The sequence below is a fragment of the Chitinophaga sp. YR573 genome (genome assembly GCF_900110995.1).
In the GTDB taxonomy this organism is placed as follows: domain Bacteria; phylum Bacteroidota; class Bacteroidia; order Chitinophagales; family Chitinophagaceae; genus Chitinophaga.
In genome coordinates this window covers 1,063,943-1,121,613 of sequence record NZ_FOJF01000001.1, presented here as the reverse complement: position 1 = coordinate 1,121,613, position 57,671 = coordinate 1,063,943, and the positions used below count along the sequence as shown (strand labels likewise).

Annotated in this window: 45 protein-coding genes (2 of these 45 running past the window's edge); 24 read left to right on the top strand and 21 right to left on the bottom strand. The window is 42.8% G+C overall.

Annotated features, from left to right (window positions below; all coding sequences use genetic code 11):
• The 5 genes from BMW86_RS04700 to BMW86_RS04680 all read right to left on the bottom strand — a co-directional run.
• Positions 1-336 carry the 5' portion of a redoxin domain-containing protein gene (locus tag BMW86_RS04700; protein WP_089779442.1) on the bottom strand. 132 nt of this gene lie to the left of the window's left edge, so only the first 336 of its 468 coding nucleotides appear in the window; the start codon lies at positions 334-336; the stop codon falls past the left edge of the window.
• A 35-nt stretch (positions 337-371) separates the two neighbouring features.
• Positions 372-1,403, bottom strand: coding sequence for a PorP/SprF family type IX secretion system membrane protein (locus BMW86_RS04695; RefSeq protein WP_089779440.1), 1,032 nt, complete (start codon positions 1,401-1,403; stop codon positions 372-374).
• 24 nt (positions 1,404-1,427) lie between these two features.
• Positions 1,428-6,254, bottom strand: coding sequence for a PKD domain-containing protein (locus BMW86_RS04690; protein WP_177189153.1), 4,827 nt, complete (start codon positions 6,252-6,254; stop codon positions 1,428-1,430).
• A gap of 279 nt (positions 6,255-6,533) precedes the next feature.
• Positions 6,534-8,045, bottom strand: a complete 1,512-nt coding sequence (locus BMW86_RS04685; protein WP_089779436.1) for a carboxypeptidase M32 — start codon at positions 8,043-8,045, stop codon at positions 6,534-6,536.
• Positions 8,046-8,071: 26 nt separating this feature from the next.
• Positions 8,072-8,611: an ORF6N domain-containing protein gene (locus tag BMW86_RS04680; RefSeq protein WP_089779434.1), complete on the bottom strand. Its 540-nt coding sequence runs from the start codon at positions 8,609-8,611 to the stop codon at positions 8,072-8,074.
• A gap of 69 nt (positions 8,612-8,680) precedes the next feature.
• On the opposite strand from BMW86_RS04680, the gene BMW86_RS04675 reads away from it, so the two are divergent.
• The 5 genes from BMW86_RS04675 to BMW86_RS04655 all read left to right on the top strand — a co-directional run bounded on the left by BMW86_RS04675 (position 8,681) and on the right by BMW86_RS04655 (position 14,771).
• Positions 8,681-9,775 (top strand): Nif3-like dinuclear metal center hexameric protein, encoded by a 1,095-nt coding sequence (locus tag BMW86_RS04675; RefSeq protein WP_089779432.1) that lies wholly within the window; start codon positions 8,681-8,683, stop codon positions 9,773-9,775.
• Positions 9,776-9,779: 4 nt separating this feature from the next.
• A complete protein-coding gene (locus BMW86_RS04670) occupies positions 9,780-10,532 on the top strand; it encodes a zinc ribbon domain-containing protein (protein ID WP_089779430.1) in 753 nt (250 codons plus the stop codon).
• Positions 10,533-10,664: 132 nt separating this feature from the next.
• Positions 10,665-12,152, top strand: coding sequence for a tetratricopeptide repeat protein (locus BMW86_RS04665; protein WP_177189152.1), 1,488 nt, complete (start codon positions 10,665-10,667; stop codon positions 12,150-12,152).
• Positions 12,153-12,239: 87 nt separating this feature from the next.
• Complete coding sequence (gene recN, locus BMW86_RS04660) at positions 12,240-13,889, top strand: DNA repair protein RecN (RefSeq protein ID WP_089779425.1); 1,650 nt, start codon at positions 12,240-12,242, stop codon at positions 13,887-13,889.
• 69 nt (positions 13,890-13,958) lie between these two features.
• Positions 13,959-14,771 carry an enoyl-ACP reductase FabI gene (locus BMW86_RS04655; RefSeq protein WP_089779423.1) on the top strand — a complete coding sequence of 271 codons (813 nt, stop codon included), beginning with the start codon at positions 13,959-13,961 and terminating at the stop codon, positions 14,769-14,771.
• A gap of 187 nt (positions 14,772-14,958) precedes the next feature.
• On the opposite strand, the gene BMW86_RS04650 is transcribed toward BMW86_RS04655, so the two are convergent.
• Positions 14,959-15,180: a DUF2795 domain-containing protein gene (locus tag BMW86_RS04650; protein WP_012794455.1), complete on the bottom strand. Its 222-nt coding sequence runs from the start codon at positions 15,178-15,180 to the stop codon at positions 14,959-14,961.
• Positions 15,181-15,280: 100 nt separating this feature from the next.
• Between BMW86_RS04650 and BMW86_RS04645 the strand changes: the two genes are divergently transcribed.
• Positions 15,281-15,961 (top strand): ABC transporter ATP-binding protein, encoded by a 681-nt coding sequence (locus tag BMW86_RS04645; RefSeq protein ID WP_089779421.1) that lies wholly within the window; start codon positions 15,281-15,283, stop codon positions 15,959-15,961.
• On the opposite strand, the gene BMW86_RS04640 is transcribed toward BMW86_RS04645, so the two are convergent.
• Genes BMW86_RS04640 through gatC form a run of 3 tightly spaced genes read right to left on the bottom strand, consistent with a single transcriptional unit; the run spans position 15,958 to position 17,551 of the window.
• Positions 15,958-16,518 (bottom strand): cob(I)yrinic acid a,c-diamide adenosyltransferase, encoded by a 561-nt coding sequence (locus tag BMW86_RS04640; protein ID WP_089779419.1) that lies wholly within the window; start codon positions 16,516-16,518, stop codon positions 15,958-15,960. The genes BMW86_RS04645 and BMW86_RS04640 overlap by 4 nt on opposite strands.
• Positions 16,519-16,530: 12 nt before the next feature.
• On the bottom strand, positions 16,531-17,241 hold the full coding sequence (locus tag BMW86_RS04635; protein ID WP_089779417.1) for an ABC transporter ATP-binding protein: 711 nt from the start codon (positions 17,239-17,241) through the stop codon (positions 16,531-16,533).
• A gap of 19 nt (positions 17,242-17,260) precedes the next feature.
• Positions 17,261-17,551, bottom strand: coding sequence for an Asp-tRNA(Asn)/Glu-tRNA(Gln) amidotransferase subunit GatC (gene gatC / locus BMW86_RS04630; RefSeq protein WP_089779415.1), 291 nt, complete (start codon positions 17,549-17,551; stop codon positions 17,261-17,263).
• Positions 17,552-17,689: 138 nt separating this feature from the next.
• On the opposite strand from gatC, the gene trpS reads away from it, so the two are divergent.
• The 11 genes from trpS to BMW86_RS04575 all read left to right on the top strand — a co-directional run bounded on the left by trpS (position 17,690) and on the right by BMW86_RS04575 (position 35,203).
• Entirely contained in the window at positions 17,690-18,694 is a 1,005-nt protein-coding gene (gene trpS, locus BMW86_RS04625) for a tryptophan--tRNA ligase (RefSeq protein ID WP_089783559.1), read from the top strand.
• A gap of 137 nt (positions 18,695-18,831) precedes the next feature.
• Positions 18,832-19,467 carry a deoxynucleoside kinase gene (locus BMW86_RS04620; RefSeq protein ID WP_089779413.1) on the top strand — a complete coding sequence of 212 codons (636 nt, stop codon included), beginning with the start codon at positions 18,832-18,834 and terminating at the stop codon, positions 19,465-19,467.
• Between the two features lie 83 nt (positions 19,468-19,550).
• Positions 19,551-20,345, top strand: a complete 795-nt coding sequence (locus BMW86_RS04615) for a hypothetical protein (RefSeq protein WP_143056484.1) — start codon at positions 19,551-19,553, stop codon at positions 20,343-20,345.
• Positions 20,324-22,243 carry a ComEA family DNA-binding protein gene (locus BMW86_RS04610; protein ID WP_089779409.1) on the top strand — a complete coding sequence of 640 codons (1,920 nt, stop codon included), beginning with the start codon at positions 20,324-20,326 and terminating at the stop codon, positions 22,241-22,243. The genes BMW86_RS04615 and BMW86_RS04610 overlap by 22 nt, the downstream gene beginning before the upstream one ends.
• A gap of 476 nt (positions 22,244-22,719) precedes the next feature.
• Positions 22,720-25,962 carry a SusC/RagA family TonB-linked outer membrane protein gene (locus BMW86_RS04605; protein WP_089779407.1) on the top strand — a complete coding sequence of 1,081 codons (3,243 nt, stop codon included), beginning with the start codon at positions 22,720-22,722 and terminating at the stop codon, positions 25,960-25,962.
• Between the two features lie 24 nt (positions 25,963-25,986).
• Positions 25,987-27,426 (top strand): SusD/RagB family nutrient-binding outer membrane lipoprotein, encoded by a 1,440-nt coding sequence (locus tag BMW86_RS04600; protein ID WP_089779405.1) that lies wholly within the window; start codon positions 25,987-25,989, stop codon positions 27,424-27,426.
• Positions 27,427-27,728: 302 nt separating this feature from the next.
• Positions 27,729-30,965 carry a SusC/RagA family TonB-linked outer membrane protein gene (locus BMW86_RS04595; protein WP_089779403.1) on the top strand — a complete coding sequence of 1,079 codons (3,237 nt, stop codon included), beginning with the start codon at positions 27,729-27,731 and terminating at the stop codon, positions 30,963-30,965.
• Between the two features lie 18 nt (positions 30,966-30,983).
• Positions 30,984-32,324 (top strand): SusD/RagB family nutrient-binding outer membrane lipoprotein, encoded by a 1,341-nt coding sequence (locus BMW86_RS04590; RefSeq protein ID WP_089779402.1) that lies wholly within the window; start codon positions 30,984-30,986, stop codon positions 32,322-32,324.
• Between the two features lie 89 nt (positions 32,325-32,413).
• Positions 32,414-32,728, top strand: coding sequence for a DUF3467 domain-containing protein (locus BMW86_RS04585; RefSeq protein ID WP_089779400.1), 315 nt, complete (start codon positions 32,414-32,416; stop codon positions 32,726-32,728).
• 15 nt (positions 32,729-32,743) lie between these two features.
• Positions 32,744-33,817 (top strand): Ldh family oxidoreductase, encoded by a 1,074-nt coding sequence (locus tag BMW86_RS04580; protein ID WP_089779398.1) that lies wholly within the window; start codon positions 32,744-32,746, stop codon positions 33,815-33,817.
• Positions 33,818-33,880: 63 nt separating this feature from the next.
• Positions 33,881-35,203 (top strand): aspartate kinase, encoded by a 1,323-nt coding sequence (locus BMW86_RS04575; protein WP_089779395.1) that lies wholly within the window; start codon positions 33,881-33,883, stop codon positions 35,201-35,203.
• A gap of 36 nt (positions 35,204-35,239) precedes the next feature.
• Here BMW86_RS04575 and BMW86_RS04570 read toward each other — a convergent pair whose 3' ends face one another.
• Together BMW86_RS04570 and dinB are read right to left on the bottom strand one after the other, a co-directional pair.
• On the bottom strand, positions 35,240-38,179 hold the full coding sequence (locus BMW86_RS04570; RefSeq protein ID WP_089779393.1) for a DNA polymerase III subunit alpha: 2,940 nt from the start codon (positions 38,177-38,179) through the stop codon (positions 35,240-35,242).
• 2 nt (positions 38,180-38,181) lie between these two features.
• On the bottom strand, positions 38,182-39,399 hold the full coding sequence (gene dinB / locus BMW86_RS04565) for a DNA polymerase IV (protein WP_089779391.1): 1,218 nt from the start codon (positions 39,397-39,399) through the stop codon (positions 38,182-38,184).
• 227 nt (positions 39,400-39,626) lie between these two features.
• Between dinB and BMW86_RS04560 the strand changes: the two genes are divergently transcribed.
• A complete protein-coding gene (locus tag BMW86_RS04560; RefSeq protein ID WP_089779389.1) occupies positions 39,627-40,301 on the top strand; it encodes an SdpI family protein in 675 nt (224 codons plus the stop codon).
• 47 nt (positions 40,302-40,348) lie between these two features.
• Here BMW86_RS04560 and BMW86_RS04555 read toward each other — a convergent pair whose 3' ends face one another.
• Positions 40,349-40,810 (bottom strand): hypothetical protein, encoded by a 462-nt coding sequence (locus tag BMW86_RS04555; protein WP_089779387.1) that lies wholly within the window; start codon positions 40,808-40,810, stop codon positions 40,349-40,351.
• 112 nt (positions 40,811-40,922) lie between these two features.
• On the opposite strand from BMW86_RS04555, the gene BMW86_RS04550 reads away from it, so the two are divergent.
• The 4 genes from BMW86_RS04550 to BMW86_RS04535 all read left to right on the top strand — a co-directional run bounded on the left by BMW86_RS04550 (position 40,923) and on the right by BMW86_RS04535 (position 46,338).
• The gene (locus BMW86_RS04550) at positions 40,923-41,675 is read left to right on the top strand and encodes an XRE family transcriptional regulator (RefSeq protein ID WP_089779385.1); all 753 of its coding nucleotides are present in this window, start codon (positions 40,923-40,925) and stop codon (positions 41,673-41,675) included.
• 616 nt (positions 41,676-42,291) lie between these two features.
• Complete coding sequence (locus tag BMW86_RS04545; protein WP_255372845.1) at positions 42,292-44,079, top strand: glycoside hydrolase family 2 protein; 1,788 nt, start codon at positions 42,292-42,294, stop codon at positions 44,077-44,079.
• Between the two features lie 324 nt (positions 44,080-44,403).
• On the top strand, positions 44,404-45,342 hold the full coding sequence (locus BMW86_RS04540; protein WP_089779381.1) for a methylenetetrahydrofolate reductase: 939 nt from the start codon (positions 44,404-44,406) through the stop codon (positions 45,340-45,342).
• A 153-nt stretch (positions 45,343-45,495) separates the two neighbouring features.
• Positions 45,496-46,338: a VanW family protein gene (locus BMW86_RS04535; RefSeq protein ID WP_177189151.1), complete on the top strand. Its 843-nt coding sequence runs from the start codon at positions 45,496-45,498 to the stop codon at positions 46,336-46,338.
• Positions 46,339-46,496: 158 nt separating this feature from the next.
• Here BMW86_RS04535 and BMW86_RS04530 read toward each other — a convergent pair whose 3' ends face one another.
• Entirely contained in the window at positions 46,497-47,021 is a 525-nt protein-coding gene (locus BMW86_RS04530) for a hypothetical protein (RefSeq protein WP_143056483.1), read from the bottom strand.
• 260 nt (positions 47,022-47,281) lie between these two features.
• Between BMW86_RS04530 and BMW86_RS04525 the strand changes: the two genes are divergently transcribed.
• Both BMW86_RS04525 and BMW86_RS04520 read left to right on the top strand, forming a co-directional pair.
• Positions 47,282-48,316, top strand: a complete 1,035-nt coding sequence (locus tag BMW86_RS04525) for a sterol desaturase family protein (RefSeq protein ID WP_089779377.1) — start codon at positions 47,282-47,284, stop codon at positions 48,314-48,316.
• The gene (locus BMW86_RS04520; RefSeq protein ID WP_089779376.1) at positions 48,300-49,364 is read left to right on the top strand and encodes an NHL repeat-containing protein; all 1,065 of its coding nucleotides are present in this window, start codon (positions 48,300-48,302) and stop codon (positions 49,362-49,364) included. Before BMW86_RS04525 ends, BMW86_RS04520 begins: the two co-directional genes overlap by 17 nt.
• 8 nt (positions 49,365-49,372) lie before the next feature.
• Here the strand turns inward: BMW86_RS04520 and BMW86_RS04515 are convergent, their stop codons facing one another.
• From BMW86_RS04515 to BMW86_RS04480, 8 genes are all read right to left on the bottom strand, one after another.
• Entirely contained in the window at positions 49,373-50,080 is a 708-nt protein-coding gene (locus BMW86_RS04515; RefSeq protein ID WP_089779374.1) for a tail fiber protein, read from the bottom strand.
• A gap of 80 nt (positions 50,081-50,160) precedes the next feature.
• Entirely contained in the window at positions 50,161-51,057 is an 897-nt protein-coding gene (locus BMW86_RS04510) for a histone deacetylase family protein (protein ID WP_089779371.1), read from the bottom strand.
• A 4-nt stretch (positions 51,058-51,061) separates the two neighbouring features.
• A complete protein-coding gene (pdeM, locus tag BMW86_RS04505) occupies positions 51,062-51,703 on the bottom strand; it encodes a ligase-associated DNA damage response endonuclease PdeM (protein ID WP_089779369.1) in 642 nt (213 codons plus the stop codon).
• Between the two features lie 3 nt (positions 51,704-51,706).
• Positions 51,707-54,163 (bottom strand): ligase-associated DNA damage response DEXH box helicase, encoded by a 2,457-nt coding sequence (locus tag BMW86_RS04500; RefSeq protein WP_089779367.1) that lies wholly within the window; start codon positions 54,161-54,163, stop codon positions 51,707-51,709.
• Between the two features lie 42 nt (positions 54,164-54,205).
• A complete protein-coding gene (locus BMW86_RS04495) occupies positions 54,206-54,871 on the bottom strand; it encodes a hypothetical protein (RefSeq protein ID WP_089779365.1) in 666 nt (221 codons plus the stop codon).
• Between the two features lie 48 nt (positions 54,872-54,919).
• Positions 54,920-55,960, bottom strand: a complete 1,041-nt coding sequence (locus BMW86_RS04490; RefSeq protein ID WP_089779362.1) for a S66 peptidase family protein — start codon at positions 55,958-55,960, stop codon at positions 54,920-54,922.
• Between the two features lie 9 nt (positions 55,961-55,969).
• A complete protein-coding gene (locus tag BMW86_RS04485; RefSeq protein ID WP_089779360.1) occupies positions 55,970-56,470 on the bottom strand; it encodes an Lrp/AsnC family transcriptional regulator in 501 nt (166 codons plus the stop codon).
• Positions 56,471-56,621: 151 nt separating this feature from the next.
• Positions 56,622-57,671, bottom strand: the 3' portion of a protein-coding gene (locus BMW86_RS04480; RefSeq protein ID WP_177189150.1) for an ABC transporter substrate-binding protein. Its footprint extends 273 nt past the window's final position; only the last 1,050 of its 1,323 coding nucleotides appear in the window; its start codon lies off the right edge, out of view; it ends in the stop codon at positions 56,622-56,624.

The window sequence follows — 57,671 nt, the reverse complement described above, 5'->3', positions numbered from 1 at the left end:
GTCTAAAACAAAATTTTCATAAAAAGCACCATAAGCCTGGGACGCTTCCTTGTTAAAATCAGACAATAAAGGGAAATTCAGCTTCTGATCTTCCTTAAACTTACCCAGGGTAAATGGAGAATCTACTGAAATACCAACTACTGCCGTATTTAAACCATTATACGTTGAAATGTTATCCCGTACGCTGCAAAGTTCTGCGGTGCAGACACTTGTAAATGCCATCGGGAAAAACAGGATCACCAGGTTCTGTCCCTTAAAATCTTCCAGAGAAACTTTCTGTTTTTCTGTATTTACCAGCGAAAATGCCGGTGCCTTACTGCCAATTGTTACGCTCATATCTGTTTTTTTAGATGGTTAATTATGTAAAAGGTTTAAAATCGCGGACAATGTACGCTTTCTAATGTACTGTTCCGGCTGTTCAGGAAACCTTTGAATACCAGTGATAACTCAAATCCGCCAAAAGTCTGACTCGCCGTCTTGAGTTTGGAGATATTGGCATCATAACTCAACCCTAATTCATAAGTATCCATATCTATGCGAAAAGAAGGTATGATCGCGTCATTCCAGCGCATAAATACTCCTCCATATATAGCATGAGTACTTTCCAGCCCCTGGTTCAGCAGGCTGTAACCCACCAGCGCACCGCCAATGTACTCAGAATAACTGCCCATATGCAACTCGTTATACTGCCCGATGACCTTTACCCTTTCATCTACCGGGATCGTAATCCCCGCATTAAAAGTGATCTTCCGGTCCATTGTAATACTGTTATCCTTGAAAAAAGATACTTTAGGTCTGTTAAAATGATAAAGAGCTGCTCCTATGAAATAGTTAACATCTTCTCCAATCGTACTGTTAAAACTCATACCTACGCCTGCATCCAGGTAAGTATACCCACGTAATGCCAGGCGGCCTTCCTCTCCGGTTGCCAGTGTGCCATCATAACGCCCGTTCATGTACTGGTTGTTGAACGTTAACTTGGTAGCATCAAACTGACGCTGCACAACACCCCCGGTAAAACCCAGGGAAAGGAACATGTTCCTGTTCTGACTAAGAGATTTATGATAGTTAATAGCCGGTAATACCTGCACCGATTGCAGTTTGGCAGTACCTGCCCTGTCGTATGTAAACTGGATACCTGTGGTCACAAAATCTTCACTCTTTCCCACCGGGAATTTCAGTTCCGCACTCAATGCTCCCGTCTGATACGGGATCGTCACACTGTTCCACTGATTCCGGTAAACGGCCTGTACGCGATAGTCACCGTTAAAAATACCTATCAGTGCCGGGTTGCGCAAAATAGGCGTCGCATCAAACTGCGACAGGTGAATATCCTGTGCTGCTAATTGCTCTACGCTGCAGATGCTAAGTGCCAATAACAGTTTTCTACAAATCATTCTCATGGCGGCAATGTTTAAATGATAATGCTATCTCAACAGCATTACGTTTCCTTTGAGTGTGAATGGCTCATTGGTATCACAAACCAATTCTGCCACATAAATAAATACATCAGGATTTACCAGTACCCCTTTGGCTTTTCCGTCCCATCCGAAAGCCGGATCTTCTATATTGAAATTGGATCTTTCAAATATCAGCTGCCCCCAGCGGTTATAAATTCTGAAAGACTTCACCGTATTAATACCCTTACCCCTGATATAAAAAATGTCGTTTTGTCCATCTCCGTTAGGTGTGAATGTATTCGGCAGGAATACTACACCAGATTCGCACACCATCTTAATATTGATCTCATCCGAAGCAATACAGCCATACTGGTTAGTAGCTGTTAAACGGTAAGTAGTGGTTTGTTTTGGAGTCGCAGTTGGTGTAAGGCAGTCAATGCAACTCAGCCAGCTTGGTGGGAACCATTCGTATTTGGTTACATCAGCACTAGCCGTTGCTGCTATCTGTATAGAAGATCCTACCGGCAGTTCCACATCTTCTCCTGCATTAACAACCGGTGACGTACGCACCGTTACCACTACATCCTTTGTATCTGTAAAACAATTATCGTTGCCGGTACCTGTTACCTGGTAAGTAGTAGTAACTGTAGGATTAGCAATCGGGTTGGATGCTGTGGCATCATTCAGTCCCGTTACCGGAGACCAGCTGTAATGGGCAGCTCCCGATGCCTGTAACTGTGCTGATTTTCCTTCACAAATCTCCACATCACTTACTGTTAATGTGAATGGCTGTGAAACTTTAATTGTTACATCTGCATTACTTGTACAACCAGTAGCATTTACCGCTGTAACATGATAAATAGTATCTGTTTCAGGAGTCACCGTCGGACTTGCACTATGTATATCTGAGATCTTATAGTCTGTCCAGGTGATGGTGGCATCAGCATCTGAATTAGCCAGCAATTGCACCCCGGTTCCTAAACAGATATTGGCAGTAGCAGGTGTGGGCTTCAGCGCCGGGAATGCTGATACGTCTACCGTTTTGTTATCTGTACTGCTACATACTCCGCTGGCGCTTGTAATCACCAGTTGTACCGGTTGACTACCCGCATTATTAAAGACAATAGGAGGAGGAGTTGTTACATTATAATCTTTACCTGCAACCGTCCATACCCATTTGGTACCAGGCAGGTTCTTGTTATCACGTCCCTGGAGTTGTACCGTTGTTCCTGTACAAATAGGATCAACAGCTATTATCTCCGCCGCTGGTTTAGGCTCTATCACAATATCCATAGTGGTATCGTCCACACAACCATACACGCTGGTGCTGGTAAGTTTTACAGTATAAGTGCCTGGTGTTGGATAATCGAAAGTGGGAGTAGGGCCGGTACCCAGATTATCCGGACGGGAGGGGATGCCAAAATCCCATGCAAAAGAAGGAGATGATCCCATATCCACAGATACACCAGTGGTTTTGTCTGTGAATAAAACAATACCGCCATCACATGCCTGGCTCACATCTGTACTGAAGTCTGCCTGAATCTTATCGGCTACTATTTTAGGATTACCTACCGCTGCTACTTTACATCCCCTGTTATCTTCCAGTAATACTACCGGGAAGTAAATACCTTCCTGAGGATATGTATAAGCAGGAGAAGTAGGAGTAGTGGTTGTAACGGAATATCCATCTCCAAAATCCCAGATATATGTCTGTGTATTCGGAGATACAGCTGTCATGGTAGTCGTCAGTGGCCAGCAACCTGTTTCTGGTGTAACGCTGAATGTACCATCAGGACCCGCAATCGTTATATTTTTCGGACCGGCAGGATCACTTGCGCAATCACCGGCAGAATAAACAGTTAAGCTAACCGGGAAAGTACCGGGTCTTATATAGTTATGCAACGGATCATCTTCTGTAGATGTACTACCATCTCCGAATGTCCATACAGAACGTACATAATCAGTAGAGTTGTTGGTCAGCTGGATTTTTACCGGCGGACAAACATCTGCTGCTACAGCAGGAACTGAGAAGTCAGCTATCGGGTTAGGTACACGCAGGAAATCCTTGATCTCTGCATGAGAAGTACAACCGGTGCTGCCCACAATATCCAGTGTAATGCTGTATACTCCAGGTGTATTATAAGTATGTAAAGGTTCTTTGTCAGTGCTTGTTCCGCCATCGCCAAATGTCCATGCGTAAGTCAGCGGATCTGTTGTAGAAGAATTCGTAAACTGGAATGGCGCTTTCAGACAAGCGATAGAATCGTTGGCGCCAAAGGCGGCTACGATGTTGGCAATATGAACAACATCAGTATAAGTATCAGTACATCCTGTGTTATCAGTTACCGTCAGTTTTACAGGATAATCATTGATAACACTATAAGTATGCGTAACGTTCACAGGTGTGGTAGTCATGGTAACCGGCGCACTGCCATCTCCGAAATCCCATACCCATGAAACGATCGTATTACCGGCGCGGGTAGTAGAAATATCTGTAAAGGAGATCGGCTCATCTTTACACTGTCTTGGATTGATTGTGTAACCCGCAACAGAACCATTCACAGTAATAGTAGCATTATCTGAAACATGCAGACAATTATAAATATCTGTGAGCGTCAGGTTTACTGTATAAACACCCGGTACAGTATAAATATTTGTTGTTTTTGAATTACCTGCTACAGGTGTACTACTGCCATCTCCCCAGCTCCATACAAAACTTTTAAAGTTGTTAGTCTGTACCGGGTCCATGGCAAAGCTAATAGTATCACCACGGCAGATCACCGTTTTGCTGGGATAGATCACCGGTTTATCTGTAATAATATTTACTGTCGTAGAGAATTTGGATTGACAGCTTCCGTTATCAGCGGTTAATACTACTGTGTACACGCCACCTGCTGCGTAAGTATGAGAAGGAGATTGCAAAGTAGAAGTAGTGCCATCCCCAAAATCCCATAACCATTTTTTAGTGGTGCTGCTGCCGAAATCAGATTGATCTACGAAAACACGTTGTAAGATGTTCGCACAATCCGGCGCCATTACAATAAAATTAGCTGCCGGCGGGAAGATTTCAATGTAGTCTGTTTTTGTGAGTTGCTGTGTACACCCATTATTGGTAACAATCAGTGTTACATCATGTTTACCGGTAGTAGCAAATACATACGGTGGATTCTCCAGTGCAGAGCCACCCACAGCGCCGTTGTTCTCTTCAAACAGCCAGGTCCATTCGTCTCCGGCAGGTACTGATTTATTGGTAAAGTTGAAGACAGTAGGCTGACATCCACTGGTTTTATCAACGGTAAAATCCACAATTACAGGCACACCTACTCTCACAGCCAGGGTAGCAGTTTGTGTACATCCTCCCAGCGTGGTGATAGTCAGTTTTACGGTATAGTTACCCTGGGTGGTAAATGTATGTGTAGGTATTTTGGTCGTTGCAGTTCCGCCATCTCCAAAATCCCAGTCGTATTTAACAACAGGATCTGCACTTGCGATAACAGGAGTATAAGTAGCATCCAATGGCACACAACCAGCTGTTGGGCCGGTAATAGTTAATATTGGTTTCTGAATGGTGATGGTATCCCTTGCTGTAGCAGTACATCCTGCTGCATTGGTTGCTACCAGCACTACAGGATATGTACCTTCTGCCGTGTATTTGTGAGCAGGGTTTTGTAAAGTAGAGGTACCTCCATCTGCAAAATCCCATTGCCATGCGGTGGCTCCTGTTGTAACAGGATTAAATGTAGCATTCACTGGTACGGTACAGGCAGTTGCGGGTAATATGGTGAAACTGGCTGTTGGAGGATCGGTAACATGAATTGTTCTTGTAACAGTAGCCTGGCAACCATCTACTGTATTAGCATTCATCACAATCACGTAATCCCCGGCAGCAGGAAATGATTTTACTGCATTGATGGTAGTTTGTACATCACCATCAGGGAATGTCCAGGTCGCAGAAGAAGGATCTGGTTTTGTGGTATTAGTGAAATGCAGATTAGCGCCGCTACAGATTTTCTCCTGTATGGTAAAATCTGCCTGCATGGTAGCGATCTGTATATAATCAGCCTGAGAGAGTGTTTGTGTACATCCATCAGCTGTAGTAGCAGTTAGTTTAACCGTAAATTTCCCTGTTGTAGTATACACGTGGGTAGGGTTCTGATCCGCACTGGTACTGCCATCTCCAAAATCCCATGCATAGGTAACAGCTACAGAAGTGGTAGTGTTCAGCGTAGTATTGTTGGTGAAGTTGACGGTCACCGGAGTTTTACATCCTCCCTGGTTATTACTGGTAAAAGCTACCTGGGGGGTAGCTTTCACTTTTATTGCCTGATCAGCACTGTTTGTACAACCGAAGCTGTTGGTGACAATCGAGCTGGCTATTATATCCATACCCTGGTTGTAGGTGTACGAGGCCGTTGGCCCTGTAGCACCGTTACCATCCCCAAAGTCCCAGTTGATGCTGGAAATGGTACCATCTCCTGCGCTCGACTGGTCCGTAAAAGTTACATTCAGGGGAGTACATCCATCCAGAGGGGTGGTAGTAAATTTTACGGTTGGCTTGTTGTAGACATTAACCGTGTGGCTGGCTGTTCCTGTTTGCCCATTAGGGAATTTAACAGTCAGGGTTACTACGTACACACCGGGTTTACTAAAAGAGCGGGTGGCATTCCACAGCGTGGATTTAGCCCCTCCGTCTCCAAAGTCCCAGGAGGCAGTTCCTCCCGTAGGAGTAGATTTGTTCATGAACTGCACATAAGCAGTTCCACAGCCGGTCCAGTTGTCGGCTGTAAAATCGGTAACATTCTGAGCTTGAGCTTTTGTGCTTGTAAAGAACAAAAATCCAAGAAGGCATAACATGGCATGCCCGGTTAATAGGTGGCGGCGTAGGTGATGTTGGTGTCTCATTCTCCGATATGGCTAAATGTCAGGTCACAGACAAATAGCATAGGTTGAAAAAAAATGATAAAAAAATAAATATAATATATTAAGCTTGATTATTATCGATATGGTGATTAAGTAAACGTAATCAATTTGGCAATAGTTCGCGTCAGGATCCAAAATCACACAAAAGTTATTCCAAACTATTGGCTTTCGGATAACTGTATAGATATAAGTATATCAATATGTTATGAGAAATTATAACGTGTAGATGTCCCCGTATTTTTTAGTTGCGTAATCAAGGAAATATTTGAAATCCAATGGTTTACCTGTTACTTTTTCACATAACTCATTTGAGGTATAAAAGCGCCCGAAATGATGGATTTTCTCACGCAGCCACGTTAATAACTTTGTATAATTTCCTTTTATAATATCTGTTTCTATACCCGGAATCTGCTGTTCTGCTGCTGCAAAAAATTGTGCGGCATAAAAACTGCCAAGAGAATAAGTAGGGAAGTAGCCAAAACTGCCATGCGACCAGTGAATGTCCTGTAGTACGCCTTCTACATCATTGGGGACGGTAACATGCAGATAATCATTGTAATAACGGTTCCATACCTCTTTAAGGTCTTTTGTGCTGTAAGTACCATCTAATAATCCCTTTTCAATTTCATACCGGATCATCACGTGGAAATGGTAGGTGAGTTCATCTGCCTCAGTTCTGATAAGGGATGGCCTTACCTGGTTAATAGCTTTATAGAAGTCCTGTAAATTAACGGATTGAAGGTTTTCCGGGAATGCCTGTTGCAAAGGACCATAGTGAAACTGCCAGAAAGAAAGGCTGCGTCCTACGTTGTTTTCCCATAAGCGTGACTGTGATTCATGGATGCCTAAACTGGCAGCTTCGCCGGTAGGTAAACCATATGCATTGATATCCAGTCCCTGCTCATAGAGGGCATGACCACCTTCATGAATACAGCTCCAGGTCATATTGCCGAAGTCATTCTCATCAATGCGGGTGGTTACGCGTACATCCTGCGGGTTGAAGCTGGTGGTAAACGGATGCTCGGAAATATCCTGCCGTCCTGCTTTCATATCATAACCCATCGCTTTCAGCAGGTTGATACCAAATTCCCACTGGCGGTTACGGTCGTAATGCAGGTGAAGGAAGTCTTTATTCACCTGTGGCTTTTGTTCTATCTGGCGTAGCAGTGGCGTGAGGGCGGTCTTGACATCTGTGAATACAGCGTCCAGCATGGTAGTGGTGGCGCCTTTTTCGTATTCATTCAGCAAAGCATTGTAGCAATGTCCTTCAAAACCCAGTAAGGCAGTTTCCTGTCTTTTTAAAGCGACCATCTTCGCCAGCACAGGCTCAAAGTCTGCATAAGTACCTGATTTACGTGCTTTGATCCACGCATGATAACACTCATTGGTAGTCTGTGACATCTCTGCCACAAAGCTGGCCGGGTACTTTTTATTCTTCTCATAGTCTTCCAGTGAAAGACTGATATTCTTTGCAGATACAGGGTCTACATCCCCTCTGGAATGTAATTCCTGTAACAAATGTCCCAGCGGTTCTTCTGTAAACATTTCATGGGCAATGGAACTGAGCGTGGTAATTTGCTGACCGCGGAAGTTAGCGCTTTTCTCAGGAAGATAAGTCTCCTGGTCCCAGCCCAATACGGCTATAGCATTGCGAACATCAGCTATCTGCTGCATTTTGGCTTTGTATTGGTCGTAAAGTTCCGCGGTGGATTTGGCAAGTACCATGCTATTGATTTTTGGCAAAGGTAAAGTTATTCTTCCTGTTGTTTAAAACCAATGAGTGCTCTTACTGGCTGAGGTTTGTGAACCAGTTCTTTTAATGCCGCAAAAATGGTTTGTATATCTGCGTCACGGTCTTCTACCTTTTTTTCCAGCTGTTCCAGCTTCAGCAAAATATCTTTTTGCGTTAAAAAGGCTTCCCGCATACGACTGAAAATACGTATGATCTGAATGTTCACAGCTATTGCAGTTTCGGTGTTTAATACACTTGAAAGCATGGCTACTCCTTCCTCTGTAAATGCCATTGGTGGCTTACGAAGCCCCATCTTATCAGAATTGGATATCACACCTTGTGATCTCCAATTTTGCAATTCAGCGGGTGTTAACTGGAACATGAAATCTGCCGGGAACCGTTTAATATTTCGCCTGACTGCCTGGTTCAGCACACGTGTTTCCACACCATATAAGGCTGCCAGGTCTCTGTCAATCAGTACTTTTTTACCTCTGATAAAATAGATTTTACTAATAATTTCTTCTTCCGCTAAAGAGATTAGCTTTTTAGATATGGGCATTCTACTGAATTTGATTGTTAACAAACACTGATTTTTAAAATTAAATAAAACCTTTCATATTTGTCAATTATGAAGATCAGGGATATCACGAACGCTATTGCCGCCTTTGCGCCACTCCAGTATCAGGAGAGCTATGATAATGCCGGTTTGCTGTTCGGCAATGCCGGTTGGGAAGTGACCGGTGTATTATTAACACTGGATGCTACCGAGGCCGTAATAGAAGAAGCCATAGAGAAAGGCTGCAATCTGGTGGTGGCTCATCATCCCATTGTTTTCGGCGGACTGAAAAAGATCAATGGCAGTAACTATGTAGAGAGGGTAGCTATCAAAGCTATCAAAAACGATATTGCAGTTTACGCCGCACATACCAACCTGGATAACGTACGTAATGGGGTGAGTGATATAATGGCCAGCAAGCTGCAACTCACAGATTGCAGGGTGTTGGACCCCAAACGGGAACTGCTGGGTAAACTCTACACTTTTGTGCCCCATGCCCAGGCAGAACAGGTACTGAATGCTTTATTCACCGCCGGAGCCGGCCATATCGGTAATTATAGTGAAGCCAGCTTCAATGTTACCGGTACCGGTACTTATAAAGCGGAAGAAGGCGCACAACCCTATATTGGTCAGGTAGGGCAACGTCATCTTGAACCCGAAACAAAGCTGGAAGTGATTTTTCCCCTATATTTGGAATCGCGTGTGATCCAGGCATTACTGGAAAGCCATCCCTACGAAGAGGTGGCTTATGATGTGGTAAAACTCGGGAATGTAAATAAAGAAGTCGGTTCCGGGCTGATAGGCAATCTGCCTCAACCCATGGACGAGCTGGCCTTTCTGCAGCTGGTAAAGGAACAGTTCCACACCGGCTGCGTCCGGTACACTCCTTTAAGGGGGAAGCCTATCCAAAAGGTAGCTTTGTGTGGCGGAGCGGGCAGTTACCTCTTAAAAAAGGCGATGGCAGCAGGAGCAGATGCTTATATTTCTGCCGACTTTAAATATCACGAGTTTTTTGATGCTGATAATCAAATAGTTATAGCGGATGTAGGCCATTTTGAGAGCGAGCAGTTCACGGTTGAATTATTTTATCATATATTGACTGAGAAATTCCGTAATTTTGCGCCTCTTAAATCTACAATTCGTACAAACCCGGTAAATTATTTATAAATACATGGCTACTGTAAAAGAATACTCCGTAGAAGAAAAATTGGCGTCTGTACTTAGGCTACAGAAGATGGACTCCAGGCTGGATGAAATCCAGGTGCTGAAAGGGGAGTTGCCAATGGAAGTAAAAGATCTCGAAGACGAGATCGAAGGGTTGAATACGCGTCTTGCCCATGTGGAAGATGAAATCCGTGGTATTCAGGACTTTGTCACCAATAAAAAGGCGGCAATTAAAGAGTCAGAAGCCCTGATGAAGAAATATGAGAAGCAGCAGGACAACGTGAAGAACAATCGCGAGTTTGAAGCTATCACCAAGGAAATTGAAATGCAATCCCTGGAAATCAAACTGGCAGAGAAGCATATCAAGGACGCAAATGAAGAAGTAAAGGATAAGAGCCGTTTACTGGAATCTGCTAAAAAAGCGATTGCAGAAAAGGAATCTAACCTGAAACATAAGAAAGGTGAACTGGAAAAGATCATTGCTGAAACTGACAAGGAAGAAAAAGCTTTCCGTAAACAGAGTGACGAAGCCCGTACAAAGGTAGAGGCACGTTTACTGGGTGCTTATGAAAAGATCCGCAAAAATTACCGTAATGGTCTGGCCGTGGTAACTGTTGCCCGTGACTCCTGCGGTGGTTGTTTCAATGCTATCCCGCCACAACGGCAGGCTGAAATACGCCAGCGTAAAAAGATCATCGTTTGCGAACATTGCGGACGTGTTCTGGTGGACAACGATCTGGATGCTACCGTAACCATCTGATCTCACTAAGCTTAATTTATTGTATAATGTATAGAGTCCCGGGCGAATACCCGGGACTTTTATATTCAGCAGATGGGTCAGCGGAAAGTTTGGTTTGGAATTTGGTGGTTAGGCCCGGAATCTAAAATTGATATGCGTACACTATTTCTGCTGGGATTATTATTGACTTTCTCTTTTTCAGTGACCGGCCGGCAAAAAGTCTACGACTTTAACCCGCGCTGCCAGCAAGCATATGCAGCTATCATGCAGCTGCGCATTGCTGCCGGAACCGTTTTACTGGAACAGGAGAAAAAAGAGCATCCGGATAACCTGATCCCTTACTTCCTCGATAATTACGCTGACTTTTTTACATTATTCTTTAATGAAGATGCTGCCCTGTACGCCCAGCGCAAAGATCAGCGGGCAAAACGCCTTGCCATGATGGAAGATGGCCCTACCAACTCTCCGTATTACCTCTACACACAGGCAGCTATCCGCTTCCAGTGGGGAATGATAAGAGTGAAATTCAGTGAAAAATGGGATGCCGTATGGGAAATCCGTAAAGCATATATCATGCTGAAGGATAACCAGAAAAGGTTTCCACAGTTTATGCCTAACAACATGCTGGCAGGCGCCATGCAAACAGTATTCGGTACCATCCCTGAAGGCTACCGCTGGATCTCGAATATCCTGGGATTGAAAGGCGGTCTCAAACAAGGCATGCAACAGGTGCAGCAGGCGATAGACAGTAACTCCGATGTGGCTGTATTATTTAAACCGGAAGCCTATTATTACTTCTGTTATCTGAAACTATACATAGAAAACAAACCGGAAGATGTATGGGGATTTGTTCAGCAGCATCAGTTAGATACAAAGAATAACTACCTGTTTGCGTTGATGATCGCCAATATCTCCATGAATAACCAGAAGGCTGCCATGGGCATTAAAATATTGACAGAGAGGAATGACAGCGTGCAATACGAAGATATCCCTTACTGTAATTATTTAATGGGAGAGATGAAACTATCCAGGCAGGATGAAGATGCTAATATCTATCTGCAGAGATTCCTGGATAAATTCAAAGGCAGGTTTTATGTGAAGGAATGTTTGCAGCGCTTAAGCTGGTATTATTTCCTGCATGGAAATATGGACGCTGCCAATAAATACCGGAACATGATCCTCACCAGGGGGAACACGGAAACAGATGCAGATAAACAGGCATTGAAGGATGCAAAGAGCGGCAAATGGCCAAATCCTTTATTGCTGAGAGCGCGCCTGTTAAGTGACGGCGGATTCTTTACAGATGCGCTGAAACTGTTACAGGCTAAAAAAGCAGCAGATTTCGAGCGTATGGAAGATAAACTGGAATACGCTTACAGGCTGGGTCGTATCTATGACGAAACAGGCATGGATGATAACGCTATCATTATGTACCAGGTAACTGTCAAAACCGGCTCCGGCCGGCCTGAATATTTTGCGGCAAGAGCTTCCCTGCAAATGGGGTATATTTATGAAAAACGTAAAGAGAAGGCAAAAGCCATTGAATGTTACCAGGCATGCCTGGATATGAAAGAACACGATTACAAAAATTCACTTGATCAGCGGGCCAAAGCCGGTATTCAACGGGTAAATGGAAGCTGAGTTGTCAATACGCAGATACAGTTCGTGCTGCATGTATTAATTTGCGGGATAATCCGAAGTCATATATTCGTATTTCCAATACTCCTTATGCTACAAAAACTAACGATTAAGAATTACGCTATCATCGATCACCTGGAAGTAGACTTCTCAGGTAACCTGAATGTAATTACAGGGGAAACAGGAGCAGGTAAATCTATCCTGCTGGGGGCATTGTCATTGATATTGGGAGAGCGTGCAGATCCGGGGGTGTTATATGATAAACAGTCAAAGTGTGTAATAGAAGGGGCGTTTAAAGTGAAGAAGACACAGGTGGCCGGCTTTTTCCAGCAATATGAGCTGGACCTGGAAGACCAGCTGATCATCCGCCGGGAAATCAGTACCGCCGGGAAATCACGTGCATTCATTAATGATACGCCGGTAACTCTTTCCCAGCTGGGAGAATTAAGCCAGCACCTGGTAGATCTTCATCAGCAGTTTGATACACTGGACCTGGAGAAATCAGATTTCCAGAGAGAAGTGCTGGATGCACTGGTGAATCAGCCAGCCCTGCATCAGCAATATTCCCAGTTGTTCTCACGCTATGTGCAGGTACAGAAACAGCTTAAACAACTACAGGACCAACGTAATAACGCTAACAAAGAGCTGGACTATAATAAATTCCTGCTGGATGAACTGAGCGATGCTGCCTTTGCACCCAACGAAATAGAAGAACTGGATGCAGAGCTGAAGATATTGAGTCATGCGGAAGAGATCAGAACTACCCTCACCCGCGCTTATTTCCAGTTAAAGGAAGATGAGCAGCCTATCTTATCCCAGTTAAGGCAGATCCAGACCTCTGTACAGGGGCTTTCCGCTTTCCATAAGGAAGCGCCGGCCATTGCCGCAAGACTTCAGTCAGCCTACCTGGAATTACAGGATATCACGGCAGAAATTGAACAGGTAAACGACCAGGTACAGTTTGACGGTGCCCGTATAGAAGTAGTGAACGAGCGCATCTCCACAGGATACAAGCTGCTTAAAAAGCATGGTGTACAATCCACCGCCGAACTGTTAGCGATAAAAGAAGACCTCTCCATAAAGGTAGAAGGGGCACTCAATATGGACGAACAGCTGGCGCAGCTGGAAAAAGAGCAGGAAACCCTGCGTGAATCGCTCCAGAAGCAGGCAGTAGTGATCACGGCTGCCCGTGCAAAAGCTGCCATACCATTCGAAAAAGACGTAAATGGTCTGCTGGCACAGATAGGTATGCCCAATGCACAATTAAAGGCATCTATCATACAGGGGGGCCTGAACCCTTACGGTCAGGACACAATAGAATTCCTGTTCGATGCCAATAAGAGCGGCAACTTTGGCCCTATCCGCAAGGTAGCATCCGGTGGTGAGTTAAGCAGATTGATGCTCAGTATCAAATCCCTGGTAGCACAATCGGTAGCACTGCCAACCATGATCTTCGATGAGATCGATACCGGTATCTCCGGAGAAGCAGCCCGCCAGGTGAGTATCATCATGCAGGCGATGGCCCGCAGGCACCAGGTAATCTGTATTACGCACCAGCCACAGATAGCCGGTAAGGCAGATGCTCATTACTTTGTGTACAAGGATAGCAAAGACGGTAAGGTAACCACCAACGTTAGGGTCCTGAGCAGGGAAGAGCGTATCAACCATATCGCACAGATGCTGAGTGGTGAGAAGCCTACAGCAGCAGCGCTGGAGAATGCAAGAGAGCTGGTAAAATGACCGCTATTCAATTAATCTTTTTTTTTCAACTATAACAACTATTTTTGCCAAAATTAATTATTGAACCCAATGGCTCATAACTTATTAAAAGGAAAGAAAGGTATCATATTCGGCGCGTTGGACGAAAAGTCTATCGCCTGGAAAATCGCATTACATTGTGTTGAAGAAGGCGCAGAGATAGTACTTACCAATGCTCCTATTGCTTTACGTATGGGAGAGATCAATAAGCTGTCAGAACAGTGTAAAGCACCTGTAATACCTGCTGATGTTACTAATATGGATGATCTGAAAAATCTTTTCACTAAATCCATGGAGCATTTTGGCGGCAAGATTGATTTTGTGCTTCATTCTGTAGGAATGAGTATCAATATGCGTAAAGGAAAGTCTTACACCGAACTGGACTATGACTTCTCTCACAAGACAATGGATATCTCCGCTATGTCCCTTCACCGCGTATTGCAGACTGCTTACCAGCTGGATGCACTGAATGAATGGGCATCAGTAGTAGCACTTACTTACATTGCAGCACAGCGTGTATTCCCTGACTACAGCGAAATGGCAGATGCCAAATCCATGCTGGAGTCTATCGCCCGCAGCTTTGGTTACCACTATGGTATGAAGAACAAGGTACGTGTGAATACGATCTCTCAGTCCCCAACCAGGACTACCGCAGGTGGTGGTGTAAAAGGCTTCGATGGCTTTATCACTTACGCAGAGAAAATGAGTCCTTTAGGCAATGCAACCGCAGACCAGTGCGCAGATTATTGCGTAACCCTGTTCTCTGACCTTACAAAGATGGTAACAATGCAGAACCTGTTCCATGATGGCGGTTTCTCAGCTACCGGTGTTACGGCAGATGTGATCAATCAGATGGAAAAATAAATTTGTAGTAATATTATTTCTGACTCCGTTAGAGGGCAACCTTCTAACGGAGTTAGTGTTTTATGGAACCTGATTCCATAATCTGGACGATATGCCACAAAAAAAGCCGTTCCTTTTTATTAAAAGGAGCGGCTAAATTTTTTAAGCATAGGCGAATTGCTGAGGCTACAATGGAAAATAGTCTGATCTAGTATTCATCCTCATTAAAGAAGAAGTCGTCCTGCGACGGGTAATCTGACCAAATATCTTCTATGCCCTCGTAAATTTCCCCTTCATCTTCCAGTTCCTGTAAGTTCTCAATCACTTCAATTGGCGCACCGGAGCGGATGGCGTAATCTATTAATTCGTCCTTCGTAGCTGGCCAAGGAGCGTCCTCCAGGTATGAAGCTAATTCTAATGTCCAGTACATGTTATCGAAATTTTTACTTTCTGAAATTTCCGCAAAAGTATTATTTAATTTGAAATAAACAACTATTACTATTTTATCGGTTAATTACTTTTCTTTGAGTATGCTAACCGCACGCAATCTTACCAAAAATTATTCCAATTTACACGTACTGAAAGGTGTAGACATTACAGTAGGTAAAGGGGAAATCGTTACTATCGTTGGTTCTTCCGGTGCCGGAAAGAGTACCTTATTACATATCCTTGGCACCCTGGATACGCCATCATCGGGCGAAGTATGGCTTCGTGATGTGAATCTGGGAGCCCTTAAAGGGAACGCACTGGCTGATTTCAGGAACCGTCATATGGGCTTTATTTTCCAGTTTCACCACCTTTTACCCGAGTTTTCTGCCCTGGAAAACGTTTGTATTCCCGGTTTTATTGCCGGATCGAAGAAAGCGGCTGTCAGGGAAAGGGCTGCCTTTTTGCTGGAAACACTCGGTTTGGCAGACAGGATAGAACATAAACCCAACCAGTTATCAGGTGGAGAACAACAACGGGTAGCCGTGGCAAGGGCATTAATCAATGCTCCGGACATCATCATGGCCGACGAACCTACCGGTAACCTGGATTCAAAAAACGCCCGGGAATTACATCAGCTGTTCATAGAACTGAGGGATAAGTTTAAGCAAACCTTCATCATCGTTACCCATAACGAAGAACTGGCGCCATTAAGCGACAGGCAGCTGGTAATGCGGGATGGCAAAATAATTTCGGAAGAACTGACGGCGAAGATTATCAGTTAGATACGTGGTTTCCAGGGGATCTCCGCTACCTGCAACTGGTGTCCTATCCAACGGGACAACACAAAGAGATAGTCGCTCAGGCGGTTCATATATTGTAATACCAGCGGGTCTATAAACTGGTCCTGCTCCTGCAGGCCCACACAAAGACGCTCCGCCCGGCGGCATACACAGCGGGCAATATGGCAGGTAGATACTGCCACATGACCACCCGGCAGCAGGAAAGACTTCATTTCCGGTAATACCTCATTCATCTGGTCCATACTGTTTTCCAGTACAGTAACATCACCTGCATGCAGGTCCGGGATACGCATTTTGGTTTCCTTCTCAGGATCACATGCCAGGGATGACCCTATAGTGAACAGGCGGTCCTGTATTTCCCTCAGAAAGTTAATAGTAGGAGTATCAGTCAGATAATCACTTACAAGCCCTATATAGGAGTTTAATTCATCTACAGTGCCATAGGATTCTATGCGCAGATTACTTTTGGATACTTTGGTGCCACCGATCAATGCGGTTTTACCTTTATCCCCTGTTTTGGTGTAAATCTTAAATGACATTGGGAAGCAGCTTTATACCATTACGGCATGATGTGCATTCAGTTTATCTGATTCAATCAATCCATCACGCAAACGGATAACGCGGCGTGCATGGTCGGCTATATCTTCTTCGTGTGTCACCAGTACCACCGTATTACCGGAAGCATGGATCTTACCGAAGATTTCCATGATCTCTATAGAAGTCTTGGTATCCAGGTTACCGGTAGGCTCATCAGCCAGGATCAGCGAAGGGTCGTTGACCAGGGCACGGGCAATAGCCACACGCTGGCATTGTCCACCCGATAATTCATTCGGTTTGTGTTTATAACGATCTCCCAGTCCTACTTTTTCCAGCATAGCCCGGGCTTTATCTTCCCTGTCTTTCTTATTCACTCCCGCATAAATAAGGGGAACAGCTACATTTTCCAATGCGCTCAGACGGGGCATCAGGTTAAACTGCTGGAAAACGAACCCGATCTCCTGGTTACGCACCCTTGCCAGTTCATCATCTTTCATGGTACTTACATCGTGGCCGCTCAGGATATACCTGCCATTGGTAGGGGTATCCAGGCAACCCAGCATGTTCATGAGGGTAGACTTACCGGAACCGGAAGGCCCCATCAGTGCAACATATTCATTTTTTAAAATGTCCATGTTGATACCTTTCAGAACGGGCAACTCATTTTTGCCGATAAAGTAACTTTTACGGATTGCTTCCAGATGGATGACAGCCTGTGGGTGCATAAGATTGATAGATTACAGGTTACTTCTTAATAACTTTAGGAACTTTGAAATATTGGTCACTCGCAGCAGGAGCGTTTTTCAACCCCTCTTCCCGGGTTACGGAGGGCACTACCTTATCTGCACGGAGTGCATTGCCGTCTGCGGTCATGTGTAATAATGGTTTCACGTTAGTGGTATCCAGCTCATTCAGTTTTTCTACAAAGGTGATCATACGTTGCAGATCGCCTTTTATCTCCGTTGTTTCCTGTTCGCTGAATTCCAGTCTTGCCAGGTCTGCCAGTTGCTGTACCAGCTTCTCATTCACTTCCATAATTCAAATTAGATGAAAAGATAATAAAATATAGGTGATATTTATTATAGCTCGCGTTAAAGTTAGCTTAAATAGTCCAGAGTCAAAAGATGATGAAGGTAGATGAACATGCAGGAATTTATTAATTTGCACCCCATTATGGCAACATCAAAAGAGATAGTGGTAAGCGGTATTCGCTCTACCGGATATTTACACCTCGGCAATTATTTTGGCGCTATCCGCAACTACATTAAGATGCAGGAAACTTTTAACTGCTATTTTTTTGTGGCTGACTGGCATTCGCTGACTACCCACCCCGATCCGAAAGACCTTAGAGCCAACGTGTTCCGCGTACTGGCAGAAAATATAGCCTCCGGCTTAGACCCTGAGAAGGTGGCATTATATGTACAGAGTGACGTGCCTGAAATAGCAGAATTGTATCTGTTACTCAATATGCTGGCATACAAAGGGGAGCTGGAAAAGGTGCCTACCTTCAAAGATAAGGTACGCCTGCAACCGGAAAACGTGAACGCTGGTTTACTCACTTACCCCGTGCTGATGAGTGCAGATATACTTATTCACCGCGGCGTGAAGGTGCCTGTAGGCAAAGACCAGGAGCAACACCTGGAAATGGCCCGCAATTATGCCCAGCGCTTCAACAACCGTTATGGTTACCTTTTCCCGGAACCTGTACCTTTTAACTTCGGAGATGACCTGGTAAAAATCCCCAGTCTGGATGGTAACGGCAAGATGAGTAAAAGCGAAAATCAGATGGCTACATTGTATCTTTCTGACAGTGATGAACTGATCCTCAATAAAATAAAGAAAGCAAAGTCAGATAGTGGTATTGCTGTGGAAGGAACTCCCATGCCGGAATCCGTGCAGAACCTGTTCCTGTTAATGCAGCAGGTATCTACCCCGGATGCTATTAAGTTTTTTGAAGATCAGTATCATGGTCAGGGTATCCGTTTCGGTGATATGAAAAAACAATTGGGTGAAGATATGGTGCGTTTTATAGCGCCTATACGTGAGAAAGCCCTTGAGCTTCAGGAGGATCATGCTTATTTAAACCGTATAATGAAAGCAGGAGCAGAGAAAGCAAGAGAAAGTGCGGCACAGACTTTGCATGAAGCCAGAAAACTCATCGGTATTAATTACTATTAATTAACTATTGAATTTATACTGTAACAGGTTTTTAGATTGATAATCAAATAATTTATGTAAATTATGGGATTGTAGTCAACTGCTTATTACCACAACCGGCCCCGCCGAAAAGAACGATTAACGACCCTGATAATGTCATGGCAAAACTAAATAAGATTAAACATATCGCGATAGCCGGTAATATTGGTGCGGGGAAAACCACCCTTACTGAACTGTTATCAAAGCATTACAAATGGACTCCCCAGTTTGAAGATGTAGAGCATAATCCCTATCTGAATGACTTCTATGAAGATATGCCCCGCTGGTCTTTTAACCTGCAGGTATATTTCCTTCATGGCCGTTTAAAACAACTGCTGGAAATCCAGAACGGAAAGGATATTGTTATACAGGACAGGACGATCTACGAGGATGCACACATTTTCGCACCTAACCTGTACGAAATGGGATTGATGACCAAAAGGGATTTCGATAACTATTTCAACTTCTTTGAGACATTAAAGTCGATGGTAAAACCACCGGACCTGCTGATATATCTGCGTGCTTCTGTACCAACCCTGGTAGCACAGATCCAGAAAAGAGGAAGGGAATACGAAGAGAATATCCGTCTGGATTACCTGAAAAGACTGAATGAATATTATAACAACTGGATAGAGAAATATACAGAAGGACCTTTACTCATTATCGACATCGATAAGAATAAATTTCCTGAAAGCGATGAAGATTTAGGAGAGATTATCTCCCGTATAGATTCTCAGTTGCACGGACTTTTTTAATCGATATTAAAATAATTTCCTAATATTGCCTCCTCACTTCCCGGTGAGGAGTTTTTTTTGTTTGTTAACCAATACTGGTTGTTTTGAAAAAGATGTTTGTTTCCATTGTTTGCACAACGTGCAGTGTGTTTTCGTACGCACAAAATTTATGGCTTTCCGCAGAAAAGCAACAATACCCAGGTACATACAGCCGCCATTTTCAGCAGGTATTTACGGCTATGCAAAACCAGGCTGCACTGGCTTACATTACAGTACCATCCGCCGGTATAAATGCCGAAAGAAGATTCATGTTAAAGGCACTCAGTTTATATACCGCAGTAGTGACATTACCTGTGCCACCAGGAGCCTTTGCATTCAACATTCAGCAGGCAGGATACAGTGCTTACCGTCAGCAACAGCTAGGCATAGCCTATGGCAGACAATTAGGTAATAAACTAAGCATAGGTATGCAGATAGATTATCTCTCCAACACTATCCGGCAATACGGCAGTACAAACACTGTTACCTTCGAACTGGGATGCCTGTTACATATCACACCACAACTACACGCAGGGTTACACCTGTTCAACCCTGCCAACAGAAAACTGGGAGATGAACCATTATCTGTTATCTACACAGCAGGCATCGGCTACGAAGTCTCCGAAAACTTCCTGATCAGCACTGCTGTAGTACAGGAAAATGATGTATCACCTGTTGCTAAAGTCATGTGTGAATACCGTATCATTCCACAGTTATCACTGCAACTGGGCACATCTCCAACCAATGCTGCCGCCAGTTTTACACTAAACAGAATGCGTATTTTCTTCTCCGCTTCTCATCATCCACAACTAGGCTTCACACCCAATACATCCATTATATGGCAATTAAAAAAGGCTTAATACTGTTGCTGTTATATAGCCAGTATATACACGCGCAGGAATTAACTGCAACAGCAGAAAATCAGCTGGAGAACCACATGGAAATACCAGACGATGATGCACAGCTGCAACTACTAAACAGTTACACACGTCATAAGATTTCTTTAAATACAGCAGATGCCGCAGCCTTACAATCACTGGGCTTATTGACACCTTTACAGATCACTAATTTCATGTTATACCGCCAGCTATTAGGTAAGCTGTTAAGCATCTATGAATTGCAGGCAATACCCGGTTTTGATGCCGCACTTATCCGTAGTTTACTGCCCTATGTACAGGTAGGAGAAGATCTGCAACCACACTATACTTTTAAAGACTATACGCATAAAGGGGATCATGCAATTTTATTCCGCTACAACAACCCCGATAAACTATTACTCCGCTACCGCTATAATTTCCCTGATTACATAAGCTGGGGAATACTAACAGAAAAAGATGCAGGAGAAAAACTATTCGACTTCAACAGCGCACACCTGTTTGTAAAAAACTACAAACACATCAAAGCATTAGCACTGGGAGATTTTACCGTAAACATGGGCCAGGGTCTCATCAACTGGCAAACACTGGCACTGGGTAAAGGCCCTGCTGTAATGCAGATAAAAAGAGAAGCTGATTTATTACGTCCCTACGCCTCCGCAGGAGAATTTTATTTCTTCAGAGGAGCTGGTATTACGCTGCAAAAAGGCAATTGGGAAGGAACAACGTTTATTTCATTAAGACAATTAGATGGAACAATAGATACATTACTGGCATCGCTCTACAGCAGTGGTTACCATCGTACAGAAACAGAGAAACAAAAAAGAAATGCAATACAGCAATTTACAACAGGAGGTAATCTCTCCATTGTAAAACAAAACTGGCATACTGGTATAAATATCATCAGTCATCACTACACCATTCCACTACAAAAAGACAATAAACCCTACAATCTTTTTGCATTTAATGGAACACAATTAACCAACGCCAGCATAGACTACGCCGCTACCTGGAAGAACATACATTTCTTCGGGGAAATAGCCATGAGTGATAACGGCAAAACAGGAATGGTACACGGAATCCTTGCCAGTGTAGCAAAAAATGCAGACATCAGTATACTATACCGCAATTATAACAGGGCCTACCAATCTATGTATAACAATGCATTCGGAGAGTATTATAAAGCTGTAAATGAACGCGGACTATATACCGCTATCTCATTAAAAATTACGCCGTATTTAATAGTAAACGGCTATGCAGATGTATTCAGTTTTCCCTGGTTATCATACAGCATGAATGCACCCGGTAATGGAAAAGAAGTATTACTATCTCTCACTTACACACCGGACAAACACACAGAAGCATTTATCCGTTATAGCTATTCTGCTAAACAGCAAAAAGAAGACGATGACAACTTTATAAAATGGGCAGTACCGGAAGAAAAACAAAGCTGGCGATGCCAGATAAGTATGCAACTAAAAGAAGGGTTAATTATAAAGAGCAGGATAGAAGTAAACAAAGCAACGAAAAACTTCACCCCCAATATCTCCAATCCGCTCAACTCTAATCAACAAGGCTTTTTATTATTCCTCGACGCTGCTTACCAACCCGAAAAAACACCATTTACATTTTCCGGAAGATATATAACATTCGTCACGGGAGGTACAGCAACAACCATGTATGTAATAACATCCGGGATCTTATATGAGTATATGTTATCACAACTATATGGCAGAGGATACCAGTACCAACTATGTACACGATGGCGTCTGATGCCCCGATTCTTGCTATGGGTGCGGTTTCAGCAGACTATCTACTCAGCCTTTGCATCAGAACAGAGTAATAAAAATGGACTCACATTTCAGATGCAACAGTTATTCTAAAGATAGAATAGACAAATAACATTAAAAAACGAGCACTTTTTTTGTACTTATAATATTGTGAATAATATTATTACATATTTAAAATTTATCTTCTCCTAAAAAAAAGTTAAAATATTCTTGGCAGGGAGAAAAAAAAATCTATAAATTGTGCTTCTCAACCAAAATCTAAATCGTAATATGAAAGAGGCCAACATCTCTTTTTCCTGCTGTGCTGTGATTAACCTTTTGTCAACCTTTTTACAGCGGTTCTGTTCTATGCATCTCATAGCAGGGAATGAGTTATGTACTGTGCCACACACAGCCATCCAGGTTCTTGCCGCCTTCACCCCGGATGGTTTTTTTAGCAAAAAAGTTATTAGTATAAAAACTGTGGTTTAAGCTTATGAGGCTTTTGCTGTAATGGCTGTTGGTTGGCTATTGCGGCAAGAGCGTAACTCATTTAAAATTTTTATTGTCAACTAAATCTAAATCGTTTTATGAAAAGAGCGTTACTCTTTCTCACTATGCTTATGGTGAGCGTAACTCTGGCGTATGCTCAACAGCGTCAGATTACGGGTAAGGTTACCGGCGCAGACGGATCTCCTTTACCCTTCGCAACAGTACAACTTAAAGGGACAACAACAGGGACAACAACAGATCAGCAGGGAAGTTTTAAACTGACAGTAACAGGAAGTGATCCTGTTATCCTCATCAGAAGTGTAGGTTTTGCCTCACAGGAGATTACCCTTGGAAGTAACAACGCTATCACCATAAAACTGAAAGAAGAAGACAAAAACCTTCAGGAAGTAGTAGTGACTGCATTGGGTATTACCAGGAAAAAGAATGAACTGGCTTACTCAGCACAAACAGTAAGTGCAGAAGAGCTGAACAGGACCCGTGATCCTAACGTTGTAAACTCTTTATCAGGTAAAGTTGCAGGTCTGGAAGTACGCAGAAACAGTACAATGGGTGGTTCTACCAACATCGTACTGCGTGGTAATAAATCTTTTCAAAACTCAAACCAGGCATTGTTTGTTGTAGATGGAGTACCTATCGACAACTCTACTACCAACACCTCTGATCAGGCTTCAGGCCGTGGTGGTTTTGACTATGGTAATGCTGCGGCAGATATTAACCCTGATGACGTACAATCTATCAACGTACTGAAAGGTGCCGCTGCTGCTGCATTGTATGGTTCCCGTGCTGCAAATGGTGTGATCATGATCACCACCAAAAAAGGCAGAAAAGGATTGGGTGTAACTGTCAATATTGGTGGTACAATAGGTACTATGGATAAGAGTACCTTCCCTAAATATCAGAAACAATACGGTGCTGGTTATTACGATAAGGACGATTATACATACGAATCTCCGGATGGTTATTTCCTTTACAGGGATGTCAACGGTGACGGTCAGAAAGACCTGGTTGTACCAATGTCAGAAGATGCTTCTTTCGGTGCTAAATTCGATCCAAACCTGATGGTATACAACTACCGTTCATTCGATCCAACCTCTCCTCAATATAAAAAAGCAAGTCCATGGGTTGCTGCACAGCACGATCCATCTTACTTCTTCAAAAATACAACCGCTTCTAATACCAGTGTTACTATCGATGGTGGTGGAGATCAGGGTTACTTTAAACTCGGTTATACCAAAACCATTGAGAACGGTATGCTTCCTAATGCCAAGCTGGCAAAGGACATGCTGAACTTCGGAGCTTCTTACAACTTAACCAGCAAATTAACTGCCAGCGCTGCCGTGAATATGTCTAAGGTAGATGGTAAAGGCCGTTATGGTACCGGTTATGATGAATACAACCCTATGCAGGGCTTCCGCCAGTGGTGGGAGATGAACGTAGACATGAAACAACAGCAGGAAGATTACGAGAGAACAAAACTAAATAAAAGCTGGAACCTGCAGGACCCGGACAACCCGGTTCCTATCTACACAGATAACATGTATTTCATGAGATACGAAAACTACGAGAAAGATAATCGTGTTCGTTATTTCGGAAATGTTGCATTGAACTATAAAATCACTAACTGGCTGAATTTACTGGGTAGAGTGAGTATGGATACTTATACGCAGTCTCAGGAAGAAAGAAATGCAGTTGGTAGTAAGAATACCTCTTCCTATTCAAGATATGACGGTACGTTCGGTGAATATAACTATGACCTGTTACTGAATGTTGATAAGGAAATTAACAACAACTTCAAGTTTACCGGCCTCGTAGGTGGTAACGTTCGTAATACCCGCGTAAAATATGTGCGCGAAGAAACGAACGGTGGACTGGTAGTTCCTAAATTATACTCTTTATCTAACTCTGTAAACCCTATTCAGGCACCAGTTGAAGCAGATAGTGCTATGCAGGTGAATGGTATTTTTGCCAGCGTTGGATTAGGATATAAGAAAATGTTATTCCTGGATCTGACCGGTCGTCGTGATCAGTCTTCCACTTTACCTAAAGGAAATAATGCATACTACTATCCATCCGCATCACTCGGTTTCGTATTCTCTGAAGTAGTAAAAGCACCATGGTTATCTTACGGTAAATTACGTGTGAACTACGCACAGGTAGGTAACAGTGCGCCTGCACAGGCGTTGATTGACGCTTACGATAAACCAAGTGGTTTCGGTAGCGTTCCGCTGTTCTCTGTACCGGCTACTAAAGCAAATGCTCACCTGAAACCAGAACAGACAAAGAGTTTTGAAACAGGTGTGGAAGCATCCTTCTTCCAGAACCGTGTTAGCATAGACGTTACTTACTACACTTCAAAAAGTATTGATCAGATCCTGCGTTTACCTGTTTCAAGGGCTACCGGTTATGATCAGATTTATATAAATGCAGGTACCATCAGCAATAAAGGGGTGGAAGTAAGCCTGAATGTAACACCAGTAAAAACACGCGACTTCTCCTGGGTTGTTGGTGTAAACTGGTCTAAGAACAAGAGTAAAGTACTGGACCTGCCTTCAGGTGTAGACTTTATCCAACTTGGTTCTTTCACCTTACAGGGTGGTATCACCATTGGGCATGCTAAAAATGATGCATATGGTGTAATCCGTGGTACAGACTTCATATATGACAAAACAACCGGTAAAAAAGTAGTGTATGATGCAGATGGAGACAGTCCTGGTTACTATCAGAAAACCGGTTCTGCCAACAATGTAATCGGTAACTACACTCCAGACTGGATAGGTGGTATTACCAATACCTTAAGGTATAAGGATCTGTCTTTAGCATTCCTGGTAGATATGAAACACGGTGGAGATGTATTCTCTCTCGATCAGTATTATGGCCAGTCTACCGGTATCTACGCTGAAAGCGTAAGACTGAACGACAAAGGTAAATCTATCCGGGACGCAGTTGAAGATGGTGGTGGTATCGTTTTCGATGGTGTAACTCCTGATGGAAAAGTAAATACCCAGAGAGTTCGTGTAAGTGGTACCCGTGGTTTAGGTGTAAATGGTTATCCCGCTAAAGCATTCGTTTATGATGCCAGCTTTATAAAATTACGTGAAGTATCTCTTACTTATTCTTTGCCTGTAAGCCTGATAAGCCATATCAAAGCATTTAAAGGAATTGATGTGAGCCTGTTAGGTCGTAACCTCTGGATCATTCATAAAAACTTACCAATGGCTGACCCTGAAGAAAACCTCAGCGCAGGTAATATCCAGGGGTATCAGAGTGGTGTGTATCCTACTTACCGCACTTTCGGTGCCAACTTAAGGTTCAGGTTCTAATTATCAGTTAAGAAAATATTCGACATGAAAAAGATATTTGTAATTATATCATCAATGCTTGTTTTTGCTACTTCCTGTACAAAACTTAGCAGTCTGAATGACGATCCTAAAAAGGCAGTCGTTGTTCCCGGAGAGATGCTGTTCTCTTCCGCAGAAAAAAATCTCTACGATAACCTGACGTCCAACAGCGTAAACCTGAACGTATTCAGGTTGCTGGCACAATATCAGGCGCAGGTTACATATATAGACGAGAGCCGTTATGACCTGGGTACCCGTAACATTCCGCAGGCTTTCTGGCAGGCATTATACAGAGATGTGTTAAAAGATCTCTCTGCTGGTAAAGCACTTATCAAAGCTGATTCTGCTTTACTGCCAGCTGATGCTATCATTAAAAAGAATAAACTGGCTATCATCGATATCACAGAAGCATATACCAATTTTATACTGGTAACCTGCTATGGTAATATCCCTTATACCGAAACAATGGATATCAACAAGCTGGACCCTAAGTTTGATGATCAGAAAACGGTATACTATGCGTTGCTGGACCGTCTGAAAGCAGACGTTGCTGCACTGGATGTTTCACAGGGTAGTTTCGGTACTGCCGACCTCATATACCAGGGTAATGTGGCTTCCTGGATTAAGTTAGCCAACGCCATGAGATTAAAAATGGGTCTGGTGATTGCTGATATAGACAATGCAAAAGCTGTAGAAGTAGTAAATGATGCGGCAACAAACGTTTTTACCTCTAATGCAGACAATGCTATATTAGAATACCTGAGTTCTGAACCAAATACAAACCCTATCTGGGTAGACCTGGTAAAGAGCAAACGTAAAGACTATGTGATACCTACCACACTGGTAGATCCAATGAACGCTACCAATGACCCAAGACGTCCTTTCTATTATACCGCAACAGGATCAGGTGCGTATATTGGTGGTGTATATGGCTCCGGTAATGTTTATTCCAGTTACTCACATGTAAGTGCAAAGATCACCGCTGCCAATTTTGAAGCAATACTCATAGACTACGCAGAAGTGGAATTTGCACTGGCAGAAGCAGTTGCCCGCGGCGGATTTGCTGTAACAGGTACAGCTGCTGAGCACTATAATAAAGGTATTGCAGCTTCTATTACTTACTGGGGAGGTTCTGCAGCAGATGCAGCTACCTATATTGCTCAGCCAACTGTAGATTACGCTACATTGACCGGTACCTGGCAGTCAAAAATAGGCATGCAGAAATATATCGCCTTATATAACAGGGGCTATGATGCCTGGCTGGAATGGAGAAGACTGGATTATCCTATCTTAAATGCTCCGGCAGATATTTCATACAGCAATATTCCTGTAAGACTGACATATCCTGTCAGCGAACAGAACCTGAATAAAACGCAATATGATGCAGCAGCTGCTGCAATAGGCGGAGATAAAGTAACTACCAAGTTATTCTGGGATAAATTCTAAACTAAACAGGACTATAATTGTTAGAAGGCCCCGGCATTTGCCGGGGCCTTTTTTTGTTATTGGTACACCTAAATGGCTTAATTTTGTAGTGGGAAAATGCAGTTGAAGTATCATTTTTCCAAAATATCTTTCCCAATATAGAACCCTTCGTAGTTTTTTTTGTTAATCCTATCAGACCCGACCCAAATAGGACAATACAACCGGAATCGTGCTAGTAAAACGTATATAAGATTCTTATAAATGGCTTTTATCATACTGACTACAAGTTGCATTTAATCATTTGCATAAATTCCAGAACCGTTATGCTTAAACAACTACTAATCCTGTTTTCATTTTTTCTTCTTACGCTCAACATTTCTGCCCAGCAACGTGAAGTCACCGGAAAGGTGACCAGTAACGATGGTGCGCCAATACCGTTTGCTACCATACAAATCAAGGGTACCAACAGGGGTACTACCGCTGGTTCGAATGGGACCTTCCACTTAATAGTGGATGGTAATAATGCTGTTTTACAAATCAGAAGTATAGGTTTTTCCGTTAAGGAAATTACGGTAGGAGATAATTCTACGCTGAATGTGACACTTGCACAGGATAATACCAACCTGCAGGAAGTAATCGTAACGGGGTTGGGTATCCGGCGTGAGAAAAAAGCGTTGGGATATGCTGTACAGGATGTAAAGGGAGATGATCTGGTGAAGGCCAGTCAGGGCGATGCTTTAAGAGCATTGTCCGGTAAAGTGGCCGGATTACAGGTAGTAGGTTCCGGTGGTACACCAGGGGCGGCTACCTATGTTAAATTAAGAGGTACCAATTCACTTACAGGCAATAACCAGCCGCTGTTTGTGATTGATGGTATCCCAATTGATAACTCACAGAATTATTCAGGAGACCCGTCTGATGGTACTAATAATGTATTGCAGGGCGCTACCAATACGAACCGTGGCGCAGATATCAACCCGGATGATATAGAGAGTATTTCTGTATTGAAGGGACCGGCAGCTGCGGCTCTTTATGGTATTGATGCTGCTAACGGTGCTATTATCATTACCACTAAAAAAGGGAAATCCGGCAGGATACAGGTAGAATTCAGTACCGGTGTTTCATTTGATGTGGTAAACAGGTTGCCTAAGATACAGATGGTATATGCCAGAGGCTCAGGTGGAATACTGGCGCCGTTTTCATCAACCAACCGTTATTCCTGGGGCCCAAAAGCAGATACACTGTCCTGGACAGGTATACCAAATGAATATGATCAGCATGGCGATGTAGTAGGACGGTCTGATCCTTCCGCTAAAATGCCCTTCCATCCTTATGATAATACAAAAGACTTCTGGAGGACAGGAACTACTTATAATAATTCCCTTTCTTTTACCGGAGGTTCGGATGTAGCCACCTATAGGATGTCCGTATCGCATCTTTATCAGAACTCTATTGTACCTACACAAAGCCTGCAACGCAGTTCTGTAGCATTTGCAGGACAGTTGAAAGTGTCTGAAAAAGTGAAAGTATCCAGCAATGTTAACTTTACTACATCCGGTGGCAATATGCCTCAGAATGGTAGTAACCTTTCCGGTATCATGCTGGGATTAACGAGAACACCTATCAATTTTGACAATTCCAATGGCGGACTAAAAGCGGATAATCCCAGAACTTATTTATTCTCCAATGGATTACAAAGGTCTTACCGCAATGGTATTTATGATAATCCTTACTGGACAATTAACCAGAACCCCTACACTACAACAGTGAACCGTATTATCGGGAATGTGCAGATGGACTGGGGTATTTCGCAGGACTTTTCCCTTACTTACCGCATAGGAACGGATATCTATAGTGATAACCGTCACCAGTATTATGAAATACAGTCTGGTGCTTATTCTGGTGGTAGAGTGTTTGATGACAGGTACACATATAAAAGTGTGAACTCTGATCTGATTCTTACCTACAGCAAACAGCTCTCTAAAAATTTCCGTCTGGATGCAAAGGTGGGTAATAACTATTACTCCCGTAAACTGGATGAATTATATGTGCAGGGAGATGGATTAACCTCTCCCGGTTATGATAATATCAGTAATGCAACCGCACAGAAGTCGTATAATTTCGTCACTCCATACAGAAGAGCTTCCGGTTATTTTGATATTAACCTGGACTTCATGTCAATGCTGTTCCTGGAAATAACAGGACGTAATGACTGGTCTTCCACTTTACCTAAAAAAACCAATTCATTCTTTTATCCTTCTGCCAGTCTCGGATTTGTGTTTACTGAGCTGGAAGGTTTAAAGGGTGGAGATGTGTTAAGTATGGGTAAGTTGCGTTTATCAGCGGCCCAGGTAGGTAAGGACCCCGGGCCTTTCAATATCCGTTCTTTCTTTACACCTACTACTTATCCTGACGGATATACTACCGGTGTCACTTTCCCGTATGACGGCAAGGGTAGTTTCAGTTTAAATAATGTGTTAGGTAATCCAAATCTGAAGCCAGAGAAAACAGTTTCATACGAAGTTGGTTTACAGTTACAGTTCTTACAGAACAGGTTGGGAGTGGATGCAACGTATTATTATTCCAAAGGTACAGACCTGCTGGTACGTTCTCCGATAGCAGCATCTGCCGGATTCCAGTATGTTACGCTCAATGCAGGTTCTATCCGGAACAAGGGGTTTGAAATGTCATTTACTGCAAAACCAATCGTAGGAAAGATTTTCTCCTGGGATATGATAGTTAACTACAGCATGAACAGGAGCAAGGTGCTTAAACTGGCGCCAGGTATCAACCAGATCACTGTAAATGGTTTTACCGGTACTACAATTTCACATCTGCCGGGTAAGGCTGCAGGGATCATCTATGCTTATGGATGGTTGAGGGATAGCCAGGGCCGCATCGTGATTAGCGATCAGAGCGGAGATTTTGGTTATCCTGTAGTCTCAACGGAACAGACACAGGTGGGTGATCCAAACCCTAAGTTCCTGCTGGGATTTGGTAATACTTTCACTTATAAGGGATTGTCACTGTATACATTGTTCGATTGGAAACACAAGGGTGACATGTGGAATGGTACCCGTGGTTCTTTAATGGCAATAGGTACTTCTGCCTATACATTAAATCGTGGTAGTAACAATCTTTTCCAGGGTGTATTGGGGCATCTGAATGATGCCGGCGAGATTGTACATAATGATGGCGCTGCAGAGAAACCTGGAGCAGGAGCAGCCAATACAACAGCAGTGCCTCTTGATCAGGCCTGGTACCAGGGTAATGGTGGCGGCTTTGGCGCACAGACAGAAACATTTATAGATGATGCTTCTTATATTAAACTACGTGAAGTAAGTCTTGCTTATGATTTTAACCTTTCAAAATTTGATAAGGGAAAATTCATTAAAACGATATCTGCCAGTTTGTTTGCCCGTAATATCCTGTTATGGTCTCCCTACAAAGGGATAGATCCGGAAACCAGTCTTACAGGGGCTACCAATGCGCAGGGCATTGATTATTTTAATATGCCCGGCACTTCCAGTTATGGATTGAACCTGAAGTTTAAATTCTAAACAGTAAAAAAGTAAGACATGTTACGTACTACAAAATATATACTACCAATATTGATCCTGTTGCTCGTTTCGCAGGGTTGTAAGAAAGCATACTTTTATAGTGGTATTAATGACGATCCTTCCCAGTTAAAAGCGCCTACACCATCTGCTATATTGCCAGGGGTTATTCTATCGAGCGCTTACACATGGGGTGGGGATGCCTCCCGTTTTGCTTCCATCTTTATGCAACAGGTTACAGGTGCCGCTAATCAGTCAGCCAGTTATAACAGTTATATACTCACACCGGATGATGTGGATAATATGTGGTATGCCGGTTTTTACGGCGCTATTATGACCAATGTAGATACCCTCATAAAAATAGCTGTCAGCAAAGGACAGTTACATTATGCAGCATTGGGTAAAATCCTGATGGCCAATGACCTGGGAGTGGTTACAGATTACTGGGGAGATGTTCCTTATACAGACGCATTTCAGGGGTTAAACAACTCCCAGCCAACATATAACACCCAGCAACAGATCTACGATACTTTGCAGAGCTTACTGGATCAGGCCATTACCGAACTGTCTACAGATGATGGCAGTGCTTTCCAGCCCAGCAGCTCGGATGACCTTTTATTTGACGGAGACCTGGATATGTGGCTCAAATTTGCGCATTCACTGAAGGCCAAATTCTATCTGCATGTGGTGAAGGTCGATGCTACTGCGCTGGCAAAAGCAAAGGCACAGATCGCTGACGGATTTGCTGACGGGGAAGGTGCATTTGTGAAGTTTGTGGGAAGCAGCGCCGCTACCACTCAGGCACCCTGGTTCCAGTTCAATGACCAGCGTGCGGATATTACATTCGACGGGTATCTGAACGACCTGTTGTATACTAACGAAGATCCCCGGTACAGCGTTTATTTCGATACTTCCGACAGCACCCTGTTGGGTACTTTATATGGTTCCGCCAATTCTCCTGTATATTTCATGTCTTATGAAGAACTGAAGTTCATTGAGGCAGAAGTGGCATTCAGGAACAGCGATAAAACAACCGCAGCTGCATCCTACAATGAAGCTATAAGGGCAAACCTGGAAAGGACTGTAGGCAGCACCACTTACCTGGCCACGGTGATGAAATCGGCCGCTACTGTTACTTTAAAGGATATTATAGTACAGAAATACATTGCTTTGTTCCTGGATCCGGAAACCTGGACAGACTGGCGCAGGACGGGCTATCCCGCATTAACGGCCCCTGCTAACAATGCATTGAACGGAGCGCTGCCCCGTTCTGTATATTATCCCAGCAGTGAGGTCCGTTATAATAAAAATACTCCGGCCAATACCACGCTCACACGCAGGGTATGGTGGGATGCACAGTAATTTAAGGGGAACATAATACAATACTTATAAAAAGAGACCTTTCATATTGAGGTCTCTTTTTTACATTTGTACCGCAAAAGCAAAATAATATGGAAAATCAGCAGGAAGAACAGAGCCAGCTTAATATTGAGTTAAGTGAAGAAATAGCAGAAGGTATATATGCCAATCTGGCTATCATTACACATTCCAACGCGGAGTTTGTAGTAGATTTTGTTAATGTGATGCCCGGTTTGCCAAAGGCAAAGGTGAAGTCCCGTATTATACTGACGCCACAGCATGCCAAACGCTTCATGAGAGCCATGGTGGATAATATCAAGAAGTATGAGTCTGTACATGGGGCTATCCAGGACCAGGAACCGGTAAACCTGCCCATGAACTTTGGCGGACCAACAGCACAGGCATAATCGTATAATCGGATCATGAGTCATATAGTTTCCTATCAACACCTGCGTGATTTTACCAGGGAAGTCTTTGTGCGTATGGGTTGTTCTTCCGCAGATGCGGATACGGCCAGCGAAGTATTATTGTCAGCCGACCTTAGAGGCATCGATTCCCACGGAGTAGCCCGGTTAACCGGTTACGTGCGGCTATGGGAGGCCGGACGTATCAATACAAAGCCCAATATCCGTATTGTACACGAAACGCCCAGCACGGCAGTTGTAGACGGCGATAGCGGTCTGGGGCTGGTAGTAGCGCCTTTTGCCATGGCCATCGCCATTCAGAAGGCCACCGCTGTAGGCACCGGCTGGGTAAGCGTAAAGAATTCCAATCACTTCGGTATTGCGGGGCAGCATGCCATGATGGCCCTTGAAAAGGACATGATAGGTATGGCTATGACCAATGCCAGCCCGCTGGTAGCACCTACTTTTGCTACAGAGCGTATGCTGGGTACCAACCCTATTGCAGTAGCCATCCCTGCCAATGAGCAGCCGCCCTTTGTGGCTGACTTTGCCACTACTACCGCTGCCAACGGCAAGCTGGAGATCCTGCAGCGCAAGCATGAGGAAGCTCCCACCGGCTGGATACAGGATAAAGATGGACAATCAAGTACCAATCCACACGAACTGAAAGATGGTGGCGCCTTGCTGCCCCTTGGTGGCGACCGTGACCATGGAAGTCATAAGGGATATTGCCTGGGTTCCATCGTAGATATATTCTCGGCTGTTCTCTCAGGCGCCAACTATGGCCCCTGGGCACCTCCGTTCGTGAGCTTTTTACCCCTGGCACCAGACCCTGTAGGGCAGGGCCTCGGACATTTCCTGGGCGCTATGCGCATTGACGCATTCCGGCCGGCAGATGAGTTTAAATCTCATATGGACAACTGGATTACCCGTTTCAGGAACGCTACCCCGGTAGCCGGAGAAAAGGTGCTGATCCCGGGAGATCCGGAGCGGGAAATGGAAAAGGAGCGGAGAGAAGCAGGCATTCCATTGGTGGATGCAGTGGTAAAAGACCTGCAGGAAGTAGCCGGAAAATTTAAATTGAATTTTTAAAATAAGGTTAAACACCGAACTTGCGGCTTTTTAGCCAGTAAACATATAACAATACAACAGCAAATGAAGATCTTAAAATTTGGCGGCACTTCTGTAGGTAAACCTGAAAGAATGCATGCCGTAGCCGAACTGGTGACTGCCGACAATTCCCCGAAAATAGTGGTGTTGTCTGCATTGTCCGGCACTACCAACTCATTGGTAGAGATTGGACAATCATTGTCTGAAGGGAAAAAGGAACAGGCCAAGGAACGGATAGACAAGCTGGAAGCACATTACAGAACATTCTGTGAAGCACTGGTGAAACAGGCAGCTTTCCGTGCTAAGGCCAACGCTGTTGTAGATGAACATTTTGAGTTCCTGAACATCATTCTTAAGATCTCTTTCAACGAGGCGCTTAATAAGGATATCCTGGCACAGGGTGAGTTATTATCCACTAAGTTATTCAGCGTATACCTGGAAGAAGCCGGTGTTGCAGCTGTGCTGATCCCTGCGCTCGACTTCATGAGTATAGACGAGTTTGAAGAGCCGGAAATTCCCCGTATTAAGATCAGACTGGGTACTATGCTGGAAAAGCATCCCGGCCAGACCATCTTCATTACACAGGGATACATCTGCCGTAATGCAAGAGGTGAAGTAGATAACCTGAAACGTGGTGGCAGCGATTATTCTGCTTCCCTGATCGGCGCTGCCATACAGGCCAGCGAAATACAGATCTGGACAGATATCGATGGCATGCACAATAACGATCCAAGGGTAGTGAACAAAACCTTCCCTATCGAGCAGTTGTCTTTTGATGAAGCGGCGGAACTGGCTTACTTCGGCGCTAAAATCTTACATCCTGCTTCTATATGGCCTGCACAGCATTTTAACATTCCGGTTAAATTGCTGAACACTATGCAGCCCGAAGCAAGAGGTACTATCATTACCGAATTACCTAACGGAGATGGAGTAAAAGCAATCGCAGCAAAAGATGGTATCATCGCTATCAAAATCAAATCCAGTCGTATGCTGCTGGCATATGGTTTCCTGCGTAAGATCTTCGAAGTGTTTGAAAAATACCGTACTCCTATCGATATGATCACTACTTCTGAAGTAGCTGTTTCCCTGACGATAGAAAGTACCCTGCACCTGGATCAGCTGCTAAAAGAACTGCAGCCGTTTGGTACAGTAGAATTGGATCATCACCAGACCATCGTATCGATTGTAGGTAATGAAGTAGCAGCTACACCATCTATCCTGAAAAGAGTATTTGATGCACTGAATGAAGTGCCTTTAAGGATGATCTCTTATGGTGGCAGCCGTCATAACATTTCTATCCTGATAGGCGGACAACATAAAATCAAAACATTACAACTCCTGAATAAAGGATTGTTTGATCTTGAATAATACTATTGAAAAAGGATGGCGATAAGCCATCCTTTTTCAATTATCCTCAAAGTATCCGATCTTCCGCATATAACTCACCTCTATCGTATACACATCATATTCTTCTGTTACCTTCCCCTGCAGTATATAAAACCCGCCTTTCTGAAAAGGATATGTTCTGAGTATATCCGGGAAATGTACCGTATCAATAAAATCTCCATTTGCATCCAGAAAAGTACCAAAGCTCATAGGAATGCCTTTAGCGGTATGAATACCTTTTGTGCATACTAAGTAACCAAGCGTGGAAATTGTTTCGTTTTTATACCGTTTAAAATCCCTTGCAGGGATATAATGGTTTTGCTCATGATGCAGCAGGCTGAAAGGAGAACACAAAGGAAATCCCAGTAACGCAATTTCATCAAAAGCATTTTCATGTTCGTAATAAGAAAGCATAGGTAACTGGCAGTCGGGCAGTTGTTCCACAAAGAGTGGCTGTATATGATCAGGTACCTTGCTCCTAAGCAGCAGACTGCTTTTCCACAGCAATTCTTTTTTGGTATAGGTATCAAAACCAAAAGCACCAATCCTGATGAGTATATCCAGTTGTTCAGGAGGAGGAGCTATACGTGTGGTGAAGTCTTCCAGGCTTTTATACAAGCCATAGGTAGCACGTTCCTGCAGTACATCTTCTACCCATTTTTGTTCCAGCCCTTCTATATGAATGAAACCTGTATACACCGTTTTTCCTGTTATTCTCGTATAGTAATCACTGTTATTCATACAGGGTGCTTGTATGGATACTCCTGTTTTTTGCAGTTCACGAAAATATAATTCCCGGTTATAAAAACCACCGAAGTTATTGATCACCGCTACCATGAATTCTGCGGGATAATATGTTTTTAAAAAGAGGCTCTGATAGCTCTCCACCGCAAAACTGGCGGAGTGTGCTTTAGAGAAGGAAAAGCCTGAAAAGCTGGCGATCTGCCGCCATAATTCTTTCGTTACTTCCGGTGGACGATTCAGTCTTGTGCAGTTACCGAAGAACTGATCTTCTATCTTCTGAAAATCCCCCTGTCCCCGGTATTTCCCTGCCATTGCTCTGCGCAGGATATCTGCATCTGCAAGGTCCATATCTGCATATTCATGTACGATCTTGATCACATCTTCCTGGTATACCATGATCCCAAATGTTTCATACAATACATCTTTGATGATGGGATGCAAATAGACTACTTTATCCTGATTACGGAAGTTGTGTACATACTGCCGCATCATGCCGGATTGTGCTACACCAGGGCGTATCACAGAACTGGCAGCTACCAGTGTCAGGTAATCCTCACATTGCAGTTTCAGTAACAGCTGACGCATGGCAGGAGATTCTATATAGAAACAACCAATGGTATTAACCGTGCTTAATTGTTTTTTAATGAGCGGATCGCGCATAAAAGATTTTACATCATGGATATCTATATCTGCTCCATGATTCTCTTTGATGATACCAATAGCATCGCGTATATGTCCCAGTCCGCGCTGACTTAAAATATCAAATTTAAATAACCCGATGGCCTCTGCCTGATGCATATCCAGTTGTGCAGTGCTGAATCCTTTGGGTGGCATATGAGTAGCGCAATGCTGATGAATAGGATCTTCACTGATCAGTATCCCACCAGCGTGAATACTCAGGTGATTTGGGAATGCCTTCTTTCCGGCCATTAACTGGCTGAACTGTAAAATCTGCGCCTGCACATTATCTCCTTTCAGATCAATGGCAAAAGGGGTATCCAGTATCTTATCTATTTCATGTTTGGGTAAACCATATACTTTCCCTAATTCACGGATAGTCGCATTCTCCTGAAAGGTGGTCACTGTACCTAATAATGCTGTATGTTCATCACCGTACGTCTTAAATACGTAGTCGATAATTTCATCTCTGTCGCGCCAGGAAAAGTCTATATCAAAATCGGGAGGAGAGCTGCGGTATGGATTTAAGAATCTTTCAAAATAAAGTTTTAGTTCGATAGGATCTACGTCTGTAATCTCCAGGCAATAAGCCAGGATGGAGTTGGCTCCACTGCCACGACCTACATAGAAAAATCCTTTTTCCTGTGCAAATCGTATGATATCCCAGGTGATGAGGAAGTAACCGTTAAAGTGTTGCTGCTGTACTACTTTTAATTCCTTTTCAATACGTTCCTTTGCCTCATCATTATCAGGGCCGTAACGTTTCAGCATGCCTTCATAAGCCAGCTCACGTAATTTCGCCTGGTCTTCTGCTTCACTGTTTAAGAAGTATTTTTTATTACGTGGTACTTTGAAATCAAAATCTATTTCACAGGCATCTATTACTCTTAATGTATTAGCAATAATATGAGGATACTGTTCATACTTATCAAATAATTCTCCCGGAGTAATCAGGCATTCATCCGGTTTTGCAGTAGTATGATCAGATAACTGAGTAATGAGGATATTCTGATCTATAGCACGTAATACCCGGTGTAACTGATAATGTGCTTCATCCTGAAAAGTAACAGGTTGTAAGATCACCAGTTTATCTTTATGCGTTAATGTATCTACGCGAAACAATTTATTGATCTCTCTTGGCCGTATACCTGCCAGTTCATTCTCCGCCAGCTCTGGTAAAGGGATACATCCCCAGGCATAAATAACGAATGTTCCGGGGAAGAAAGGAGCACGATCGGGGAAAGGGTCTTTTCTATGCAGATGTTCTGATAAGAAACGGTTGATATGAAACCAGCCGTTCATATCACGTGCCAGGAGGATGTATTTGAAATCATGTTCATTGCGGCACTCTAATCCTATGATAGGTTTAATAGCATTATTCCGGCATTCTTTTACGAAGTTCCAGGTATCGGAAGTGATATTGATATTGGTAAGTGCCAGAGAAGTGATGCCGTTTTCACGGGCATGTTTTACTAGGTTATCAGTACTGATGGTACCATACCGCAAGCTGAAAAATGATTTGCAGTTCAGATACATATTTATCTTGTTTTTCTGGGAAAAGGCGTTACAGGAGGAGTTTCTTTTTTACGTGATTTACCTGGCGGCGCAGCATTGGTCCCTTTCATCAGGTATTGCCATCCGAAGCGGTTTTTAATATGATCTATAGCCTGATAAAGTGCAATCATTTCCTGTGTATCATCGAAAATGCTGATCTGGTAATTTCCCTGCACCAGGTGACTGAAACGTACGCCTATCAGGCGAATCAGCAACCGTCTGTCATATAGTTTATTGAACAGTTCTTTTACTTTGGCCAGGAGTACGTGATCTGATCCTGTATAGGCGATGGTCATTTGTTTTGTAACCGTTTCGAAATCGGAGTAACGGATTTTTACAGTCACACAACCGGTCAGTTTATCCTGTTGTCGTAATTCGAAGGCAATCTTTTCCGTCATACGTACGAGTTCAGCATGAATGAACTGCATGTCTATTGTATCTGTAGAAAAGGTACTTTCTGTAGAGATAGATTTTTGTTCATGAAAGGGTACTACCGGAGATTCATCGATCCCATTTGCCTTATTCCATAATGAGATCCCGTTTTTCCCCAGCCATGCTTCCAGCAGTGCTACGGGTATTTCACTCAGTGTTTTTACTGTTTCCACACCACGTCGTCTTAGTTGTCCGGCGGTCTCTTTTCCCACCATGGGTAATTTCTCTACAGGCATAGGCGCCAGGAATGATTTCTCATCACCGAAAATGATTTCCTTCTGCCCGTTAGGCTTGGCTTCGTTGGTAGCCACTTTGGAAATCATTTTATTGGATGCCAGTCCGAATGAAACGGGGAGTTTCATTTTACGGATGATATGCTGTCGTAATTCTACAGTCCATTTCATGGAACCGAAGAACTTATCCATGCCGGTAAGGTCCAGGTAAAATTCATCGATGGATGACTTCTCATACAGAGGAGCCTTTTCCGCGATAATATCAGTAATCTCCCGGGAGAGGTTGCTGTATAGTTCCATATCCCCTTTGCGTATCAGTGCATGCGGGCATAGTTTAAGCGCCGTTTTCATGGGCATGGCAGAGTGGATGCCGTATCGGCGGGCTTCATAGCTGCAGGCAGCTACTACTGCACGGTCTCCCAGGCCGCCTACAAGTAGTGGTTTCCCTTTCAGACTGTTATCTTCCCTGCATTCTACAGACACAAAGAAGCTATCCATATCGAAATGGGCGATGGACCTGTGTTGTAAAGTGATCATAATCAAAATATGGCCATCACCCGATTTGTCAGGGAAGAAGATTAAGCGATTCAAATGGTTCTTTCTTAAGTAACCGGATGTGGCTCTTTTTATCAAAACTACTAATATTATTAGCAATAACTAAAAATATTAGTACTATAACTAAACAATAACAATCTGATTAGAACAATAGGGTATAGATGCGGGTATAGTATTTGATCGATCTTCTTACACAAAAACACTTTTCCATGAAAAAGCCTGATATTGGCCAAGAGTTGCTGTTATTGTTGTTATTACTTTTACCCATGGTTTACCTGGGTATTATATGGCCATCACTGCCTGATATCATCCCTACAAATTTCAGCATCAAAGGTGTTCCTGAACGGGTAGGTCTCAAGAGTGACTTCCTGTTATTGATGATTTTCCTTTTCCTTACCAATCTGGTGTTATATTTTCTCTTCCGTTATATGCCTCATGTGGAAGAGCCTACGCTCAGTAGCGAACCGCTGAACGTATTGCAGGCTAAGTATTACCGGATTCGTTTCCTGATCCATATTTATCTGGCCGTATTTACTGGTGTGATCATTTTTATGGTTAGTCAGGGCCGGCCGTTTGTAATGGAGAGATGGGTATTTTCCGGGGTAGGCGTTTTAATAACAGGGATAGGATTTTATCTGAGAAGGTTACAGCCTAATTATTTTGTGGGGGTGAGAACGACGTGGACGTTAAAGAGTACTGATATCTGGCGGCAAACGCATCAGATGGCGGGTACGTTGTGGATCTGTGCAGGGTTTGTGACCATTATCGCGGGGTTCTTCATGCCGGTGGTAACGGGAGTGTTCCTGCTGATATTTTTAGGGGCAATACTGGCCGCATTGCCTTATATCTACTCTTACCGGTTGTTTAATACGGATAAGGGGTGAATAAAAGCGGGTGTATACTCAAAGTATACACCCGCTTTAGTTCGTTATTACAGCCAGCCTCTGCCTCCACCTGCAACGCGGAACGGCCATGGAATAAGCAGGAATACCAGGATCAGCGCGATGCCGAAAAATATGAGAGCAGTTTTGTGTTTCTTTGCATCAGTAGATGCTTTTTTCACTTTGGAATAGCCAATATGCACCAGTACAAAAGCAATCACTGCCATTGTAATATGTTCTACAGCATAAAAGCGGAGTACACTATCTTTCATCGCAAATTTCATATTCTGCAATGCCGTTTGTACTACGGGACTGGTTACGAAGTAAAGCACCAGGCCAACCAGTAACTGCAGATCAAAGAAGATCATATAGAAAAGACCTGCTTTTTTATCAGCGCCTGTAAAAGGTGTTTTACCGCTAACGCCCATAAAAGCACGAAGAACGGCCCAGATGCCGGCCAGCAAAATAGCCCATCTTAACAGCGAGTGAATAAGTAACAAAGTGTTATGCATAAATATTGAGTTGGATTTACCGCGCAAAAATAAGTCACCCAACCGGAATATATTTGGTTATTACCAAAATTATATGCTAATTTTGTTAGTAATGTACTAAATTATTTAGATTATGTCAGTAGTGTGCCGCAATTTGAAGTTCCTGCGTAAGCAGAAAGGATGGACTCAGCAAGAGTTTGCTGATAAATTAGGGATCAAACGTTCCCTGCTTGGAGCTTATGAAGAAGAGCGTGCAGAGCCACGTACGGAAGTACTGGAACTGGTAAGTGATATGTTCCGTGTATCCATTGACGACTTATTACGTCGTGATGTGGGATCTCAGAAGGAGAATTTCCTGGAAAAGCGCCGTCAGCTGAAAATGTCTAATGACAGGCAGCAGATAGAGTTTGTACCGGTAAAAGCAGCTGCGGGTTATCTGGCGGGATATAATGATGATGAGTTCATTGAAGAACTGAACACATTTACCTTACCGATGATGGGTGCAGGTAGTTACCGTGCTTTTGAAATAGCCGGAGACTCTATGTTACCTACACCATCAGGTTCTGTGATTGTTTGTCACAAGGTAGATGGATGGGAAGAGATCCGCAATAACGAAGCGTATGTGGTGGTGACTACCCGTGAAGGGATTGTGTACAAACGTATCCTCAAGAGTAACCGTACTAAGGGAAAGATCACCCTGGTCTCCGATAACCCCCAATTTGAGCCTTATGCGGTGGGTATGGACGAGGTGCTGGAACTCTGGCAGTCAGATGCTGTAATCAGCAAATCAGGGCAGCAAAGCCGCCTTAGCGTAAACCACCTGGCAGATATGGTTAGCCATTTACAGGATCAGGTAAGTTTGCTGAAGAAGCGGATTAAGAATTAAGTTCGTAATATAATATCGCATTCAAACCGACTCCGTAAGAAGTATCCTGTGAAGGAACCTCTTACGGAGCCGGTTTTTTTGTTTAAGGTAATTAAATCGCCTCAATTGCTTTTGAAGATGGCTTCAAATGATCCGTGAGCAGTATGATACACCTTCACAGATTATAATAAGACCCTATGTAAAGTAGAATCGAACAGGTATTGATAAGGTTCATCCTACGTTCATCCTACGTTCGCAACGTAGGATGAACGTAGGATGAACCTTATCAATACCTGTTCGATCCCTTTTCTTAACAATACTTCTTAGAATCTGAGTACCTGTTAATGTGTCTTATTGATTAGAGACACTATTCTTCCATATATTAAAAGCGCGACTTAACTTATGGCTATTAAAACGTAAAATGATAAACCCATCTATGAAATTGCTTTACTCCCCTTTGAAGGTGGTATCACCGTATTTGTAGATCCAGAAGGGCTGACAAGCAGAATGATGATATCCGGGCCGTTCCGTGACAGCGTAGTAGGAGTATCTTGATATTGAAGAAAAAAATGTATTTTGTTTCAAGTGTAACCTTTACCAATATATTCTAATGACAACAAAAAAATGTCTGCTTTTTTTGGGACCTATACTGTTCCATGCTGTCTTTGTTAAAACTTCTTTAGCGCAGCAACTGAAACTACCTACCCAATGGACAAAGGCTGCAATGGAATCAACAGCTCCTTTTCCGGAATACCCTCGTCCTCAGTTGGAACGCAAGGAATGGATGAGTTTAAATGGGAAATGGGATTATATTGGCGGTAAACACGTTGCCAGCGCTTTATCCCCCGTTAAGCCGGTGAATTTTAGTGATAAAACCGAAAAAATACTGGTTCCTTACTGTCCGGAGTCAGTCCTTTCAGGCATTGAGCGTAATCAGGAGATAAATATGTGGTACAGCCGGACATTTGAAATTCCTTCTGCCTGGAATCGCAAACAGATCATTATAAATTTCGATGCGGTTGATTATGATGCAACCTTATTTGTCAATGGAGAAAAAGCAGGATCACATTCCGGTGGTTATAGTTCTTTTCATATAAATATCACAAAATTTCTAAAAGCAGGTACCAATACGATCGTCGTTGCGGCGCATGATACAAATGATGGCAGGACACCCTCCGGTAAGAATGGTCCGCGGGGAGATTATACTTTTACTTCAGGCATCTGGCAAAGTGTATGGCTGGAGCCGGTAAGTGAACATTACATTAAAAACATCCGGCTACTACCTGATCTGGTAAACAACAGACTTGAAGTATTTGTAGATGCTGATGCAGCACTGGTGCAGGCTACTGCATTTGATGGAAAGAAAATGGTGTCTGAGATCTCAGGACGCTCCGGAACGAAATTATATATTCCGATAAAGGATCCCAAGGTATGGTCGCCAGATAGCCCATTTCTGTATGATCTTACCATCGTCCTGACCGATAACAAAGGGAATCTCACTGATGAGATCAAGAGCTATTTTGGTATGCGTGATATTAAACTTGGTAACGTGAACGGGGTGATAAGACCGCTGTTGAATAATAAGTTTGTGATGCAGGTTGGATTACTCGATCAGGGATATTGGCCTGATGGTATTCTCACAGCACCTACAGAGGAGGCTTTAAAATACGACATCGAATTTACCAAAAAAGCGGGTTTCAATTTAATCAGAAAACACATGAAGACTGAGCCCAAACGCTTCTATTATTGGGCGGATAAACTTGGTCTGTTGATATGGCAGGATATGCCGGCTATCTGGTATCAGCACGAAGACACTGCAAAGGTAAGAAGCGTTTTCCGAAAGGAATTACATGCCATGATCGATGATCTTTATAATTCCCCTTCTATCATTACCTGGGTGCCATTCAATGAGAATTGGGGCGCTTTTGATGTAAAAGAGATGACTGACTGGGTGAAAAAGCTCGATCCGTCAAGACTGGTAAATGGCAATTCAGGATTTAATAATAATCCTGGTTATCAAAAGGCAGCTGGAGATCCTGGAAATGGGGACTTTGTAGATACGCATATTTATGTTGGACCGGATGGTGCTTCAAAACCTGACGGCAAACGCGTTGCATCACTTGGTGAATTTGGTGGCGTCGGTTTGTTTGTACGGGGACATATGTGGCCGGTAGAGAATAATGCTTATGCTTATGAGGCGACCAGAGATAGACTAACTGACAAGTATGTACTTCTGATGGATCAGGTGGAGCAGTTGATGCGATATCAGGGTTTAAGTATTGCCGTGTACACGCAGACGACGGATGTTGAACATGAGGTGAATGGTATACTGACTTATGACAGGGCTGTAGAGAAAATGGATATTGAAAGGGTGAAAGCGGTGAATGAGGCAGTGATAAACGCGGGGAATAAGTTAAATCCTTAGCAGGGCATTCTCCCGGAAAAATTTGTAAACTTGAATTTCCAATTAGTAAAATACAATCGGCTGCTGGCTGATCATAAAACAAAAAGGTCGGAGAATTCTCCGACCTTTCTTTTTCCTCTCTTCTGAGCCCGTTACGGGCCTGCTTCTCAAGGATCAATTCTTTTGCCCCAACAATTTCATGAAAAAATCAGCTACAATTCCCCAATACTACGTAGCGATATATACCCCTCTATGCCTAATTAGCAAAATTATCAGATCTGAAAAATATTAATATTTTCTTTACTTTTGAGCTAATGCAGAGCAATTATCTGAAATTTTGGTAAAATGTATACAAAAACAACACTAAGGGATAAAATCATAGAAGCAAAGACAGGATTAGTTTTTTACAGCCTAACACCTCCTAAAATTAATACTGAGGAAAACAAAGTTTTAACTATTGCCAATAATCAGATTGAGCGGCTGAAATATCTCGACATTGATGGACTGATATTATATGATATCCAGGATGAATCATTAAGAACAGAAAAGGAAAGAACATTTTCATTTATACCTACGATTGCTCCTGAGCATTATGGTAAAGAATTCTTATCTGAATTAAACATTCCCAAAATCGTATATAAAAGTATCGCCAACCTGACAAAAACGGATTTTCAAAACTGGTTAATCAGAAATGAAAATCTGGAATATGTCGTGTTTGTTGGTGCCTCTTCTCACCAGCAGATCGAAGCAACGAACTTTTCTTTATTTGATGCTTATAATATAAAAAAAGAGTTTGCCAATAAACTATTGTTGGGCGGGGTAACTATCCCGGAGAGGCATAGTAAGAAAGGAGATGAGCACATCAGGCTTTTTAATAAGATGGATAATGGTTGTAATTTCTTTGTGTCTCAATGTGTTTACAATTTGAATGATACTAAAGATTTACTGTCAGATTATTACTACCATTCACTGGAAACAGGCAATAATGTTGCTCCTGTCATTTTCACATTAGCTCCTTGTGGATCATTCAAAACATTGCAGTTCATGGAGTGGCTGGGGATTCAGGTTCCCAAATGGTTATACAATGATTTGAAACATTCCAAAGATATTCTGGAGGCATCTATAAATACATCAACTAATATAGCCACTGAGATTCTTAACTATGCCAATGCTAAGAATATTCCTGTAGGGTTTAACATTGAGAGCATTTCAATTAAGAAAGAGGAGATCGAAGCAGCACAAGAATTATTGGGCAATATTATGCATCTTGTCAAACGCAACTGAGGCTAGTTTCGAATACTACCGGCGTAAAACCGGCACCCATCTCTAGTGGAAACTTACTAAACAATAAAAGAATAAAATCTCAGTATGTTTGTCAAAACTATATGATTTACAAGAGTAAAATATCTGCTACAGAAGCAGGCAAATCATTTAAAATTGAAGAATAAATCTAAAAAATTACTTAGCCAGCGACATCCTTTATTTTATTTCATTTCTGTTTGGACCAAACGCGTCAAAAGACAATTGACATGGCATATTGACAATAAAAAGTATGCATCATTCAGATCAACTGATGAACTGGAATATCGAATCAAGAAACATCAATCTGTTTTGCTTAAAAAACTAGGAGAGAATAATGAACAGTTGCAAATTAATAAGGTTACGAATCTTAAAATTGCAGCCAGTAAAATAAATGGTGTAGAAATAAGGCCGGGAGAGACTTTTTCGTTTTGTAAACTTGTAGGACGACCAACAAAACGAAAAGGGTATTTATTAGGAATGGAATTAACATTCGGTGAAGCAAGAGCGGGAATTGGAGGTGGTATTTGTCAAATATCGAATCTCATACATTGGTTAGTTATCCATAGCCCATTGACAGTAACAGAACGATATCATCATTCATTTGATCCATTTCCTGATGACGGAAGAGTTTTACCATTTGGTAGCGGTGCAACAGTATTTTATAATTACAGAGATTATCAATTTACTAATAATACTGCATGTACCTTTCAAATTAATCTTTGGTTCTCCGATAAATGTCTGGAGGGAGAATTAAGGATTAACAAAGAACTTGATTATGCTTATCATATCGAAGAAAGAGAACACCAGTTTTTAAAAATTGATTCCCTTTTTTATAGAAAAAATGAGATTTGGCGACATAAAATATTAAAATTTCAAAGTGGCAAAGTAATAGAGACAGAACTAGTTACAAAAAATTTCGCGAGAGTTACTTATACCCCGGATAATTATATAGAAGTAGAGGCATCGAACTATAGCTAATAAAAACTTTCTATTGAGATAGAAATAAATGATGTTTTTCAGAACATTCTAAGAGATAAGAATGGAGATTTAGATATAAGGTATGCTAAACCTGATGGACTTCATCTAAATGAGAAGGGGTATGAGATCTGGGTTAAACTTTTAAAGGCACAGAAACATTAATGTGTAATGGGTAATGCAGAATAAACCGGGGTGTAAAAGGGAGAATAGCTATTGTAGCCGCCTCTGCTTACACCAATACTACCGGAAATGGAGAACGTTCTTTCATTGTTGATATACATTACGCCTATTTTCGCATCCGAATAAGCGCTAAGGTTGTTAGTCTGCATTAAGTTATTGTTCTTGTTAATCGCAGGTTGATAAGGCATGCTGTTGTAATGAAAAATATAAGGTGCCACCGATACACCTGCGAAGGCATACAGGTTATTGGTCAATTGACGGTTAATCTGCAATGTCAAAGGTACCGACAAGAAGGAACCACTCCCTCCTTTAAATGCTACAAAGCCAGTGGAAACGCCAGCATATTTTGTGACAAACCATTTCCTTTGGATATTGTTGCTATCGTTTTGAGGGTGTTTGAAGGCGGATTGCGTGCCATTCATAGCTCCAAAAGATGAAGCTGTCTGTGCCTTTACAGCCATACTCAACATTAAAATAGCGGCAAAAAGGATTGTCCGTTTCATGTTAATAAAGATAAGCATCCTTTTTTATTAAAATGCTAACATAATCACAATATTGGAATAGCTACGATTGAATCTGACAGGCTCGAAAACTTATTATCAGTACGGCCTCTAACCATACATACTATACAAACATACAGGCAACTATGTATGCAGACTATGTTTGTTTTTTTTCATTTTATTGTAAAGATCCATTAAAAGCCGGCATCAAACGGAAGCTAGTCCTAATTATTTAGTAGCTTAATAACACTAAATATTTGCGTATGGGATTGCTTCACACGCTGTATGATGAACTGATAGGATTCATGGGACTGCGGTCCCTGCTGGATATATACCAGACAGGTAACTATAAAGTGCTGCTTACTTTAAACGGCTTACTGGGCGCCGTTTCCCCAATACTTCCTCTCCTGCTGGTAATTGAAATTATACGTGCCGTTACATACAGGCGATTTAAGATAGAAGACTACCGTATGCCCTTTATTATCTTTGTAATAAACCGGACCATCGGTCGTTTCCTTTCCATTGCAGCGGTAGCGGTTTGTATCGGGGTGTTTGAAAAGTATGCGCTATTCAAAACCTCATTCACGTGGTACTGGCTAATTTATGGCTATATTATCTGGGAGCTGGGCCATTTTCTTTATCATTACTGGGGCCATACGGTGCGTTTGTTCTGGTGTCTGCATGCCACGCATCACATGCCCCAAAGCATGAATCTTTCCGTTAGCTATGCCCACTTCTTCCTGGAAGGCGCTTATGCCGATGTGATCCGTACTACGGTTTGTACACTGGCGGGTGTAAATCCACCGCTGTTGTTTTTCATTATGTTCATCGATGGCACCTGGGGTGGCTTTATTCATGTGGGGGAAAACATCATCAGGGACGGGCGCCTGGGTTTTTTAAACAAATGGATATTAACACCCTCACATCATCGTGTGCATCATGCAAAGAATCCATTGTATATGGATACCAATTTCTGTAACCTGCTGAACATTTGGGATAGGGTATTTGGAACTTTTCAATACGAAGACGCCAATGTGTCCATTGAATACGGTGTATCGCGTGATGTGAACAACCGTAATTTTTTTGACATCTACTTTGGCGAGTTTTATTACCTGGCGCTGGATGTATGGAGAGCCCCCGGTATCCTGAATAAGATCCGCTACATTTTTATGCCTCCCGGCTGGAGCCATACTGGCGCACACAAAACGGCCGTTGTCGTAAAACGAGCCTATCTGGAATCGTTAAAACAGGAGCAGCCCACTGCCCCGGTAACCACCTTATATGAAACAGAACAGTAACCAACAACCTGCTAAAACAGCTACTTCCCGCAGACAATTTATTCGTGATACTTCCCTGTCGCTTGGAGGTTTATGTCTGACGAATAACCTGTTTGCCCGGAGTGAAGGCCCGGTTTACGGCCACAATGACGTACGTTATACGTTGGACACCAGCTGGAGTAAATGTAGCCCACAGCAATATCCCGTGAACGACTGTCATGAGATGGTGCAGGATAAGAAAGGGCGCATTTTCCTGCTCACAAATGAAACGAAAAACAATGTACTGATTTATGATACTAAAGGACAGGTGCTCGATGCCTGGGGCCACGCATTTCCGGGTGCACACGGTCTGACCCTGCATGATGAAAACGGTACTGAATTCCTGTATATAACAGATACGGTGAAACACCAGGTGTATAAAACCACATTAACAGGGGAAATACTGCTGACCATCGATGCACCGGTCGATAGCAGGCTGTATACTCAACCTGAAAAATTTGTGCCCACCGAAACAACCATTGCTCCGAATGGAGACATTTTCATTGCAGACGGCTATGGCGAGCAATACATTTTACAATACAATAGCAAGGGCCAGTTGCTGAACTACTTCGGTGGCCGCGGCAACGGTGATGAACACCTTGACAATGCACATGGTATCTTATTTGATCCACGCTGTAAGGACGGCTCGCTACTGGTAACCGACCGGACACGTAATTGCTTTAAACGCTTTACCCCGGAAGGAAAATTGCTTGAAATCATCCACCTGCCCGGTGCATGCGTGTGCCGTCCCGTAGTACAGGGCGATTACCTGTATGCTGCAGTACTCCGGTCTCCGGATATGAATAAAGAAGGCAGCGGATTTGTGACTATATTGGACAAGCATAACAAAGTGGTAAGCAATATTGGCGGCAGTAAACCGACATACGTGAACGGGCAACTACAGCCTATGTCGCAGACCGATAAAATATTTGTGCACCCGCACGATGTGTGCGTAGACCGTGACCATAATCTGTATGTGGCGCAGTGGGCATCAGGCAAGGTATATCCTTACAAACTGAAAAGAGTGTGAGCGGTAATCTATTTGCCCGCTTTCAGTGTATTAACTTCTTCTTCTAACTTAATAAGATGTAAAGTCAGCTCTTCTATCTTTTGCAACAATAACTTATTCATCTCTCCCACATCCTGCCCGTCTTTTTCTACTTCTTCAGCCGAAGGAATACCCGGTAAATGTTGATGACTGTTTATATAAGCAGCTGTTTCCTGCAGAGAAGGTAATTTATAATCCCGGTGAAATACAAAGTCAGGCCAGCCGGTAGAAGTAACTTTTACCCTTTGTGCTGTAATAGTCCCGGCAACAGCCAGCTTGGACTGAGGTGTTGTAGTACCGATGCCTACATTGCCATTGCCGGAAAATGGCATCATGAAAATGTTCGCATTGCCACTACCCGCAATCATGTAAAGGTCTTTTCCCCCGTTTGCAAATACATCCGTACCTATTTCAGCAATGCTACTATCAGTTTTTGTAAAGACAATATTACTGGAATTATTAGTGTAATTGCGTGCATCAAGATATAAAGGGTTTCTGCCTCCTATTATAGGATTTTGGCCATTTGTACTTCTGATTCTCAAATAACCATTCATAATGGATGTGCCATTCACCTGTAATGCATTACTGCCATCGTCTACCGCATTGTTGATCATAGTACGTCCGGTAGTTGTAAATGTCTGTGCCTGGATATGGGATGTAAAGACAAGGATTAACCCTGCAATGAATGCTTTTTTCATAGATAAAAAGATAATTTATTCCTGACAAATATATACTAACAATACCGGAGTATTGCTCCGTCCAGTTTTATTCCATTGATTTAAAATATCTCACCCGCTGCTTTAAATGTATTACAATGCGCATTTACAATGTCTTTTATCTGGGTAGAATATCCGCCACCCATCGCCACTGCACAAGGTATACCATGTTTCTTCAACGTAGTAAATACCAGTTCATCTCTTAGTAAACAACCCTGTGCAGAGACTTTTAGTTTCCCATACCGGTCTGTTTCCAGGATATCTACTCCGGAGAGATAAAATACAAAATCAGGTTTTACTTTATTAATCAATACAGGCAGACAATCCTGTAAAGTTCTCAGATAATCATTGTCGTTCATTCCATCGGGGAGAGGTACATCCCAGTCAGAAACTTCTTTATGAAAAGGATAGTTATGTGCACCATGCATACTAAAAGTATACACATGATCATTACCCATAAAAAGAGCTGCTGTACCATTTCCCTGGTGTACATCTAAATCTATGATCAGTACTTTTTTTACATGATGCTGAGATAGGAGATAATTAGAAGCAATGGCAAAGTCATTTAGCAGGCAGAAGCCTTCACCTCTGTCTGCAAAAGCATGATGTGTACCACCAGCTACATTTAATGCTACGCCATGTTCCAGAGCATGTAATGCACAATCAATAGTACCACGGGAAATAGTTATCTCTCGTAATGTTAATGCAGGAGATTGTGGTAAGCCTATCCGTCTTTGTTCTTTATCTGATAATGTTTGTTGTTGTAACTGACGCCAGTAATGAAGTGTATGTGTTTGCAGAATAATATCTTCTTCCAGCGGAGCGGGCTTCAGAATCTGATTCTCCGTGATAATTCCTTCGCGTAACAACTGTGCTGGTATCAGTTCATATTTCACCATCGGGAAACGATGACCTTCCGGTAAAGGATGTGCATATATAGGATCGTAGGCTATCAACATAAAATTAATTCACTTTTAAAACAGTGTTTTCAGCAATCACAAACACCGCTTCACCTTCTTCCGGTTCTAACATAGCAAGACCGGTAAACTTCCCGAAAGCAGGAAGAATACTACAGTTCCTGCCAAAGTAAAAACATGGCAGCCGTAACCGCTGCTTTCCAGGACCAGCTACCGCAAACCCCGGATGCAAATGACCAGAAAAAGTATACCCATCCGAACTATCACAAGGCTCATGTACAAAATGTATTTCTTTGATGGAAAGCGTATCATACACTTCTACATTCATCGTCTCATAAAGATGCGCGCCTAAAATATCATGATTCCCTTTCACCAGTTTAAAACTAATATGCGCAAACTGCTGACGCCACAATTTAAAATAAGGCACATCATTATTCTCACTGCTATGAAACATATCTCCGACAATAATCACCTGTACAGGATTATACGCAGTAATCAGCAATTGCAAACGATAAAGATCATCCTGACCAATATTAGCCGGAACAGGAATCCCTGCTTTTCTGAAATGAGTAGATTTACCAAGATGAAGATCTGATACAATCAACGCCTGTTCCTCCCGCCAAAAGATGGCCCGGTGGGCGGATAAATGCCAGGTCTGTTCCTGGAAATTATAAATCACATCTTCCATATATTAAAACTGTGGCCGCATTTTTTTGATCCTGTCCGCCAGTTTCTCACTGGTAAGACTTTCCCTTAAACTATCCACTTTAATAGGAAAGCAGAAAGGAGTCAGTTGCGCAGGTTCTGTAATGATAATCTTATTATTGTAAATCCGCTCCAGGCTTTCCCGCAAACGGGCTTCTTCCATCTGGTAAAAGAAAGCCTCATTAAATGCCTGTCGCAGTAAGAGATTCTGCGGATCATAATCCCGGAAAACATTAAACAGTAAAGATGCAGATGATTGTAAATGCCGGTTGGCTTTATGCTTACCGGGATAACCCTGGAAAATTAGTCCCGCAATCACAGCAATATCCCGGAATTTGCGCCTTGCCATCTCTGTAGCATTCACACTGGTTTGCAAATCCGTACTCAGGTTCTCCAGAGAAAAAAGCTCATGCACATCTTCATCTGTTACTGGTATTTCCTGATCAGAAAGTAACTCAAACCCATAATCATTCATCGCAATAGAAAAAGTAATAGGCTGACGTTTACTGATCCTGTAAGCCAGCAAGGTAGCCATTACTTCATGTACCAGTCGTCCTTCAAAAGGATATACAAAAAGATGATACCCATCCTGTGTATTGATCTTCTCTACCAGCAGTTCATCATCTTTAGGCACATGAGAAAGGTTCTCCTGCAGGTTAAATAACGGCTGTAGAATCTTCAACTCAGGCTCTGTAGTATTCCCGGACATCGCCTCACTAAACGTACGACGAAGCACACTCCCTAAATTAGCAGACAAGGGTAATCGCCCGCCCATCCAGCTGGGGATAATCGCCCGCCTGGCTTTAGATTTACGCACCAGCGCCGTCATATCCTTGATCATCACAAACTCAAGCGTATGCCCTGCTAAACTAAACGCATCTCCGGGTTGTAACCGCGCAATAAATCCTTCTTCTATCACACCAATAAACCCACCGCTTATGAACCTTACTTTCAGCATGGCATCACTCACAATCGTCCCTATATGCAGGCGATGCCGCAAGGCTAACTGGCGACTCCGGCAAATATAAAAGTCATCTTCTCTTTCCAGTTTTTTAAACTCATCATAGCTATACAACGCTTCTCCACCTGTAGTAAGAAAGGAGAGGGTCCATTGCCATTCATCTTCCGTCATATCACGAAAGCAAAAAGTGCTGGTGATTTCTTCCCATATTTCAGCCGCATGAAAGCCATCAGAAATACCCAGTGTCATCAGGTATTGCACCAGCACATCAAACGCCAGCAGCACCGGCATACGGCTCTCTACCAGCTGTTCTTTCATGGCAGCCTTCAACGCCGCTGCTTCCACCAGCTCCAGGCTATGCGTAGGCAGGAACCATATCTTGCTTACAGCCCCCGGTTGATGACCGCTACGGCCTGCACGTTGCAGAAAACGGGCAACGCCTTTAGGACTGCCCACCTGTATTACGGTATCCACCGGGCGGAAGTCCACGCCTAAATCCAGACTGGAAGTACATACTACTGCTTTGAGAATACCTTCATGCAGGGCATCTTCCACCCACACACGCAGTTCCATATCAATAGAGCCGTGATGCAGGGCGATAGCGCCAGCCAGTTCAGGGCATTGCCGTAATATTTCGTGGTACCAGATTTCTGTTTGAGAACGTACATTGGTGAAGATGAGGGTAGTCTTGCTGTTGAGAATAATAGGCAGTGCTTTAGGTAGTAGTTTGGTGCCTAAATGTCCTGCCCAGGGGTACTTCTCAATCTCATCCGGCAGTATGCTTTGCAGTTCGATCTGCTTATCAAGTTTTGCACGCACAATCACAGCTGTAGGATCCGGTTTGCCCAGCAATACATCCAGGGCTTCTTCCAGGTTTCCGATAGTCGCTGAGATGCCCCATACCCGTAATGGCGCTCGGTCTTTAGCCAGTCCCCGAAGCCTGCTGAGGCCAAGTTCTACCATTACACCACGTTTGCTGCCCAGCAGTTCATGCCATTCATCAGCTACTACGGTGGTCAGTGTTGTAAATACTTTGGGATAGTCTTTCTGTCCCAGTAATAAGTGCAGGCTTTCCGGTGTGATAATCAATATCTCCGGCATCTGCTTTTTCTGCTGTTGCCGGGTAGACACAGGTGTATCGCCACTGCGTATACCCACCTGCCAGGGCATATCGAGTTCCTCTAATACTTCAATCATCGCACGTGCAATGTCTTTGGCCAGTGCCCTCAGCGGGGTGATCCATAACATTTGCAGGCCATTCTTAGTTTTTTGTTTGTAGTCTTTAGGGTGTTGATTGATCCAGTCGATCACTGAACCCAGGAAAAGAGAGAATGTTTTACCATAACCGGTAGGCGCATTCACCAGGCCCGACCGACCCTGAATATAATGTTCCCAGGCTTCTTCCTGGAACACAAAGGGCTGCCTGTCATGAGCAGCCAGCCATTCTGTTATCACTTGCCATCCGCGCGCTTTATTTTTCATCAGTATATGAAATTATGAAAAATCAGCGAGCAACGGGGGCTATTATTTTTTGTATAAAGGTATTGTACTTGTCTGTACCAGCAGGGTATCAGTAGCCTGTAATTCACTCAGTATATCTGTATTGAAAAAGTCTAAGGCATTGGGTTCCCGGTATTCGCAGGAAGAAGTCTGTGTAAAATGAAAGTTTATAACAGGCAGATTCAGAGAGCTACCGTTTTTAACGATGGGGAATTGCTGCTTAAAACCACAGTATTGTCCAACAGCAGTATATAAACAATTACGTGGCGCAACATTCTGTCTGATCTTCAGTGCAACATTCTGGCAATTCAGTTCAGTCATATTAATGCCTGATGCCCATGCTGTATCCTGTTCTACAATTAATGCAAAACCCGCTTCCTTATACACTACATCATATTGAGTTCTTGTATCTGTTCTGCTAACTGTAGTTCCTTTAAAAACAAAGGATACATTATCAGATGTTGTATCATTACCTGATTTCAGCGTAAAAATACCATTCAGAGATTTCCTTTGCAGATAATCACTGATGATTTTAACATCAGTAATACTACCATCTTTCGTATACAGGATTGCAGGGGTTACGAGAATAGTACCATTGCTTTCATAAGTGCCATCACTGATGGTGATATTATCTTCTTTGGTACAGGCTGCAAGAATGATTAAAGAAACAAACAGGAGTGTTTTCTTCATAGGATATAGGTTTACCGTTGGCATATAAAAGTAAATAAAAAGATAATGTTACCCTCTTAACTCACTTAATATAACATTATCTTTTTGCACATCCAGTTTATGCATGATGCCACACTTCAGTGCATAGTTATTCTTCTGATGCCCTACAGGGAAATTAAAGCAAACAGGATATTTAAAATCCTTTACTTTTTCCATCACAATATCTACGACTGTCCTTCCGAATTCTTCTCCGGGATCATCGGGTTTTAAACGGTTAAATCCACCAATAATCAGCCCTGCGAGGTTATCAAGTTTGTGAGATCTTTGCAGGTTGTTTAACATACGGTCCAGGGTGTACATATACTCACCCACTTCTTCCAGGAACAGTATTTTACCAATGGTATCCGGCTCTGAATTAGTAGCGGCGATACTTTGTATCATAGAAAGATTACCGCCTATTAAAATACCGCTGGCAGTACCAATACGGTTGTGTGTATCTGCGGGCAAAGAATATAACATCCGCTGCCCGGTAAGGGCCTGTTTGATAGATAAAATCGTTTCCTGTACAATGGGTTCTGCTTTGCTGAAATCATCCGGGAAACTGTTGCACATTTTAGAATGTAAAGTAGCGATGCCATAGAGACGGTTGATATGACAATGCAACACGGTGATATCACTAAATCCAATCACCCATTTAGGATGTTGTGCAAAGTTGAAAAAGTTAAGTTGATCAATAATACGCGCACTGCCATAACCACCTCTTGCACACATAATCGCTTTAATGGAAGGATCATCCAGCATAGCCTGTAAATCCTGTTGTCTTTCAGCATCTGTACCACCAAAAGAAAAGTCACGTTTATTCACCGTACTGCCTACATGTATTTTAAAACCCCAGCTTTCCATGATGCGGATAGCCGGTGTAATTTCTTCCAGCGTAATATGACCAGCAGGGGCAGTGATACCTATAATATCACCAGGTTGGAGATAAGGGGGGACAAGGGGTGCTGCCTGGGGAATACCTATGCGCGCTGCCATTGCAGGCACTTGCGAGAAAGAAGGGTATGTTAATCCGGTAACAGCCAACGCAGACAGGAAATACTTACGATTCATACAATTAATCTAATACACTACTCTATGGGTAGCTTTAATTACTGACATCACAAACACACTTTCCATGTGGCGGATATTATCCAGTTCGCCCAGTTTGTTCACGTTAAATTCGTGATAGGCATACATGTCTTTTACCTGCACTTTCAGCATGAAATCAAACTCTCCGGAGATATTCAGACATTCCATTACTTCAGGAAAAGCAATGATTTCTTTGATGAACTTTCCACCTGCTTTTTTACCATGTTCCTTCAGGGAAATATAACAGAGTACAGTAAGGGCTTTGTCAATCTTGCTGGGGTCTATGATCGCGGCATACTGACGGATCACACCTGCCTGTTCCATTTTACGGATGCGTTCATAAACAGGAGTAGCACTCAGGTTAAGGCGTGCTGCCAGGTCACGGATAGTCATTTTAGCATCTTCTTCCAGCAGTTGCAGGATAGCGATGTCCTTCTCATCCAACGTGATGTTCTCAGTAGTACTTTCCTTTTTATTATTTCCCAGGTTCATAAGAGTATAGAATAATGTTCCAATAATAAAGCAAAAATAAGTACAATATACTAATTACTGAGGAGAATTGTGCAGTTTTAAGAGGATTTAAATAAATGCGCAAAAAAAAAGAGGGACCTAAGCCCCTCTTTCCAACATATAATTAAGATCATTAATTCTGCATATTCATCTTAACATCACTGCTATCTCCCTTCTGAATAATATAAATATTCTTATTCTCGAAGTAATCAGGAGTAGTTTCACCTTCCTTTAGATAAACGGGCTGGTAATTAAAATTGCTGAATACTCTCTTGGAAGGATCATTGATACTGCCATTAAAATAAACACCTTTATCTGATAACTGTTTTACAAAATACCATGTCAGCTCAAAGCCTTTGAATGCCATATCAGAAGGGCGCGACTTATACACTCTCTTAAAATAATCAGTGATATAACGGCTATACGCATCGGTTTTATCATTGAAATAAGGAGAGGTATAATAGATCTGCATTCCCTTAAACTCAGGCTCTTTAAACTTCATAACATCCCATGTAGGCATACCAAATACCTGGATAGGATAAGTGGCCATCTGTACGCTCAGTTTACGCATGATATCTTTAGCGCTGGTTTCATCCAGTGATGTTACAATACAAAGATTTGGACGGTCTGCAATTAAATACTGACTCAGCTCAGCATCAGTAGTTGCATCACTCCAGACAACTTCCCGCAGACGGGATTTCTTTGCACTGGTGGTCTTCTCATAGTCTGCTTTGAAATCAGCTACCAGATGTTTTTCCAGGGCAGTATTACGTGAGAGTATCAGAATATTCTTAGTGGCAAAAGCATCCTGTAAGTACTGCTGTAAAGCTTCGCCATGCGTTTTCAGCAGACTGTTGGTAATGAGCAGGAAAGGATTACTGTTAATACCACCATCGTTCGGATAGGTAGCAGATACCAGGTTAATCTGTTTTTCCCTGGCTACATCGCTCAGTTCTTTCAGCTCCGGAGTACCTACCGCTGCAATGATCAGGTCTGTACTATCCAGTGCTTTATTATGTAATAATGTCTGGGGATTATTTTGTCTTGCTTTGCTGTCGTACACTACAACATTCAGTTTAACACCCTGCATTTGCAGACTGTCAAGCGCCAGCTGTACGCCTTCGTAAAAGTCAAGGCCGGGTAACACGTAACGAGGCAGTGTACGTCCGGGTATTTCGGTAGT

What these genes read in the sequence shown, in the direction of transcription:
- BMW86_RS04580 (WP_089779398.1), top strand. Translation starts at nt 32,744, where the DNA reads ATGAGTCATATAGTTTCCTATCAACACCTGCGTGATTTTACCAGGGAA.
- BMW86_RS04525 (WP_089779377.1), top strand. Translation starts at nt 47,282, where the DNA reads ATGGGATTGCTTCACACGCTGTATGATGAACTGATAGGATTCATGGGA.
- BMW86_RS04585 (WP_089779400.1), top strand. Translation starts at nt 32,414, where the DNA reads ATGGAAAATCAGCAGGAAGAACAGAGCCAGCTTAATATTGAGTTAAGT.
- BMW86_RS04665 (WP_177189152.1), top strand. Translation starts at nt 10,665, where the DNA reads ATGCGTACACTATTTCTGCTGGGATTATTATTGACTTTCTCTTTTTCA.
- BMW86_RS04510 (WP_089779371.1), bottom strand. Translation starts at nt 51,057, where the DNA reads ATGTTGATAGCCTACGATCCTATATATGCACATCCTTTACCGGAAGGT.
- BMW86_RS04620 (WP_089779413.1), top strand. Translation starts at nt 18,832, where the DNA reads ATGGCAAAACTAAATAAGATTAAACATATCGCGATAGCCGGTAATATT.
- BMW86_RS04550 (WP_089779385.1), top strand. Translation starts at nt 40,923, where the DNA reads ATGTCAGTAGTGTGCCGCAATTTGAAGTTCCTGCGTAAGCAGAAAGGA.
- BMW86_RS04695 (WP_089779440.1), bottom strand. Translation starts at nt 1,403, where the DNA reads ATGAGAATGATTTGTAGAAAACTGTTATTGGCACTTAGCATCTGCAGC.
- BMW86_RS04590 (WP_089779402.1), top strand. Translation starts at nt 30,984, where the DNA reads ATGTTACGTACTACAAAATATATACTACCAATATTGATCCTGTTGCTC.
- BMW86_RS04515 (WP_089779374.1), bottom strand. Translation starts at nt 50,080, where the DNA reads ATGAAAAAAGCATTCATTGCAGGGTTAATCCTTGTCTTTACATCCCAT.
- BMW86_RS04645 (WP_089779421.1), top strand. Translation starts at nt 15,281, where the DNA reads ATGCTAACCGCACGCAATCTTACCAAAAATTATTCCAATTTACACGTA.
- BMW86_RS04520 (WP_089779376.1), top strand. Translation starts at nt 48,300, where the DNA reads ATGAAACAGAACAGTAACCAACAACCTGCTAAAACAGCTACTTCCCGC.
- BMW86_RS04680 (WP_089779434.1), bottom strand. Translation starts at nt 8,611, where the DNA reads ATGCCCATATCTAAAAAGCTAATCTCTTTAGCGGAAGAAGAAATTATT.
- recN (WP_089779425.1), top strand. Translation starts at nt 12,240, where the DNA reads ATGCTACAAAAACTAACGATTAAGAATTACGCTATCATCGATCACCTG.
- BMW86_RS04555 (WP_089779387.1), bottom strand. Translation starts at nt 40,810, where the DNA reads ATGCATAACACTTTGTTACTTATTCACTCGCTGTTAAGATGGGCTATT.
- BMW86_RS04610 (WP_089779409.1), top strand. Translation starts at nt 20,324, where the DNA reads ATGGCAATTAAAAAAGGCTTAATACTGTTGCTGTTATATAGCCAGTAT.
- BMW86_RS04635 (WP_089779417.1), bottom strand. Translation starts at nt 17,241, where the DNA reads ATGCACCCACAGGCTGTCATCCATCTGGAAGCAATCCGTAAAAGTTAC.
- BMW86_RS04540 (WP_089779381.1), top strand. Translation starts at nt 44,404, where the DNA reads ATGTATACAAAAACAACACTAAGGGATAAAATCATAGAAGCAAAGACA.
- BMW86_RS04530 (WP_143056483.1), bottom strand. Translation starts at nt 47,021, where the DNA reads ATGAAACGGACAATCCTTTTTGCCGCTATTTTAATGTTGAGTATGGCT.
- BMW86_RS04640 (WP_089779419.1), bottom strand. Translation starts at nt 16,518, where the DNA reads ATGTCATTTAAGATTTACACCAAAACAGGGGATAAAGGTAAAACCGCA.
- BMW86_RS04560 (WP_089779389.1), top strand. Translation starts at nt 39,627, where the DNA reads ATGAAAAAGCCTGATATTGGCCAAGAGTTGCTGTTATTGTTGTTATTA.
- BMW86_RS04605 (WP_089779407.1), top strand. Translation starts at nt 22,720, where the DNA reads ATGAAAAGAGCGTTACTCTTTCTCACTATGCTTATGGTGAGCGTAACT.
- BMW86_RS04690 (WP_177189153.1), bottom strand. Translation starts at nt 6,254, where the DNA reads ATGTTATGCCTTCTTGGATTTTTGTTCTTTACAAGCACAAAAGCTCAA.
- BMW86_RS04655 (WP_089779423.1), top strand. Translation starts at nt 13,959, where the DNA reads ATGGCTCATAACTTATTAAAAGGAAAGAAAGGTATCATATTCGGCGCG.
- BMW86_RS04570 (WP_089779393.1), bottom strand. Translation starts at nt 38,179, where the DNA reads ATGTATCTGAACTGCAAATCATTTTTCAGCTTGCGGTATGGTACCATC.
- gatC (WP_089779415.1), bottom strand. Translation starts at nt 17,551, where the DNA reads ATGGAAGTGAATGAGAAGCTGGTACAGCAACTGGCAGACCTGGCAAGA.
- BMW86_RS04595 (WP_089779403.1), top strand. Translation starts at nt 27,729, where the DNA reads ATGCTTAAACAACTACTAATCCTGTTTTCATTTTTTCTTCTTACGCTC.
- BMW86_RS04485 (WP_089779360.1), bottom strand. Translation starts at nt 56,470, where the DNA reads ATGAACCTGGGAAATAATAAAAAGGAAAGTACTACTGAGAACATCACG.
- BMW86_RS04490 (WP_089779362.1), bottom strand. Translation starts at nt 55,960, where the DNA reads ATGAATCGTAAGTATTTCCTGTCTGCGTTGGCTGTTACCGGATTAACA.
- dinB (WP_089779391.1), bottom strand. Translation starts at nt 39,399, where the DNA reads ATGATCACTTTACAACACAGGTCCATCGCCCATTTCGATATGGATAGC.
- BMW86_RS04685 (WP_089779436.1), bottom strand. Translation starts at nt 8,045, where the DNA reads ATGGTACTTGCCAAATCCACCGCGGAACTTTACGACCAATACAAAGCC.
- BMW86_RS04675 (WP_089779432.1), top strand. Translation starts at nt 8,681, where the DNA reads ATGAAGATCAGGGATATCACGAACGCTATTGCCGCCTTTGCGCCACTC.
- BMW86_RS04495 (WP_089779365.1), bottom strand. Translation starts at nt 54,871, where the DNA reads ATGAAGAAAACACTCCTGTTTGTTTCTTTAATCATTCTTGCAGCCTGT.
- pdeM (WP_089779369.1), bottom strand. Translation starts at nt 51,703, where the DNA reads ATGGAAGATGTGATTTATAATTTCCAGGAACAGACCTGGCATTTATCC.
- BMW86_RS04650 (WP_012794455.1), bottom strand. Translation starts at nt 15,180, where the DNA reads ATGTACTGGACATTAGAATTAGCTTCATACCTGGAGGACGCTCCTTGG.
- BMW86_RS04600 (WP_089779405.1), top strand. Translation starts at nt 25,987, where the DNA reads ATGAAAAAGATATTTGTAATTATATCATCAATGCTTGTTTTTGCTACT.
- BMW86_RS04575 (WP_089779395.1), top strand. Translation starts at nt 33,881, where the DNA reads ATGAAGATCTTAAAATTTGGCGGCACTTCTGTAGGTAAACCTGAAAGA.
- BMW86_RS04500 (WP_089779367.1), bottom strand. Translation starts at nt 54,163, where the DNA reads ATGAAAAATAAAGCGCGCGGATGGCAAGTGATAACAGAATGGCTGGCT.
- BMW86_RS04670 (WP_089779430.1), top strand. Translation starts at nt 9,780, where the DNA reads ATGGCTACTGTAAAAGAATACTCCGTAGAAGAAAAATTGGCGTCTGTA.
- trpS (WP_089783559.1), top strand. Translation starts at nt 17,690, where the DNA reads ATGGCAACATCAAAAGAGATAGTGGTAAGCGGTATTCGCTCTACCGGA.